General features: G+C 35.4%; 52 protein-coding genes and 1 pseudogene. 45 read left to right on the forward strand and 8 right to left on the reverse strand.

Annotated elements, in window-relative coordinates; translation table 11 throughout:
- From D569_RS23210 to D569_RS0120550, 10 genes are all read left to right on the forward strand, one after another.
- On the forward strand, positions 1–294 hold a 294-nt coding region (locus D569_RS23210; protein WP_033405288.1), incomplete at its 5' end, for a phage distal tail protein.
- A gap of 31 nt (positions 295–325) precedes the next feature.
- Positions 326–3,952, forward strand: a complete 3,627-nt coding sequence (locus D569_RS0120510) for a phage tail spike protein (protein ID WP_018934312.1) — start codon at positions 326–328, stop codon at positions 3,950–3,952.
- 17 nt (positions 3,953–3,969) lie between these two features.
- Positions 3,970–4,389 carry a DUF1617 family protein gene (locus tag D569_RS23215; RefSeq protein ID WP_018934313.1) on the forward strand — a complete coding sequence of 140 codons (420 nt, stop codon included), beginning with the start codon at positions 3,970–3,972 and terminating at the stop codon, positions 4,387–4,389.
- The gene (locus D569_RS0120520) at positions 4,389–4,601 is read left to right on the forward strand and encodes a hypothetical protein (RefSeq protein WP_018934314.1); all 213 of its coding nucleotides are present in this window, start codon (positions 4,389–4,391) and stop codon (positions 4,599–4,601) included. Before D569_RS23215 ends, D569_RS0120520 begins: the two co-directional genes overlap by 1 nt.
- 66 nt (positions 4,602–4,667) lie before the next feature.
- Complete coding sequence (locus tag D569_RS0120525; RefSeq protein WP_018934315.1) at positions 4,668–5,102, forward strand: hypothetical protein; 435 nt, start codon at positions 4,668–4,670, stop codon at positions 5,100–5,102.
- Between the two features lie 56 nt (positions 5,103–5,158).
- The gene (locus D569_RS0120530) at positions 5,159–5,461 is read left to right on the forward strand and encodes a hypothetical protein (protein ID WP_018934316.1); all 303 of its coding nucleotides are present in this window, start codon (positions 5,159–5,161) and stop codon (positions 5,459–5,461) included.
- A gap of 31 nt (positions 5,462–5,492) precedes the next feature.
- The gene (locus D569_RS0120535; protein ID WP_018934317.1) at positions 5,493–5,744 is read left to right on the forward strand and encodes a phage holin; all 252 of its coding nucleotides are present in this window, start codon (positions 5,493–5,495) and stop codon (positions 5,742–5,744) included.
- Between the two features lies 1 nt (position 5,745).
- Positions 5,746–6,855: a peptidoglycan-binding protein gene (locus D569_RS23740; protein ID WP_018934318.1), complete on the forward strand. Its 1,110-nt coding sequence runs from the start codon at positions 5,746–5,748 to the stop codon at positions 6,853–6,855.
- Between the two features lie 150 nt (positions 6,856–7,005).
- Entirely contained in the window at positions 7,006–7,722 is a 717-nt protein-coding gene (locus D569_RS0120545; RefSeq protein ID WP_018934319.1) for a DUF3800 domain-containing protein, read from the forward strand.
- On the forward strand, positions 7,712–8,353 hold the full coding sequence (locus D569_RS0120550) for a hypothetical protein (RefSeq protein ID WP_018934320.1): 642 nt from the start codon (positions 7,712–7,714) through the stop codon (positions 8,351–8,353). Before D569_RS0120545 ends, D569_RS0120550 begins: the two co-directional genes overlap by 11 nt.
- A gap of 195 nt (positions 8,354–8,548) precedes the next feature.
- Here D569_RS0120550 and D569_RS0120555 read toward each other — a convergent pair whose 3' ends face one another.
- Positions 8,549–8,926 (reverse strand): YhjD family protein, encoded by a 378-nt coding sequence (locus tag D569_RS0120555; protein ID WP_018934321.1) that lies wholly within the window; start codon positions 8,924–8,926, stop codon positions 8,549–8,551.
- Positions 8,914–9,237: a YolD-like family protein gene (locus D569_RS23745; protein ID WP_018934322.1), complete on the reverse strand. Its 324-nt coding sequence runs from the start codon at positions 9,235–9,237 to the stop codon at positions 8,914–8,916. The genes D569_RS0120555 and D569_RS23745 overlap by 13 nt, the downstream gene beginning before the upstream one ends.
- 140 nt (positions 9,238–9,377) lie before the next feature.
- Between D569_RS23745 and D569_RS0120565 the strand changes: the two genes are divergently transcribed.
- A complete protein-coding gene (locus tag D569_RS0120565; protein WP_018934323.1) occupies positions 9,378–9,626 on the forward strand; it encodes a hypothetical protein in 249 nt (82 codons plus the stop codon).
- Between the two features lie 29 nt (positions 9,627–9,655).
- Here the strand turns inward: D569_RS0120565 and D569_RS23230 are convergent, their stop codons facing one another.
- Together D569_RS23230 and D569_RS0120575 are read right to left on the reverse strand one after the other, a co-directional pair.
- On the reverse strand, positions 9,656–9,877 hold the full coding sequence (locus tag D569_RS23230; RefSeq protein ID WP_018934324.1) for a helix-turn-helix domain-containing protein: 222 nt from the start codon (positions 9,875–9,877) through the stop codon (positions 9,656–9,658).
- A 13-nt stretch (positions 9,878–9,890) separates the two neighbouring features.
- Entirely contained in the window at positions 9,891–10,094 is a 204-nt protein-coding gene (locus D569_RS0120575) for a helix-turn-helix transcriptional regulator (RefSeq protein ID WP_018934325.1), read from the reverse strand.
- 307 nt (positions 10,095–10,401) lie between these two features.
- Here D569_RS0120575 and D569_RS0120580 point away from each other — a divergent pair, with 307 nt between their 5' ends.
- The 4 genes from D569_RS0120580 (at position 10,402) to D569_RS23750 (ending at position 12,936) form a co-directional block, all read left to right on the forward strand.
- Positions 10,402–11,541 carry an FtsK/SpoIIIE domain-containing protein gene (locus D569_RS0120580; protein WP_018934326.1) on the forward strand — a complete coding sequence of 380 codons (1,140 nt, stop codon included), beginning with the start codon at positions 10,402–10,404 and terminating at the stop codon, positions 11,539–11,541.
- Positions 11,483–12,070: a replication-relaxation family protein gene (locus tag D569_RS0120585; protein WP_018934327.1), complete on the forward strand. Its 588-nt coding sequence runs from the start codon at positions 11,483–11,485 to the stop codon at positions 12,068–12,070. The genes D569_RS0120580 and D569_RS0120585 overlap by 59 nt, the downstream gene beginning before the upstream one ends.
- 11 nt (positions 12,071–12,081) lie before the next feature.
- Entirely contained in the window at positions 12,082–12,249 is a 168-nt protein-coding gene (locus D569_RS24515; protein WP_018934328.1) for a hypothetical protein, read from the forward strand.
- 66 nt (positions 12,250–12,315) lie between these two features.
- Positions 12,316–12,936 (forward strand): hypothetical protein, encoded by a 621-nt coding sequence (locus D569_RS23750; RefSeq protein ID WP_018934329.1) that lies wholly within the window; start codon positions 12,316–12,318, stop codon positions 12,934–12,936.
- A gap of 27 nt (positions 12,937–12,963) precedes the next feature.
- Here D569_RS23750 and D569_RS23240 read toward each other — a convergent pair.
- The 3 genes and pseudogenes from D569_RS23240 to D569_RS24165 form a co-directional block, all read right to left on the reverse strand.
- A pseudogene (locus D569_RS23240) lies at positions 12,964–13,338 on the reverse strand (manganese catalase family protein); the annotation flags it as partial.
- An 18-nt stretch (positions 13,339–13,356) separates the two neighbouring features.
- Complete coding sequence (locus D569_RS0120605) at positions 13,357–13,626, reverse strand: spore coat protein CotJB (protein ID WP_018934331.1); 270 nt, start codon at positions 13,624–13,626, stop codon at positions 13,357–13,359.
- Positions 13,623–13,847, reverse strand: a complete 225-nt coding sequence (locus D569_RS24165; protein WP_083939089.1) for a spore coat associated protein CotJA — start codon at positions 13,845–13,847, stop codon at positions 13,623–13,625. Before D569_RS24165 ends, D569_RS0120605 begins: the two co-directional genes overlap by 4 nt.
- Positions 13,848–13,966: 119 nt before the next feature.
- Between D569_RS24165 and D569_RS24520 the strand changes: the two genes are divergently transcribed.
- Together D569_RS24520 and D569_RS0120615 are read left to right on the forward strand one after the other, a co-directional pair.
- The gene (locus D569_RS24520; RefSeq protein ID WP_018934332.1) at positions 13,967–14,116 is read left to right on the forward strand and encodes a hypothetical protein; all 150 of its coding nucleotides are present in this window, start codon (positions 13,967–13,969) and stop codon (positions 14,114–14,116) included.
- A gap of 94 nt (positions 14,117–14,210) precedes the next feature.
- On the forward strand, positions 14,211–15,191 hold the full coding sequence (locus D569_RS0120615; protein ID WP_018934333.1) for a YpdA family putative bacillithiol disulfide reductase: 981 nt from the start codon (positions 14,211–14,213) through the stop codon (positions 15,189–15,191).
- 47 nt (positions 15,192–15,238) lie between these two features.
- Here the strand turns inward: D569_RS0120615 and D569_RS0120620 are convergent, their stop codons facing one another.
- The gene (locus D569_RS0120620) at positions 15,239–16,201 is read right to left on the reverse strand and encodes an asparaginase (protein WP_018934334.1); all 963 of its coding nucleotides are present in this window, start codon (positions 16,199–16,201) and stop codon (positions 15,239–15,241) included.
- A gap of 98 nt (positions 16,202–16,299) precedes the next feature.
- On the opposite strand from D569_RS0120620, the gene prsW reads away from it, so the two are divergent.
- The 28 genes from prsW to aroA all read left to right on the forward strand — a co-directional run bounded on the left by prsW (position 16,300) and on the right by aroA (position 42,187).
- Positions 16,300–16,956 (forward strand): glutamic-type intramembrane protease PrsW, encoded by a 657-nt coding sequence (gene prsW, locus D569_RS0120625; protein WP_018934335.1) that lies wholly within the window; start codon positions 16,300–16,302, stop codon positions 16,954–16,956.
- Between the two features lie 819 nt (positions 16,957–17,775).
- Complete coding sequence (gene sleB / locus D569_RS0120630) at positions 17,776–18,669, forward strand: spore cortex-lytic enzyme (RefSeq protein ID WP_018934336.1); 894 nt, start codon at positions 17,776–17,778, stop codon at positions 18,667–18,669.
- A gap of 18 nt (positions 18,670–18,687) precedes the next feature.
- A complete protein-coding gene (gene ypeB, locus D569_RS0120635) occupies positions 18,688–20,022 on the forward strand; it encodes a germination protein YpeB (RefSeq protein WP_018934337.1) in 1,335 nt (444 codons plus the stop codon).
- 113 nt (positions 20,023–20,135) lie between these two features.
- Positions 20,136–20,783 carry a flagellar brake protein gene (locus tag D569_RS0120640; protein WP_018934338.1) on the forward strand — a complete coding sequence of 216 codons (648 nt, stop codon included), beginning with the start codon at positions 20,136–20,138 and terminating at the stop codon, positions 20,781–20,783.
- A gap of 19 nt (positions 20,784–20,802) precedes the next feature.
- Complete coding sequence (gene cmk, locus D569_RS0120645) at positions 20,803–21,474, forward strand: (d)CMP kinase (protein WP_018934339.1); 672 nt, start codon at positions 20,803–20,805, stop codon at positions 21,472–21,474.
- Between the two features lie 4 nt (positions 21,475–21,478).
- Positions 21,479–22,057: a lysophospholipid acyltransferase family protein gene (locus D569_RS0120650; RefSeq protein ID WP_018934340.1), complete on the forward strand. Its 579-nt coding sequence runs from the start codon at positions 21,479–21,481 to the stop codon at positions 22,055–22,057.
- Between the two features lie 98 nt (positions 22,058–22,155).
- Positions 22,156–23,301, forward strand: a complete 1,146-nt coding sequence (gene rpsA, locus D569_RS0120655; protein ID WP_018934341.1) for a 30S ribosomal protein S1 — start codon at positions 22,156–22,158, stop codon at positions 23,299–23,301.
- Between the two features lie 185 nt (positions 23,302–23,486).
- Positions 23,487–24,086, forward strand: coding sequence for a YphA family membrane protein (locus D569_RS0120660; protein WP_018934342.1), 600 nt, complete (start codon positions 23,487–23,489; stop codon positions 24,084–24,086).
- Positions 24,083–24,967: a YIEGIA family protein gene (locus tag D569_RS0120665; protein WP_018934343.1), complete on the forward strand. Its 885-nt coding sequence runs from the start codon at positions 24,083–24,085 to the stop codon at positions 24,965–24,967. Before D569_RS0120660 ends, D569_RS0120665 begins: the two co-directional genes overlap by 4 nt.
- A 6-nt stretch (positions 24,968–24,973) precedes the next feature.
- Entirely contained in the window at positions 24,974–25,159 is a 186-nt protein-coding gene (locus D569_RS0120670; protein WP_018934344.1) for a capping complex subunit for YIEGIA, read from the forward strand.
- A 132-nt stretch (positions 25,160–25,291) separates the two neighbouring features.
- Positions 25,292–26,602, forward strand: a complete 1,311-nt coding sequence (der, locus tag D569_RS0120675; RefSeq protein WP_018934345.1) for a ribosome biogenesis GTPase Der — start codon at positions 25,292–25,294, stop codon at positions 26,600–26,602.
- Positions 26,603–26,613: 11 nt separating this feature from the next.
- Positions 26,614–27,654 carry an NAD(P)H-dependent glycerol-3-phosphate dehydrogenase gene (locus D569_RS0120680; protein ID WP_018934346.1) on the forward strand — a complete coding sequence of 347 codons (1,041 nt, stop codon included), beginning with the start codon at positions 26,614–26,616 and terminating at the stop codon, positions 27,652–27,654.
- Positions 27,655–27,712: 58 nt separating this feature from the next.
- A complete protein-coding gene (locus D569_RS0120685; protein WP_018934347.1) occupies positions 27,713–27,973 on the forward strand; it encodes a stage VI sporulation protein F in 261 nt (86 codons plus the stop codon).
- A gap of 303 nt (positions 27,974–28,276) precedes the next feature.
- On the forward strand, positions 28,277–28,474 hold the full coding sequence (locus D569_RS0120690; RefSeq protein ID WP_026287412.1) for a DUF2768 domain-containing protein: 198 nt from the start codon (positions 28,277–28,279) through the stop codon (positions 28,472–28,474).
- 22 nt (positions 28,475–28,496) lie between these two features.
- Complete coding sequence (locus D569_RS0120695) at positions 28,497–29,225, forward strand: hypothetical protein (protein WP_018934349.1); 729 nt, start codon at positions 28,497–28,499, stop codon at positions 29,223–29,225.
- A 699-nt stretch (positions 29,226–29,924) separates the two neighbouring features.
- Positions 29,925–31,403 (forward strand): stage IV sporulation protein A, encoded by a 1,479-nt coding sequence (gene spoIVA / locus D569_RS0120700; protein WP_018934350.1) that lies wholly within the window; start codon positions 29,925–29,927, stop codon positions 31,401–31,403.
- Positions 31,404–31,756: 353 nt separating this feature from the next.
- Entirely contained in the window at positions 31,757–32,029 is a 273-nt protein-coding gene (locus D569_RS0120705; protein WP_033405291.1) for an HU family DNA-binding protein, read from the forward strand.
- A 184-nt stretch (positions 32,030–32,213) separates the two neighbouring features.
- The gene (locus tag D569_RS23755) at positions 32,214–32,996 is read left to right on the forward strand and encodes a heptaprenyl diphosphate synthase component 1 (protein ID WP_018934352.1); all 783 of its coding nucleotides are present in this window, start codon (positions 32,214–32,216) and stop codon (positions 32,994–32,996) included.
- Positions 32,993–33,709, forward strand: coding sequence for a demethylmenaquinone methyltransferase (locus tag D569_RS0120715; protein ID WP_018934353.1), 717 nt, complete (start codon positions 32,993–32,995; stop codon positions 33,707–33,709). Before D569_RS23755 ends, D569_RS0120715 begins: the two co-directional genes overlap by 4 nt.
- Positions 33,710–33,721: 12 nt before the next feature.
- The gene (gene hepT, locus D569_RS0120720) at positions 33,722–34,693 is read left to right on the forward strand and encodes a heptaprenyl diphosphate synthase component II (RefSeq protein ID WP_018934354.1); all 972 of its coding nucleotides are present in this window, start codon (positions 33,722–33,724) and stop codon (positions 34,691–34,693) included.
- A 10-nt stretch (positions 34,694–34,703) separates the two neighbouring features.
- Entirely contained in the window at positions 34,704–35,153 is a 450-nt protein-coding gene (gene ndk, locus D569_RS0120725) for a nucleoside-diphosphate kinase (protein WP_026287413.1), read from the forward strand.
- A gap of 35 nt (positions 35,154–35,188) precedes the next feature.
- Positions 35,189–35,959 carry a CheR family methyltransferase gene (locus tag D569_RS0120730; protein ID WP_018934356.1) on the forward strand — a complete coding sequence of 257 codons (771 nt, stop codon included), beginning with the start codon at positions 35,189–35,191 and terminating at the stop codon, positions 35,957–35,959.
- An 86-nt stretch (positions 35,960–36,045) separates the two neighbouring features.
- Positions 36,046–37,212: a chorismate synthase gene (gene aroC / locus D569_RS0120735; protein ID WP_018934357.1), complete on the forward strand. Its 1,167-nt coding sequence runs from the start codon at positions 36,046–36,048 to the stop codon at positions 37,210–37,212.
- The gene (aroB, locus tag D569_RS0120740) at positions 37,212–38,288 is read left to right on the forward strand and encodes a 3-dehydroquinate synthase (RefSeq protein WP_018934358.1); all 1,077 of its coding nucleotides are present in this window, start codon (positions 37,212–37,214) and stop codon (positions 38,286–38,288) included. Before aroC ends, aroB begins: the two co-directional genes overlap by 1 nt.
- The gene (gene aroH / locus D569_RS0120745; RefSeq protein WP_018934359.1) at positions 38,288–38,656 is read left to right on the forward strand and encodes a chorismate mutase; all 369 of its coding nucleotides are present in this window, start codon (positions 38,288–38,290) and stop codon (positions 38,654–38,656) included. The genes aroB and aroH overlap by 1 nt, the downstream gene beginning before the upstream one ends.
- Before the next feature lie 22 nt (positions 38,657–38,678).
- Positions 38,679–39,767 (forward strand): histidinol-phosphate transaminase, encoded by a 1,089-nt coding sequence (gene hisC / locus D569_RS0120750; RefSeq protein WP_018934360.1) that lies wholly within the window; start codon positions 38,679–38,681, stop codon positions 39,765–39,767.
- Between the two features lie 14 nt (positions 39,768–39,781).
- Positions 39,782–40,882, forward strand: a complete 1,101-nt coding sequence (locus D569_RS0120755) for a prephenate dehydrogenase (protein ID WP_018934361.1) — start codon at positions 39,782–39,784, stop codon at positions 40,880–40,882.
- A 12-nt stretch (positions 40,883–40,894) separates the two neighbouring features.
- Complete coding sequence (gene aroA / locus D569_RS0120760; protein ID WP_018934362.1) at positions 40,895–42,187, forward strand: 3-phosphoshikimate 1-carboxyvinyltransferase; 1,293 nt, start codon at positions 40,895–40,897, stop codon at positions 42,185–42,187.
- Positions 42,188–42,473: the final 286 nt, after the last annotated feature.

The following is a 42,473-nucleotide window of genomic DNA, read 5'->3' on the forward strand; positions in this document are numbered from 1 at the left end:
TTTGTCGGGAAGTATCAAGACCGCCCAAGTCCGTCACGATTACGCATTAATAGCGTTGAGGTTTTTGCATTGCAAACAGTCACAGAAGATCAGACACCATATATCGCTCAACCTGGAGATATTATAACATTTGACCATACTAACAACGGGCAAGTTTATATAAATGGAGAAGTGTATGAGGATAATATGTTAGGAGTGGATTACTTCACTCTAAAAAAAGGTGAAAACCAGCTTGTGGTGCTTCCGAGTGATAGTCTCAAGATTAGTGGAAGGTACCGTGAACGATACTCATAAGCCATGTCAAAGCAAGAAATGAGGTGAAAGGATGTCGCAAGTATTTGTAGCGGATGGTAATAATTATGAAGCATTATCACATATAAGGTATCGAAACGTCATCTCCAATAGCCATAAAAAAAGTTTAAAGGATGGTAGTGAAACGTTTGATTTTACCACACATGCTGATAAGCCTTATTCACCATATATAGAAGGAAATAACCGAATCATCATCCCTGGAGAGGATGGTGATTTTTTAGAATTTATTATTTATGAAATACAGGAAGATCGTATTGAAAGAGAATTGGAAGTATATAGCTATGCCAGCTATGCGGAACTAAGAACAGCAAAAGTCATACCTGAACACACAACATCATCACTAACAGTTGGACAACATGCAGGAATCGCACTAGATGGCACAGAATGGCGAATAGGAATTGTTGAAAGTGATGCAGTACGGACAATCACATTCGAGAGTCGTACACACCCTTATGGTTATTTAAAACGACTTGCATCTGTGTTTGATTTAGAGTTACATTTCCGGATAGAACATGACAACGGGAAAATAACAGGAAGATATGTTGACTTGTTAGAGCGTGTTGGTGAATGGCGCGGTAGACGTGTAGAGTTTGGCAAAGACTTATTAGGACTAAGACGTGTGGAAAATACAGAAGAAATTGTAACAGCGTTAAATGTCATTGGTCCTGAAGATGAAAATGGTGATCGGCTAGAAGTTGTAGTCGAGGATGAAGAAGCTTTTCAGCGCTGGGCACGTAACGGTAAGCATATTATTAAAGATTATGAACCACAGTTTGAGATGGATGAGAATGCTACTGAAGAGCGATTAATCGAACTTGGAGAGCAAGAACTTGCCAAACGTGTTAAAGCGATTGTTACCTATGAAGGTACCATTGCTGATTTGGAAAAGGTACCGGGACTAGAACATAAAAAATTCCGTTTTGGCGATACCATTCAGATTAAAGACACCAGTTATGAGCCTGCACTTTATTTGGATGCACGAATCTTTTTCCAAGATCGAGATATAAAAGATCAAGCGGAGAAACAGGTTCGATTAGGTGACTTTACAGAGTATACCCAAGAAGAAGTGGACGCTATCTGGAAGAGCCTAGAACAACAAATTAAAAACAAAATCAGCATGACTGATCTTACGGAAGTTACCTATACCAAGCCAGAAATAGAAGAACGAGACAAACCTGGTAATGACGCAGCCGACAAGATTGAAACTGATGTGGGTTGGGATGAAGTAATTGAAACAGAACAAGGCTCACAGGAAAAAGCAGACCAGGCAGAGGAAAACGCTAATAATCATACTGACCAAATAAAAGAAGAAATTGACCAAGAGTTACTGGATAAAGCTGATCTGGAATATGTAGATGGTCAATTACAATTTAAGGCTGATAGTGATCTTGTCAATACCATTAATGATACAGTGGATGACTTACAATTAACAACTGATGATCTTCTTATTGACGTTGCTAATCATGCTGACGAGTTACAGGCGCAAGGGGGTCGTATTACAACTGTTGAGTATGATCTAGACGAAGTTGAGGGTCAGCTATCATTAGCAATTACCGATTTAGAATTGTTAGAAAATGAAGTAAGTACACAAGGTACACAGATTAGTGCTAATGCTGAAGCGATTGGATTTAAAGCTGATGCAACTGTAGTTGAAGGATTACAGGAAGAGTTTGACGCATTGAGTTATGAGAATAGGAACTTGTTAAGAAATAGTGCAGTACAAAATGGCACTTTGGACAATTGGACTGGATCAGGAATTTCGGTTATTGAAGAAGGAGTTTTCTCAGATTATGCAATTAGATTTGAAGGATCACCTAGTGGTTCAAGAGAATTTAAAAATACAACGCAAATACCTGCTGGTGAGTATATTATGCAAATATGGTATAAACACATAGTAGGAGATACTCCATATCTTTTCTTGAATGGGTCTAATCCTACAGATGGATCAGTCTCAGATGATCGGGATTTATTTGATCCTAATATAGAAGGGTGGCAAGTTGCGAAGGTTGAATTTACTGCAAATAGCGAGACAAGAATGCCATATATAAGATACGCTTCATCTTCACCTTCAGATCATACCTATGGCACTTGTATAATTGGTGCTATTAAAATTGAAAAAGGAAATAAAGCGACTGACTGGTCACCTGCACCAGAAGACTTTGAAGCTGACATTTCAGCAGTCGGAACAAGAGTAGAAAATTTATCAGCTGATTTAGAAATCATGGCTGGTCAAATTGAAGCTAAAGCAGAGAAAAGTGCAGTTGAAAACCTTGAAGGTGACTTTTCAACCTTAAGTAATGAAGTAAGCAGTCTTTCTGTTGCTTATGATGGTATTAGTGCTGATGTAAGTAGTTTGCAATCAACAACAGATGATCATACATCAGAAATTAGTGATTTAAATGCAGAATTAGAGATTCAAGCAGGGGAGATAAGTAGTAAGGTTGATGCTATTTATGTAGAGAATGCTGTTAGCGATACAGGAAGATGGACAAAAAGTTACCGTGTGAGAACTGCTAACCCCGAAAACTTAACCGAAAAAGATGGAAGTGCTCTTAGTAACCTTTACACCTATGAAGTAACAGGGAAAGTAACAGGAACGGGCAGTAACACAACGGCAGTAGCCATTTTTAGATCTAATTCTACTAGTGGTAGTTCAGACAGTAACGGTTGGAGTTTAGAAATTATCTATGAGCAAGGGGGCAAATCGTCCAACCAACCAGAGTTTTTCATAGATGATGACGGAAAACCTTCTATAAGGCTATATGGTCATACTTCATACTATACTGTAGAAGTAACACACGAGAAGACAATTGGCAGAGAAAGCTCTATGTCAGTCGCCTCTTCTGAAATCACACAACTAGCAGGAGAAATCACATCAAAAGTAAGTACAACGGAATTTGATAATCTAGAGGATAGAGTAGATACTGCAGAATCTACTATCTCACAACACGCTAACCAAATTCAGCAAAAAGTAGAAGAAAACGACGTACGCTCGATCTTTACGCAAGAAGCGGATTCATTCACTTTTGATGCAGATCAAATCAACTTTGACGGTCATGTATTCGGTGGGGATGCCACGTTCACTGGTAAGATTGAAGGGGCTATTATTGAAGGTTCTAGTTTTGTTTCAAGCTATGGTAATAGTGGATATTTAGAAATAGAAAATGGTGCTCTAGCATTTTTTAGTGGAAACGATTCTCTTGTTTTAGGAGTATATTCCGACGAGGGCTTTGTGATGAATAAGGGAAACAATCATATGCAATTGAGTTCGAGCTCTTTAACATTTAACGGGAACCCTGCTGAAGTCATAGAAAGCCAGGGCTCAAATGCAGGTGGTCGTTGGATACGATATGCTAGCGGTATTCAAATATGTTGGGCTCAACCGTTTAATCAGGCTACAACTAATACGTATTCATCTGGTGTTTCCTATTCGGATACTGACTATTGGGATTTTCCAGTTTCATTTGATGATAGTTACCCAATATCAGTTAGCGCTGTGTGTGCTTCACTGGGTAGAGTTTGTGGCACAACAGGGCCTCCAAGTGCTAGCAGTGTGCCAATACGGACGTACTCACTTAGTGGAAATACTTCATCTACCGCATACAGTGTATACACATATGCAGTTGGTAGATGGAAATAAAAACAGGAGGAATTTACATGCAAGTAAAAATTGAAAACAGAATGCTAAAACCGTCAATTGAACTACTTCTGGACTTCCCACTGAAAGGGAAGAAGTCACGTCATAGAACCAAGTTTATTAAGCAACTACAGGATCGCTTAAAAGAAGTCGATCAGAACAGAGCGCAGCTTGCAAAAGAACATGCCAAAAGTGATGAAGATGGAGAACCAATTGTAATTGATGATGGTAAGCGATATGACATCGAAGATCAAGAGGCATTCCAAGCAGATTTAAAAGAATTATATGATGAAGCGTTAGTCATTGACGGGGGTGATAATGAAGGGATGCTTAAGACGGTTAAAACGGTATTATTAAATTCGGATAAAGAGTGGAGCGGTCAGCAGGCTTTTGTCTATGATTATCTATGCGAACAATTTGAAAAAGGAGATGAAGCATAATGAACTTTGAAATCAGATCCGTACAAACTAAATATAATGATGGTGAAGCTACAAGTGTGAGAATATCCTACTCAGCTAAAAATAATGATCGAAGCGTAAGCGTGAGTGGTGTGTATGACTTAACTGCTGAGGAATTTAACCAAGATGGATCCTTTGATACATTAGAAGCTAAAGCACAAGAGCATTTATTGAATGAAATCAACGCCACGTAAGGCGTATTTTTTATGCAGGAATTTCCTCCTTTATGTCGAATTATGATAAGGAGGAGGTTGTTTAAAATGATAACTATAAAAGAACTTGAAAAAAAGCATATAGTTTTAGAAGAGAAGCTAATCGAAAACAATTCTTTATACGAGCAACAAAAGGATTCACTTTTTAAACTTATGGAGCAGTATCAAGAAATTGCAAGGTGGTATTTATCTAAAGGATTTACGAATAGCCTTGAATACAGGAGAGAAATAGGAGATGTATTAGTCCTAGCTGAGCATGACCAAGATGTTTACTATTGGGATCCGGAAGAGCTAAAAATAAATAAATTTAACCTTAGAGATTATAAAAATATGAATGGCGTCAACTCTTTAATTTTTGTAAAAAAAGGACTATATAATTCGGCAAGAGATACCATTTTATCACTTGATTCTATGTTAAATCAGCATGTGGAAAGTATTGAAAAAGAAAACCGACAACTAAAAAATGATTTAGGAGAAGATTAGAGACCTTAAAATGGTCTCTTTTTTATACCCAAAAACAGATAGAAGGGGGATTAAGCATGACGATCGAAATAGGCATTTTACTATCTATTGCATCAATTGTAATAGCTTATCTAGGTTACCAGTTGAACAAACAAAAGCAACAGACACAGTACCAGGAAAACATTAAAAATGATGCAACTAGAGAAGCCGTTATTGAGACTAAGCTTGATAACATCGGCAATGGTGTCGAAAACATAAGAATTGATTTGCGAGCCAACGCGAGAGAAATTGGTGCACTTGGTGAACGAGTAACTAGGGTAGAAGAATCAAGTAAACAAGCACATAAGAGAATTGATGCAATCAGTCCAGATAAGGGCTGATTTTTTATTGTATTTGAAGGAGGTGAGTAAGTTGAAAGAACAATTAAAAAAGATCGACAACAAGTGGGTTAGGTTAATCGCCTTTACTATTGCATCAATCAATACTGGTTTTACGATTGCTGGTAATCCGTTGCTACCTTTTGGCAGTGAGCAAATTGTAGAAGGTGTTTCGATTGTCGCTAATACTGCAGCTGGTATTTGGGTTTATTGGAAAAACAACAGCTTTACGTTTGCGGCTAAAGTTGCGGATGATCATTTAAAACAATTGAAGGAGGGAAAATAAGATGGCCGGAAATCTATCACACTTACCAAAATTTAAGGATGTGCGTAACAAGTTAAAAAAGCATCCGTCTAAGAAGTTCCCTGTCCTATCTATGGCAGGGAAAACAACTATTGCCTTACACCACAGTTTAACAAAACAAGGTCTTGGAGGTTCAAATGCGGAGGGGTACGCAGAGTTCCATGTAGATACTCACGATTGGCCTGGCATTGGTTATCATTATGTAATTGAACCAAATGGAACAATTAAGTGGTGTAATGATCTTGAATTAAGAACGTACCATGTTGGTGACCATAACAATTATTGTGTAGGTATTTGCTTAACCGGTGATTTCAGATATGAAGAACCTACCAAAGAACAGGAAGATAGCTTACGTCGTTTAGTGTATGCTCTTAAAAAAGAATATTCTGTCTTAAAGTATGTGAAAGGGCACCATGAATTCAGTGGTTATGAGTGGAAGCAGTGTCAGGAGTATGACTATAAAAAGATTCTAAATGAAAAAGGATCTATTCCTGGTAAAACTGATTTGCCAAACACTTATAAAATTCAAGAAGGTGACACTTTCTGGTCTATTGCTAAAGGGATGAAAGATTTATCTGTTGATGATCTGAAAAAGGCTAATCCAGGAGTGGATCCTAAGAAATTAAAAATAGGACAAAAAATCAACCTTGGTAAAGCTAAGAAATCAAGTGGAACCACTAATAAAAAATCAAGTAGTAAAAAAGCTACTGGAGTAGTTGCAGATATCCAAGACACAGTAAATGATCGATACGGTTATAACATTGCAGTAGACAACATTCCCGGTCCTGAAACGTATAAAGCATTATTGAAGGCTTATCAAACTGAATTAAATAAACAATTCGGAGCTGGTCTAAAAGTAGATGGTATATGGGGGCCTAAAACTGCAGCTGCATCTGTAACTGTTCGTAAGGGAGCTAAAGGTAACCTTACTTGGATACTTCAAGCTATGCTTTATTGTAAAGATCATAAGATTGCAGTAGATGGAATTTTTGGAAGTGAAACTGAAAAAGCAGTTAAAGCGTTCCAGCGATCTTTTGGAATTACAGTGGATGGAGTACCTGGACCTGTTACTTTCAGTAAGTTATTTAAGTAGAGTATTGAAAAGGAGGGCGTTTTTTCTGAACGCCCTTTTTTGTGGATAAGTTTAATGAATCCTTTGTTTAATTAAATTATAGTTGTGGATAACTGTCTCCTGTGATAGAATAATAGAAAATTGCTTTGTATTAATTTAGAGGATGGTTTTATGATATATGTATATTGTGATGAGAGCTGTCATCTAGAGAATGATTTATCTAACGTGATGGTTCTTGGTGGATTAGCTGTTCCTGAAAGCAAAAAGAAAGAAATATTTAATGATATAAGAAGAATTAAAGAACAACATAATTTAAGCTCTTGGTTTGAAATAAAGTGGACTAAAGTTTCCAATTCAAAAATAGATTTTTATCTTGATTTAATTAAATATTTTTTTAATAATGATTTTTTAAGATTCAGAGGAATTGTTATGAGAGGTAAAAAAAATCTTGATCATAAGACTTTTGGTAATACTCATGACGATTGGTATTATAGAATGTATTTTTATCTCCTAGACCCAATGATATTTCCTGAAGAAAATTATAGAGTCTTCTTAGATATTAAGGATACTAATGGAGGTAAGAAAGTAAGGAAGCTTCATGAGGTTCTATGCAATAGTAATTATGATTTTAATCAAGATGTGCTTAAAGATATAACACAGATTCATTCTCATGAATCAGAGATAATGCAGCTTTGTGATTTATTAATTGGAGCGTTATCATACTTTAATCGTGGACTATACTTTAATGGTAACCAAGGGAAACAGAAGGTTATAAGCCAAATAATTAGTATTTCTCAAAAAAATTTAAATAGGAGTACATCTTTACAAGAAAACAAATTTAACTTATTTATATGGGATCCACAAGGAGTTAGTAATAATGTATGGTAAATTATCAAGTCCGAGGCTGATTACTGGTAATACATTGATGGAAGTAGTAACAAATATAGAGAGCAATTTCTATAATGTGTTTATGAATAAAAGTGCTCGCAGTAATTATAACAATAAGTTCATCTTTTTTAACATTAATAAGGAGTATAAAGGAGAAAAACTTAGATTCCCTGAAAGGTTTCTACATATATGCTCTATAGAAGATAAAAATCACTACACTATATTTCCTTGTAATAATGACGCAACATATTATCAATGTAATGCAAAATGTGATATTACTAGGTCCCATTTAGAATTTAGAAAGTTAGGAAGATCTCAATGTTTATATCGGATGACCAGAATTCATTGGATTCCTGAAATAATAAATCTAGCGAACAAAAATGATGAAGGAATTACTGTGTGGACTAAACCAGAAAAGGATAGAAACAGAAATGACGTATTTAAACACTATATAAGATATGAATCTCAATTAGTTGATTATGTTGTTATTCTAAAAGAAGATATTCGGGGCGGTTCAGTTTATAAATACGAATTCATAAGTGCTTTTCCTGTCTTCACCAAAAGAAACAAGGAGCAATTTGAAAAAGATTTCAACCACTATTCACCTTCATTTGCACAAAACAAAAATTAAAAAAGCTGGTTATCGCATTGCGAAATCCAGCGGTCTCCTTCTACAACTTGGTAGATGAGCTACTTATAAGTTAGCATTGTTTTAATAACATGTCAATGCTGATTCGTTAATAATATACCCAAAAATGTATTTAATAAACACGGCATTTGATGTCGTGTTTATTAAATACATTCTTATATTAATTCAGGCGTTTGATTAGTGAATTATTTTTGTCTTATTTACCGACTCAAACAACTCCTCAAGAATAAGCAATACCTTCTTCCTTATCGCCGGATTAAAATAATTCCGTTTTTCCTCTTTCCGTTTAGAATAGAAAGTATACTCCGTAAACATGTCATCTTTACCTGTCTGTAATACCTTTAGATTTTTCATATGCATTTGTTGCTTCAACTCACGTCTTTCCTCAATAGCTTTTTTCTCAATAGATTCCAGGAGACGTATATAAGGCTCGTTAATTTTAAAGATGCTATTGTTACGTAATGTATCTAAATCCTTCTGGATCACTTCAATAGCCATGGACAAGAACAAATAACGGCTTGCTACTTTGAATTCCTCATCTGTTATATATCGCATAATGACAACTCCACAACATTGTTAATGTCTAATAAATCAATGCCGTCTACAGTATCGATAGTGAGATTTGTTCCTTTGATTTTTTCGATAAAACCTTCAATAGTATGAAGCCTATGATTGTTCCAGTAGACTATATCTAATTTCTTTTTAAATTGCATAGCTTCATTTATGGTGATCTGCATTTCATGATACTGATCTTCAGATAAAATTGGCTTATCAATCTTTTGTTCTTCTTCAAAAATTTCATGCAGCATCTCCAGATGTTCAGGCATCATCATTGCAGTCCATTTCTTATTTCCCCGATCGATCATAAATATCACCTCACAACAGGAACGTTTGTTCTTATTATATATCCAAATATTGAATTTATGCAAATTGTATTTTCTGGAAGGAATTTAACAGTTAGTGTCGAAAGTAATAGTATATATGTCAGTTGGAGAGGAGGGGTAGTATGGAAGAATATCATATAATGCCTTCGATTAGATTTAATATACAAACAACTAGACATTATGATAATGGACAGCTAGCTATTTTGGTTTATGATAAAGAGATAGAACAACATTTTCTGTATTATGAGAATGAAGTGAAGAGTATACCAAGTGAGCTGAATGAATTAAAGAGATGCATCGATCATGAATGGTTTAACATAAAAAATGGATACTATCGAGTAAAAGAATTTAGCTATGATTCGGCTATATAATTTGTTAGCACCTACTTATGGGGTAGGTGCTATTTTTTTTGGGGAAAGAAATCACTAACTTTTTTATTAAAAATGTTAGCAAATTTATACAACATATAACTATCTAAATTATATAAGCCTTGTTCATAATCGGATATTGTATTATGTTTTACTCCAAGCTTTTCACCTAATTCTTTTTGAGTTATTTTCCTTTTTATTCTGAATTCTCTTATTTTTATTCCTACGTGTTTTCTTAATTCATGTTCGTCCATTTTAAACATCATCCTAACAACTGTTTCTTTCATATAAGTCGTCTACTTTGCAATCCAATAAATCTGCTAATTTAAAAGCATTTTCTAAAGATGGTTTACTATGTCCGTTTATCCATCTTGATAGTACTGTTTGACTAACCCTCATTCGATTAGCTACCTCTTTTTTAGACAGTCCTTTTTTTGCAATACATACATTTATATTACTTTTTAATGTCATCTTCATCACCCTATTTATACATATTCTTCAAAGCAATAAGAAAATCCTTCATCATATTCGTTAAAAAAATTGTATTTTTAGTTCAACAAACAAGCCCACCATGCATATCATTTATCAAAAGCTTATCACTCAAAAGCTTCAGCAAAATTCGCTTTCGCTTTTTCGTTCATATGAACAAGAAATTATTGCATGTCTATAGTACTTTAATAGTTGTTATGGCAACATCGGAATATTCCAAACATAATTCCAGTGCGGAATAGTAAAAGGAAGAGCGAACGGAATACCAAATGGAAGGGAGGAGAGAATAGTGTTATTAGAAGCAGGGTTATGCATAGGTGGATATGTATTCTTGCACATGCTCTTTAGAGAAAAGTCAGAAAAAGAGAAGATCAACCTGGTATTTAAAAATATAGGATATGGATTTAAAGAGCAGCTACCATATCATATTAGGACCATAAAAGCGGATCGATATACAATGTATATTTATCATTTGCCGTATGGTCTTATTGACGATCCGAAACTAGAAACTATACTGCAGAAAACATTGAATAAGTCAGTGGAGATCGTCATGAAAAACAAATTGTATATTACCGTGTACCAGGAAGATCTGAAAAGTAAATATAACTATGCATTTACGAAAATTGATGGTTGGCAATTGCCTATTGGTTATGCTGTTGGTGCCAAAGTTATTTATCACGATTTTGACAAGATACCGCATGCAACTGTGGCAGGGATGACAAGGCAAGGAAAAACGGTACTGCTAAAATTAATCCTGGCACATCTTATTTACAATCATCCTGAAGATGTGGAGTTTTACGTTATTGATCTTAAAGGAGGCTTAGAGTTTTCACGATACCAAAAATTAAAGCAAGTCAAACAGGTAGCAAGTAATGTGGACGATGCTTATCAATTACTGCAGCAAATAAATAAAAAAATAAAATCGGATATGCAGCACTTTAAAAACAAAGGTTATTCAAATGTATTAGATACGAATATAAATAAACGCACTTTTATTATTACTGATGAAGCAGCGGAACTTACACCAGCTGCACATCATGATAGAGAAACTAAAAATAAATTTAGATATTGTCAGCAAGTTTTATCTGAAATTTGTAGAGTAGCTGGAGCACTTGGGTACCGTAATATTTTTTGCACACAATACCCAACTGCAGATACATTACCACGTCAAATCAAACAGAACAGTGATGTAAAGATTAGCTTCCGATTACCAACAGAAGTAGCAAGTCGTGTTGCTATTGATGAAAAGGGAGCAGAGGAATTAAATGTACCAGGTAGGGCCATCTATAGAACACATGAGAAGCAAATAATTCAGGTACCGTTTATAAGTGACAAAACGATATTGGATGAATTAAGGAGGTATGAGGTCAATGATTCAACAAATAGAAAAACAGAAGAGAGAGGAGCGGATTTTATTACGTTTGGATGATCTTAATTTTGCAACCAGAGAACAGTTGCAGGTCATTGAAAGTTTAGGGGGTGATCGAAACGCTAGAAGAATATTACACCAAATGGAAAAGGATAAATTACTCTTGTCTGTACGATATGAAAAGAAGATCTACTATCTAAGTAATCGAGGGAAAGAACGCGTGGGATCCAATCAAAGCAAGTTAAAACGTGACAAGATTCAGCACACATTAATGCGTAATGATATGTACATCAAGCTAGGTATGCCTAATGACTGGAAGAAGGAAGTACCAATAAACTTTGGTACCGAAACACTGATACCAGATGCAATGTTTAAACTGAATGGGATATATCACTTTGTTGAAATCGACAACGTGCAAACAATGAAAACTAACTATGAAAAGATTAAGAAGTATAAAGAACTATCCAACATGATTGCTAAGCAATATAAGCATGTTCCTACATTAATATGGTACTCATTATCTGAAACACGTAAGCGGAAGTTAGAAGATGCATGTGTAAAAAGTAATTTAAAATATCAAATTTATTAGGAGGGATTAAAATGTTTAAGAACGCTGAAAAGATAAGCAAGGCCATGGATATGTTAATAAAGGTTACGGAAGAATTAGAGAACCAGGAGCGGAAGGATGAAATGGTTAATGTGATTCATGATCTTTCCAAGGTACATCAAAACGTGCTTGGTGATTTGACTAGAAAGACAGTCGATTAATGGCTGTCTTTACATAGGTAAAAAGTAATTGTATTATTATGGTATAGAGAGAGGAGAGATTGGAATATGTGGGAAGTTATGGAGTTATTGGGAATCGTATGTTTCATAATAGGTATAATACTATTAATCGTTATGTTAGTGATAAAACAATCACCTATTATTCCTGTCATTGTTATTTGTTCTAGTGTATTGATTTGGTTTATTGGATGGGGAAATCAGCCTGTTGTCGATCCAGACGAACCAGTTACAGCTAATAACGTAAAGGAAGACGAAGAGGAAGCTTTAACAGAAGAAGATAGCGAGGTTACACAAGAGGAATTAGATGAACAATTAAAAGACGAAGCAGTTGAAGCTGATTTTGTGGAATTGAATAGTGGTGAAGCAGAATCAGATCAACGTGTGTTTATTGAAGGCAAAGTATTGGATGAACCAGAAGAAAAACTACAAGAATTTATGGTGTCCACATATGAGGGAGACGGTTACGGCATATATATAGTCAAAGATTTTGATCCAGGAGCTGAATTCAAAGAAGGAGATATTATAAGAGCGTATGGCATTTATAATGGCAAACATGAAGAATTAGGAGGGCCTTTGATCACAGCTACACTTATCGAAAATGTAGACTTTGATGAAAATAATGAAGCCCATGTGAAGTTAGTGGAAGATGAAGAAGCACCTACCGAATAAGTAGGTGCTTTTTGTGTCTTTAAAAACAATAGGATCTCCTTTCGCTTGGATATATGTTGCTGTCCATGGTGACCCAGCTGCATTTTGATAATATAATGCATGGTCATGGTTAACAAAGTGTTCACCTAATCCTGCAGCCACTAATTGCTCTGTAGTAGCGTCCTTTGTTAATTTATAGATCATAGTAGCTATCATTTCCAGATGTGCAAACTCTTCTGTACCAATATCATTTAATAAGCCAACAACTTTGTCTGGTATGGTATAACGTTGATTTAAGTAGCGTAAAGCAGCTGACAATTCTCCGTCGGCTCCTCCATATTGTTCAATTAAATATTTGGCTAACGTCGGATTGCACCTACTTACCTTAACCGGATATTGCAATTTTTTTTCGTAATACCACATTTCAGATATTCCTCCTTTTTACACTTGCCAAGGCCATGGTGCTTCTTTCCAATTCCATGGATAACTGGAATAACTGTGACCATATTGCATGAGAGGGCCGAATCGTTCTTCAAACTGGTTTTTTAACTGTTTACTTTCGTAAGCAGCTTGATTAAATTGTTTAATGGCATCTAAATCTTGGGGGTGGGTATCAAGATATAATGTTAGCTCTACTAAGACAAAATCTACAGCTTGAATTTGTTCCATTAACTGATAATAACTTTCTGGTAGTGACTTTTCCTTTGTCATTCGTTTGATTCACTCCTTTTCGAGTAGTAGGGATCGTACAAACATGGCCATAACGTTCCTGCAAAAAGTGCTTCTCTAGCAGTGTGGAATTGTTCTGTATTGTTTGGCTGAAAACCTATATATAAATTAGGCGGTGTAGAATAGCACTTGGTTAAGACAGGCTTACATGGATCAAATTTGCTCACGAACGGGGAGTAACATTTAGTTAGTGTAAAAGACATGATATTCTCCTTTCTTTCGAATAAAGTGAGGCTTCCTTTGAAGTTTTTTTATCCTATCATCCTCAAAATTTATAGTATAAAAACCATTCACTTCCATTTCATTGTATGGAGGTTGCATCATGTCCTATTACAATTCTGTCTTAACCCATTTGAAAATTAATCATTTGGAAACAGTCTATAAATTTATCAGTGTAATCAATCAAACGATCAAACAAGTTTGCTATGTTTCTGAAAATAAACATGTTAATATATATATGGTTCGTTATTAAATGGTTTGAAAAAATCAGGACGAAGCTGCGCATTTCAGAAGCAGATATTAGAACATACATAAATATGTCAAGTGTTGAAGGAGTGTAACGTTTTATGCAACAAGAAAAAGTGATTGTGATTGGGGCAGGGCCATGTGGTATGTCCGCAGCAATTGAATTACAGAATATAGGAATAGATCCATTGATCATTGAAAAAGGAAATATTGTTGACTCAATTTATCAATATCCAACCCACCAAACCTTTTTCAGTTCTAGTGATAAGTTGGAGATTGGTGATGTTGCGTTTGTTACGGAAAAAAATAAACCCGTTCGAAACCAAGCATTAGCTTATTACCGAACGGTCGCAATTCGTCAAAACTTACGAATTAATAGCTTTGAAGAGGTATATAAAATAGAAAAAACAGATAATGGCTTTCAATTAGAAACAAAAAATCAACATAATGAAAAAAGAAAGTATCACACAACATATTGTATTATTGCAACAGGCTATTACGGTCAACCCAATTATATGGGAATAAAAGGGGAGGAATTGGATAAAGTCTCTCACTATTTTAAAGAAGCGCATCCTTTTTACCAACAAAATGTTGCAGTAATAGGTGGAAAAAACTCTGCTGTAGATGCTACAATCGAATTACATAAAGCTGGTGCTAATGTCACAGTGCTATATCGAGGCAGTGAGTACTCTTCAAGTGTGAAGCCATGGATATTACCAGAATTTGCTTCACTTGTAAAGCATGGTAAAGTAAAAATGGAATTTAACGCAACGATTGAGGAAATAACAAAGGACGAGGTTACTTATTTAGTAAATGGTGAGAAGAAATCGATTAAGAATGATTATGTGTTTGCGATGACAGGATACCAACCGAACCAAGGTTTCCTTAAACAGGTAGGGATTACGATAGACCAAGAAACAGGTAGACCTACTTTTGACTTAGATACAATGGAAACAAATATAGAAAATATTTATATTGCTGGAGTTATTGCTGCCGGATACGATAATAACGAAATATTTATTGAAAATGGTCGTTTCCACGGTGGATTAATTGCAACATCTATCAGTAACAAAGAAAAATGATAATAATCAAACCCTCCACATTGATATGTGGAGGGAAAATGAATATATTAATCTCTGAAAGCTTTCATCAGTTCATGATGAGATGCACCTTTCTCCAATAACAGCATGAGCTTCAAACGAGCTTTCGGACCATTTAAATGATTAGCAAAGATGACACCGTCCTCCAGTAAAGTTCGTCCACCGCCTTCGTATTGATAAGTAGGTTGTACAATTCCTTTATAGCAGCGAGATACAAATAATACCGTTATATCATGTTTAATAAAGTTTTTTATGGCTGGGACGATTGCAGGAGGAACATTTCCTTGCCCTAACGCCTCAATAATAAGTCCATCGATGTGTGAAGGTTGGATATAATCTAATAGGTCATTTGACATACCAGCATATGCTTTCAAGAGAAGTACGTTTTTCGTTAAATCTTGAATATGAATAGTTTCATGGTGATAAGTTTTTTGATAGAAATAAACATCTTGTTTCGTCACCATACCGACAGGTCCAAATTGCGGACTTTGAAAGGTTGCCACATTACTAGTAGACGTTTTGGTGACATATTGTGCGGTATGCACTTCATCATTCATTACAACTAATACACCTCGGTCACATGACTTAGGGTTAGACGCTACACGGATGGCACATATCAAGTTATATAAACCATCTGAACCAATTTCATTACTTGATCGCATTGCACCCGTAAATACGATAGGAATACTTGTTTTTACACATAGATCTACAAAATAAGAGGTTTCTTCTAACGTATCTGTACCATGTGTAACTACAATTCCATTATAATTATCTGAATCTATATTTTCCTTAATAAACTCTGCTAATTGAAGCATATGTTTCGGTGTAATATGTGGTGATGGTAAGTGAAATAAATTTACTTCTTCTATAGGAAAAGAATGTAATAATTCCATTTTGGATAAGGGATGTGTATCTGTTTCTACGACACTCCCATCTAGATTCTCTTTCATCGATATTGTACCACCAGTATGAATAATTAATGTTTTTTTCATTATACTCCCAACTTTCTTTAATTAAACGTATATATGTTAAATGAATTCTTTTGATATTATGCCATAATTATTGGGAGATAGAAAGTAGGTGATATCAGTTGTTTGCTCTTATATCAGTCTCCATTGCTCCGGCATTTGCATTGTTATCATTTTTTTATTTAAAAGATGAATATGAATTAGAGCCGATCTATGCGATTTTTCGCACATTTATATATGGAGCATTACTAGTATTTCCAATTATGTTTATTCAGTATGCATTTCAGGAAGAAGGTATTGCACAAACTCCTTTTTTACAATCATATTTTATCTATGGACTTTTTGAAGAGTTTTTTAAATGGTTTATATTTATTTTCACCACTTATAAGTATTCAAAGTTTAATACAGTTTATGACGGTATTGTATATGGGGTTTCTATTAGCTTAGGGTTTGCAACTGTTGAAAATATTCTTTATTTATTTGCGCATGGAATTGAATTTGCCTTTAGCCGGGCGATTTTCCCTGTATCATCTCATGCATTGTTCGGAGTAATAATGGGTTATTATTTGGGAAGGGCCAAATTTTCGCCTAACAATGGAATACTCTCGTTATTATTAGCATTATTATTACCTACTTTCTTACACGGGACGTATGACTTTATATTAGAAGCAATTGAGAATCAATGGTTATACGGACTCATCCCATTTATGGTGATACTATGGATGCTTAGTCTACGAAAAGTAAAAGTAGCCAACGAAATCAGTCACCAGCAAGTATAAACAACGCACAGTAGATATACTAATACTGTTTGTTCTAAACTAAATGTACATTCATTTATGAAGTAAGTTTGACTAATATCGTGATCATAACCGCCACTCCGGCTGCCCACTTCCCTTTCCGTGGGGTTTGCCCTTCAGCTAACTTTTTCGAGCCAAAACCGCTCGAAAAAGTGGATCTTCAGGTCAAACAGGTCCCACAGGAGTGGAAGTGGGCGGCCTTCGTTAAGCTATGCTCCACAACACTAATCAGAAATCAACCAGTCGATTTCTCCACCATATGTAGCGTAGGGTACGACTATGCTAAAAGGTTTTCACAGCCCGATAAGTACTGTAATTAAACAGAAAAGTTTAGTTCCATGAGTTCATTTCTTTCTGTAATCAGAGAACAAAAATAGCGGAGGCAGAATACGGAGACTCCTGTGGGAACTCACACGAGCCGAAGATCCACTTGGTAAAGTGCTTTTCTTTACCAAGTTAGCTGAGGACGTGCCCACGGAAAGCGCAGTATTCTGCCGGAGCGGTTTACATGCACTCTCTAAATCAAGAATGATTGTAGAGAGCAATTCCTTGTCCTCGTTACTGCGCAGTTTATGATATTCTGAAACATTTTATATTTTTATAAATAAACATTTCATGAATGGATACCCGTTTCCTTTTTTTAATTGAAGAGGGAAATGGGTATTTTTTTGAGCACTTTTTGAGTGGTCTAGCGTTCAATAGATATAAAAGTTGTCAGTTTTTAAATGAATAAATTTCATTTTTTATTAAAAGCTATCCATAACAAAATGTTACTTAGATATTAATTTGGAGGTAGCTTTAATGAAAAAAAAGATAACGATTTGTCTTATCATTTTTGCCATAAGTTCTTTTTTCTTCATTGATGGAAAAAATGATCAGGTCCATGGTTTTTCAAATCAAGTGATTCAGCATGGTGCCACAGGTGACGATGTCATTGAGCTTCAAGCGAGACTTCAGTATTTAGGTTTTTATAATGGCGATATTGATGGTGTATTCGGTTGGGGTACGTATTGGGCATTACGTAATTTTCAGTATGAATTTGGTATGGAGATAGATGGTTTAGCAGGCCAGGCAGTAAAGCAAAAATTAGAAGATGCAAGTGAATTTGATAAAGCCTATGTGCACGAGCAAATTCAACAAGGAAAGAAATTCACCCATTATGGTGGAGTAGACAAAGAAAAACAAACGGAGCCATCTCCAACAAAACAAAAAGAGGGTGATGGAGGCCAACAGGGAAGTAATCAGCAACAAGAAAATCAACAAGCCCAACCAGAAAACAATCAGCCACAAGCAACAGAGGAAGACTTAGAACCAACAGCTGTCAATATACCACAAGGTTTTTCACAAAATGATATTCAAATCATGGCAAATGCTGTATATGGCGAAGCAAGAGGAGAGCCTTATGAAGGTCAGGTTGCAGTTGCATCTGTAATTTTAAATCGTGTAGAAAGTTCCACTTTTCCTAACACAGTATCAGGTGTGATTTTTGAACCTCGTGCGTTTACAGCGGTTAGTGATGGACAAATTTGGTTAACGCCAAACGAGCGAGCAAGAAATGCAGTATTAGATGCAATCAATGGCTGGGACCCGACTGGAGAAGCATTGTATTACTTTAACCCGGATACTGCTACTTCGGGCTGGATTTGGTCACGACCACAAATTAAGCGAATTGGTAAACATGTATTCTGTATGTAATTATTTGGAGGTGAAAAAATGTTTCGTTGGTCGCTTATTACACTATTAAGCATTGCTGTTATTGGAGTTTCTGTATGGGGCTATCAAGAGCATCAAGAAAAAAATGCAATTCTCATTCAAGCTGAAAATAATTATCAACGTTCTTTTCATGATTTAACCTATAACCTAGATCTGCTACACGATAAAATTGGATCTACTCTAGCAATGAATACGAGAGAACAATTGTCACCACAATTGGCTGAGATATGGCGGTTAACTTCTATGGCTCATAATGATGTTGGGCAATTACCGCTAACATTACTGCCATTTAATAAGACAGAAGAGTTTTTACAACAGATGGGTGATTTTAGTTATCGTACAGCAATAAGAGATTTAGATAAAGAGCCGCTTTCTGATGATGAATTGGAAGCCTTAGAATCTCTATATGAAGTGTCAGGAGACATTGAACAGGAATTACGTAAAGTACAAAATATGGTGTTAAATGATAATTTGAGATGGATGGATGTACAGCTAGCATTAGTTAATAACGATGAACAAGCAGATAATACCATTATAGATGGCTTTGAAACAGTAGAAAAAACAGTTGAAGGTTATTCGGAAGGAAAACTGAATGCAAGCATGATGGGAACGTCAAGTAAGAAAGATGGCTTTGCGATACTTGGAGACGAAAAAGTTTCAGAGGAAGAAGCGAAGAAAAAAATGCGATCCCTGTTACGAATCGATGAAGAAACTGATATTACGGTCGCCTCAACAGGTGAAGGGGCTAATGTTCCGTTATACAGCGGATCCTATAAAGCGGATGATACAACTGGATATATCGATATAACACAAAATGGTGGATATCCTCTTACGTTAATGATTAATCGAGAAGTAGAAGAAAGAAATAAAAGTCTACATGAGGCAATGCAAAATGCTAAAGATTACTTGTCCAAATTGGATTTCACTACAGATCTTGCTTTGGTCGAAAGTAATCAATATGACAATGTCGGGGTATTTCAGTTTGTACCGCAGTATGACGATGTCTGGATTTATCCAGATGCGATACAAATTAAAGTTGCTTTAGATAATGGAGAAGTACTTGGTTTTGTGGCAAAAGATTACTTGGAAAATTATCATGAAAGAGAAATACCGGAAGTTAAATTATCAGAAGAAGAAGCACGTGATAAAGTAAATCCTAATTTGAAGATTCAAGAACACCACCTTGCTGTTATTGAAGATGACATGGGAGAAGAAGTATTAACCTATGTTTATTTAGGAACATTAAATCAAGACACATATAAAATTTTCATTAATGCATCTGATGGAAGTGAAGTGAGAGTAGATAAATTAAAACAAGCAGAGATGAAATATTAAAAAAGTGAGAAAGAAGGACTTTTCCTTCTTTCTTTTTTTTGCGATAATAAGTATTGAACTAGTTTCCATTTTTATCATTCATACAAATACTTAGTAGAGAAAGAGGATGAACATTGATTAAAATTGGCACATTTTTGCAACTCGAACAGATAAAAGAAGAGAGGAAAACTTATAAATGTAGGGTGATCGAAACAAAAAAGGATAAGTTATACATTGATTATCCTATTGAAGAGCAAACAAAACGCTCCGATATCTTACCGGTCGGCACACATTTTCAAGTTCACTTTATTGAAAACAATTCGGTATACAGTTTTCCAAGTGAAATCATCGGTAAGGCTAAAATTAAAAATATCCCAACATTAATTCTTTCTGTCGAAGTAAATAATCTAGAAAAAATTCAACGACGAGAGTTTGTGCGTGTTGAATCGTTATTGGACGTATCCGTGCAAAGTGTGGATCAAAAGTTTGATTCATTTACGACTGTAACTCATGATATCAGTGGTGGGGGAATGGCCATTTTAGTGGATAAAAATTTCAATGTAAAACAAGGCGAGTTATTGGATATTATGTTAGTATTACCTTTAGAACAAAGAATTGAATATCTACATATCATTGGGGAAGCAGTACGAATACAAGAGAGAAATGAAGATAAAAATATTTTATCTGTAAAATTTAATGAAATGGATATACAAGATCAGCAGTCCATTGTACAGTATTGCTTTACAAGACAATTAGAAGATCGGAGAAAAGGTCTTTCGTAGATAGAAGGGTAGGATTATAATGAGCGAGAAACAAATAGCCATCGCGATTGATGGACCAGCAGCTGCAGGAAAAAGTACTGTAGCAAAAATTGTTGCGAAAAAATTAGGTTACATATACATTGATACCGGTGCAATGTATAGATCATTAACTTATTCCGTGTTAACTAATCAAATTGATATAAACAATGCTAGCTTGGTTATCCAGCATCTCCATGACATTGCCATTGACATCAATGCTAATCAACAAGTATTGATTGATCAGAACGATGTAACAGAAGCTATCCGAACTGACGAAGTGTCAAAGAACGTTTCTGCTGTAGCTTCGATTCCAGAAGTTAGACAGGAAATGGTGAAAAGACAACAAAAACTCGCTGAAAGACGAGCGGTTGTAATGGATGGTAGAGATATTGGTACGCATGTAATTCCTGATGCAGAAGTAAAAGTATTTTTGGTTGCAAGTGTCGAAGAACGAGCTGAACGGAGACATACAGAAAATTTACGAAAAGGATTTTCATCCGACTTGGATCAAATTAAACATGATATCGAAAAGCGAGATAAAATGGATTCAGAACGAAAAGTCTCTCCGCTAAAAAAAGCTGCTGATGCAACAGAAATTGATACAACTTCTTTATCCATTGAGGAAGTTGCAGAAAAAATATTATCTTTAGCTAATAAAAAGATGAGGAGTTAGGAATATGAGTTTTTATCAATTTGCAAAAACAGTGGTAAAAATAGTTTTAAAGCCAAAGTATAAGGTAAAAGAAGAAGGTATAGAAAATATTCCAAAAGAGGGTCCTGTTATTATTTGTTCCAATCATATTTCGAACTATGATCCTCCTATCGTTGGAATCACTTGTCCAAGGCCAATCCACTTTCTTGCTAAAGAAGAATTATTCAAAAATAAATTGTTTGCATTTATTCTAAAACATGTAAATGCCTTTCCAATAAAACGGGGAATGAAAGATCGTAATGCGTTAAGAAAAGGTATAGAAGTATTAAAAGAAGGTAACGTTCTAGGTCTGTTTCCAGAAGGGACAAGAAGTAAAACTGGTGAGTTAAAAAGAGGATTGGCAGGAGCAGGTTTCTTTGCACTTAGATCTCAGGCTACCGTCATTCCATGTGCAATTGTTGGTAGTTACAAGAGTAAAGAACCTCTAAGGGTTATATACGGTAAACCAGTTGATTTAGAGCCTTTACGTGAAAGCAAAGCTTCTGCCCAGGAGGTAACAGATGCAATAATGGACGAGATTAAAAAAATTAAAGAAAATCATTAAGTTTTATATATATAACTTGACAAATCACGCTAAATGTTAGAAGTTAGAAAAAAGCACATTTATGTTTTTTGTGTTGGAAATCGAAGGAGGTCTTTGTCATGGATGAAATGAATCAAGAAATTTCTGAGATTAAGGAACTTTCAGTAGGTGATATTGTACAAGGTAAAGTAGTTAAAGTAGAAGAAAAACACGTCCTTGTCGATATCGGATATAAAGTGGAAGGGATTGTTCCGATTAGTGAGCTCTCTGCACTTCGCATTGAAACTGCAAGTGATGCAGTTAGTGAAGGTGACCAACTGGAATTACAAGTAAAAAAAGTTGAAGACGAGGAAATTGTCTTATCTAAAAAAGCTGTAATTGCGGAAAAAGCTTGGGAAGACTTACAAGAAAAGTTTGAAAATAACGAAATTATTGAAGCTACCGTCCGTGATGTGGTGAAAGGCGGCCTTGTAGTAGATGTAGGTGTCAGAGGATTTATTCCAGCTTCTTTAGTAGAAACACACTATGTTGAGGATTTTGCTGATTATCAAGATAAATCGTTAACATTAAAAATTGTAGAATTAGATAAAGAGCAAAATAGAATTATTTTATCTCATCGAGCTGTTATTGAAGAGGAAGAACAAAAGAAAAAAGGCGATTTACTTGATTCACTTCAAGAAGGTCAAGAGATAGAAGGTACGGTTCAACGTATTACAGACTTTGGTGTATTTGTAGATATTGGTGGATTAGATGGTTTAGTACATATCTCACAACTTGCACATACGCATGTAGAGAAAGCTTCAGATGTCGTTTCTGAAGGTGAGACACTTAAAGTAAAAGTATTATCAGTAGATAAGGAAAATGAAAGAGTATCATTATCTCATAAAGCAACACAACCTGGACCATGGGACAATATTGAAGAGAAAATAGCCATTAATGATGTAGTAGAAGGTACGGTAAAACGCTTAGTTAACTTTGGTGCCTTTGTTGAAGTACTACCAGGTGTAGAAGGACTAGTTCATATTTCGCAAATTTCTACAGAGCATATTGGAACACCAGGTGAGGTTCTCGAGGTAGGACAAACAGTCAATGTAAAAGTACTTGATGTAAGTGAGAAGGATAAGCGTATTTCATTAAGTATTAGAGAAATTGAAGAAGAGAAGAACCAACAAGAATTAAAACAGTATGAAAGTGATGACGATCAATCAGGATTCCAATTAGGTGATATGATCGGAGATAAATTAAATAAATATAAAGATGATTAATTCCAAAAAAAACATGCTACAGTTTGTAGCATGTTTTTTTGTTTCCAGTAAATTATAACTTTTTCGTTGTAGATATGTGTATAATTGCAAGGGCCATAAACACACTCCTCATAAAGTCTTCTACTATGTACTTGAAAAAAGATTAAAAACAAGGAAATCCGTACATACTGTTAAAGGTGATGTCCATGTATCAATATTTAACGATCTATCTATGCTGGGTGTTGTGGTGTTTTGTAACTTTTTTTATGTCGAAACAAGGAAAACGCAACACCTATTCGATTATGTTACTGTTATTTTTAATATTTTTACCATATGAAATTATTATCATTGATTTGCCAATGAATGTTTCTTTCCTGTTTCTATTAATTTATAGTGTTTTTACTACTATTCAAAGCAAATTGTCCTTTAAAAAGTATTTTTTAATTTTATTTTTCAGTTATTTATATGCTATTTATTTTATTTGGCGAATTACAAGTCCAATTCTGAATGACTTTGCTTTTATTACCATTGCAGTTATAAGTGGGTTTCTATTGTTGCAAATTTCATCGAAAAATATTCATCAACAAATAATCATTCTAATTGCAGGTGTCAGCTTTGGTCAATTTATGTACAGTATTATATGCCGAAGTTATTACTTGCAATATACGATTAATGAAACACATTTTTTCAGTATCTTATTATCTATCCTATTACTTATTGCTATCCAACATAGCTGGGAATATTTAATTACTAAAATAGAAAACATAGTAAGAATAGTGGAATTTAAAAAGAGGTGGAATTCGTGAATGAATATACATATCCAATTTTATTCGGAATTACAATTGGTACAATTGCTCGATTTATTATGTTAAAAACTGATTACCGCCAATACCCCACCTATTTACATGGAAAGATAATTCATTTGGCGCTTGGGTTTATAGCTGCAAGCCTTGGAGCAGTTGCTGTTCCAGCGTTAATGGAAAAAGAGTTTACCGCAGTTACGTTTTTAACCATTGCGGCATCTCAGTTTAGAGAAGTCCGCAATATGGAAAGAGAGACGCTTACAGAAATGGACAGTTATGAGTTAGTTCCGAGAGGTAATACATATATTGAGGGAATAGCGATTGCGTTTGAAAGTAGAAATTACTTAGTGATTTTCACTTCATTATTGGGAACGCTAGCGTATTTAGTTTGGAATATATATGTCGCCATTGTAGTTTCTGTATTGTGCTACCTCATTATTCGTAAATATATGAGTGGGTCAACACTCGGAGAGATTGTGGACATAGAGCATGCTCCAGTAACATTTGATGGTGCAGGGTTATATGTGGATAATATTTACATCATGAATATCGGTTTACCAGAGCGCCAAGAAGAAATTTTAAAATATGGAATGGGTTTCGTGATAAAACCGAAAACCTTTGATGTTCGTTCTTCTATTGCAAATTTAGGTCAACGTCAGGCGATACTACATGATATTTCCGTTTCATTAGGAGTTTTTCGAGATTCTGGTACGCCTGCTTTAGTTCCACTTATCAAACGTGATTTAGATGATGGTCGTATTGGGGTATTTATATTGCCTCAAAACAAAGATTTAAATCAGGCTATAAAGGTGCTTCAATCAGTTCCAGTTTTAGAAAATGCAGTTCGAATGCCATCTGAAGCGAATACGCAAAGTAAGGAGTGAAAGTTGATGGAATTAGAAAAAGCGATTCTAGCCACAATCACTACTAATTCGAATAAGGTAACAGCAGGTGCATCGATCTTTATCTGCGAGAATAAGGAAGAAATGGACAAGGTAGCTGCCAATTTAGAAGCAATTTTAGACGGGATTAGTCACGCACTTAGTGATGAATTATATATTATCGTGAAACATTGATAGGTATACGATAATTTTATTATGTTAACAAATATATATTAACTTGTTTTATTTATATTAATTGTGGTAATTTAGTAAAGTGAAACGATAGAGGAACATTTTAGAAATCAATAAAAGGAAGGATGTGCCTTCATGAGAAGTTCAGTTGTAGCAATAGTTGGAAGGCCAAATGTTGGAAAATCAACTATTTTTAATCGATTAGTAGGGGAAAGAATATCAATTGTGGAAGATGTTCCTGGAGTAACCCGAGATCGAATTTATGCAGAAGCAGAGTGGTTAAACACCACTTTTCGTTTAATAGACACTGGTGGTATTGAAATTGGCGATGAACCGTTATTAATACAAATGCGTGAACAAGCAGAAGTCGCTATCAGAGAGGCTGATGTTATTATATTTCTCGCAAATGGAAGAGAAGGGATTACAGCGGCTGATGAAGAGGTTGCTAAGATTCTGTACAAATCAAATAAGCCTGTCGTATTAGCGGTAAATAAGGTAGATAACCCAGATATGCGAGAACAGATCTACGAATTTTATGCTTTAGGATTTGGCGAGCCTCATCCCATTTCAGGGACACATGGGTTAGGATTAGGGGATTTATTGGACAGTGTTGTCGACCTATTTCCAGAGAGAGAAAATGAACCAGTAGATGAAGATGTTATTCATTTCAGCCTGATTGGCCGACCAAATGTAGGGAAATCCTCGTTAGTTAATGCCATTCTAAATGAAGAACGGGTTATAGTTAGTGAAATTGCTGGTACAACGCGTGATGCGATTGATACCAATTTCAGTAAAGACGAACGTGATTTTGTCATTATTGATACAGCCGGCATGAGAAAAAGAGGAAAAATCTATGAAACTACGGAAAAATACAGTATTTTAAGGGCGTTAAAAGCAATTGAACGATCGGATGTTGTTCTCACCTTAATTGATGCTGAAACAGGTATTATTGAACAAGATAAAAAAATTGCAGGCTATGCACATGAAGCAGGGAAAGCAGTTGTGATTGTTGTCAACAAATGGGATACGATAGAACAACATGATCAAGCAATAAAAGAATTTGAGGATAACGTAAGAGCCCATTTTCCATTTTTAGATTATGCACCGATTGTGTACTTGTCAGCGAAAACGAAAAAAAGGATTCACACGCTTTTACCAAATGTGGTACAAGCCAGCGAGAACCATACAAAACGTGTAGAAACAAATGTTTTAAATGATGTCATAATGGATGCACTAGCAATAAATCCAACACCAACAAAACATGGGAAAAGGCTGAAAGTGTTGTATGCAACTCAAGTCGCTGTTAAGCCACCTACTTTTGTTGTGTTTGTTAATGAGCCGGAACTCATGCACTTTTCATATGAACGATTCCTTGAAAATCAAATACGGGAAGCATTTGGTTTTGAGGGTACTCCGATAAAAATTTATGCTCGCAAGCGAAGTTAGAGGTGAATGAGATGTCAAAAGTAGCTGTTCTAGGTGCAGGTAGTTGGGGTACAGCACTTGCAATGGTTTTATGTGATAACCATCATAATGTAAGGCTCTGGACACATAACCCAGATCAAAAAAAAGCGATGGAACTCGAAAGAAAAAACAAAAAATATTTACCTAATATTGAACTCCCAGCATCATTAGCAATTTATGATGACCTCAGTCAAGCAATTGAACAAGTAGAAGCAATTGTATTAGTTGTGCCAACAAAAGCAATACGGGAAATCTGTCAAAAACTGAATCATGTCTTAGATCATAAAGTAGTGATCATTCACGGCAGTAAAGGGATTGAACCTGATAGTCATTATCGGATTTCACAAATGATAAAAGAAGAGCTGTCTCAAAACTTATACGATGATGTTGTGGCACTTTCAGGACCAAGTCATGCTGAAGAGGTGAGTGTGAAGCATCCTACGACATTGACAGCTGCTTCAGAGAATGGTGAATTGGCCGCATTTACGCAAGATTTATTTATCAATCAGTATTTTCGAGTGTACACAAGTAAAGATATTATTGGGGTAGAACTAGGTGGTGCACTAAAAAATATTATCGCTTTAGGTGCTGGAATTTCCGACGGACTAGGCTATGGTGACAATGCAAAAGCAGCGCTTATCACCAGAGGTTTAGCTGAAATTTCACGTTTAGCGACCATTAAGGGTGCGAATCCATTAACATTTATCGGTTTATCAGGGGTTGGTGACCTTATTGTTACTTGTACAAGTGCGCACAGTCGTAATTGGCGAGCGGGTAATATGTTAGGTAAAGGAATTCCATTACATGATATTTTGAGTAAAATGGGCATGATCGTAGAGGGAATTCGTACGACCGAAGCAGTCTATCAGTTGGCAAAGAAAGAAAATATCGAAATGCCGATAACTACTGGTATATATGACGTAATTTATGAAATAAGATCACCAAAAGAAGTGGTCGACGATCTCATGACTAGAAACCGGACAAATGAAGTAGATGATATTTCATCCTTACTGCTAAATAGGTATATGGATTAACTGTTTAACTCCTCCGTGCATACTATAAGAATGACTATAGTAGTTAGGAGGAGTTAATTTGAGTGACTTTAAACAAAACATGTTTGATCAGATTCAAAAAAATTCAAATGTCCAGCCTGATCAAATTATGAAAGTGGCACAATCTGTTCAAAATGCGGACTTTTCTGATGAAAAGACAGTAAGAAAATTAGTCAAGCAATTAGCCAAACTTTCTGGCAAACCTGTGTCAAAGCAAAAAGAAGATAAAATTGTGAAAGCAATTACAAGCAATAATATGCCTAAAGATATGAATTCGTTAAGTAAATTGTTTAAAAATTAACATTATAGGCACATGAGGATGCAAGGTCTTATTGCTTCGCATACAATAAATCGCACAAGCATTCACTTTCAGGGTGATGATGGGTATTTATTTAGTCACAGCCGGAGTAGATTTTGCCCCTACTACTTCGGTCTTTTTTGTATTTTAGGAAAATATAAAATGGTTTTCAGTGATTCCTTAGCCTCTGTTGTTTCTAAAATAACTGCGTTTCTATATGGGCTTTCCTTTTTTAAAAAAAATTATGTTATAATATGTAACGATGTATGTATTTATGTAGAAATCGGAAGAAAGGATGAATGTCAGTTGTCAGATCCATTAATGAAAATGTGGATATCGTTTGGAGGCATGGGTGCACTTATATTATCCATGGTTTTAATTGTACTTAGCAGATATAAATTAAAAGGAATTTTATCAGGTATTGTGGCATTTGTTGCCTATAGCTGTTTAATTATAGGTGGCATTATCATTACGTTAGTAGTTATTAGCGGGCCATCATCCTGATAAGGAGGAAAGACAAATAACAATGGTACATAAACTTATCGTATTTACCTTTAGTTTGATTTTGCTGACAGGTTGCATGTATCCATCAGAAAATCTCAGCCAAAATCAAATTTCAAATGATACTCAACTACAATTAGTTCAAAATGCTATAGATCTGTACGCAGAACAAAATGATGGTATTCTACCGATTATAACAAAAGAAAGTGATACACCCTTATATCAAAAATACCTTATCGATTTTAGTTTGTTAAAGCAGCAAGGACTTATTCAATCTATTCCTGGAACAGCTTTTGAAAATGGTGGGAGTTATCAATATGTTTTAGTTGATGTGGAAGAAAATCCAACTGTTAAAGTAATTGATTTACATTTAACAGATGAGCTAAGAACCATCCAACAGCGTTTAACGATATATCGAGATGAGCATACATATCCTCCATTCGGAGACAAAGTGGAAGATGGTGTATACGAACTAGATTATGAAGAGCTTAATTTAGATGCGGCTCCAAGTGTAAACAGTCCGTATTCTGAAAATCGTTTACCAGTTTATATCAGTACAGACGGTAATCTATTAATTGATTATCGAATGGAGCTGTATCAAGCTTTACAAGAAAAAAATCACACTTATAAAAATGGGGATGATATCAGACCTATCCTTATTGAGGATCATCCCGTTGTTCCTGCATACAGTATTCCATTTACAGTAGAAGATAACGAGCCAGTATTTGCACCAGAAATAGAAGAAGGATGGTAAATTAGCATATATTAGAAAAAACTTATCCAGTTTGGGTAAGTTTTTTCTATGCCTTAAAGAAAATGCTTAAACTGTGAAATAATGCGTCCAGTAAATCGGGGATTGATTGTGGACATTTGTTCCGTTATTTGCGATAAAAGTGGCCTTTTTTGGTTGTGTGTGGACATCTATTCCGTTATTCATCGTAAACAATAGCTGATTTTCACCAAAAGTAACTGAATAAGTGATTAAATGTCCGCTAACACCAAACACTTGTGTTATTCCCTCAAATAACGCATTAAATGTCCAGTCAACAAACCTTATCACCGAAACAAATTTTCACTAGTATACAGTAGTTATCTGACTTGATTTAGATAAGCTGTAAGCTGTTGTGTGGTTAATACTTGCTTTTTCTCTAAAAACGCAAATGAAGCCGTCTGTGACCAGAATTTTGCTTTTTTGTTGGGTCATTTAGCAGTTATGTCAAAATGGTGTTGTTTAAAAAGATTCTCTTCTATGAAAGCTTTTCTAATTTTTGTGAATAAACTAGTTCTTTACATCATATGTTGAAGTTAGAACTGGATAATCCATAGGCGCTATATCAGGAAAAGTTTATTTATTATGCGAATATTTAGCATAAATTAATAGGACAACATCATAGAATAGAATTGTCAAAGATTCGAAGGAATGATGAGGTCGAATAGATCGGGAGGGGATCATTTGGAAAGGGTAGATATCTTCAAGGATATTTCAAAACGGACGAATGGTGATATTTATTTAGGAGTTGTTGGAGCAGTTCGGACCGGTAAGTCTACATTTATTAAGAAATTTATGGAAAAGACAGTCTTACCAAACATGCCGAATGAAAGTGATCGATTGAGAGCGCAAGATGAATTACCACAAAGTGCAGCTGGAAAAACAATTATGACAACTGAACCGAAATTTGTTCCTAATCAGGCAGTGTCGTTAACAGTTGAGGAGGGATTAGATGTTAATGTCCGATTAGTAGATTGTGTCGGATATACCGTTAATGGCGCACAAGGTTTTGAAGATGAAAATGGTCCACGCATGATTCATACACCTTGGTACGAAGAACCTATACCTTTTCATGATGCAGCCGAAATCGGAACAAGGAAAGTAATTCAAGAACACTCTACAATGGGTATTGTCGTAACAACTGACGGTAGTATTGGTGAAATACCAAGAGAAGACTATGAAGACGCAGAATCACGTATTGTAGATGAATTAAAAGAAGTCGGTAAACCATTTATTATGATTATTAATTCCGTACAACCTTATAATCAAGAAACGGAATTGTTAAGGCAAGACCTCACAGAAAAATATGATATTCCAGTTCTATCCATGAGTGTGGAAAGCATGACTGAGCATGATGTTAACAATGTATTAAGAGAAGTACTTTACGAGTTCCCAGTGCTTGAAGTCAATGTTAACTTACCTAGCTGGGTATTAGTTTTAGATGAGTCACATTGGTTAAGACAAAATTATCAACTGGCTATCGAGGAAACGGTTAAAGATATAAGAAGGTTAAGAGATGTTGACCATGTAATCGGTCAATTTGATCAATTTGATTATATTCAGCAAGCTTCTTTAGCAGGAATTGAGATGGGGGAAGGAATAGCAGATATTGACCTTCATGCTCCAGATGAATTATACGATCAAGTATTAAAAGAAATCGTTGGTGAAGAGATTAGAGGGAAAGATCACTTACTACAATTGATGCAAGAATTTACCAATGCTAAAAAAGAGTATGATCAAATCGCTGAAGCATTAAAAATGGTTAAACAAACTGGATATGGGGTAGCAGCACCGGCTTTAACGGATATGGCATTGGAAGAGCCTGAAATTATTAGGCAAGGTTCGAGATTTGGTGTTCGTTTGAAAGCTGTAGCACCGTCGATTCACATGATAAAAGTAGATGTGGAGTCAGAATTTGCGCCGATTATCGGTACCGAAAAACAAAGTGAAGAATTAGTCAGATATTTAATGCAAGATTTTGAAGAAGATCCATTATCTATTTGGCAATCCGATATTTTTGGAAGATCATTAAGTTCAATCGTTAGAGAAGGTATTCAAGCAAAGCTATCACTTATGCCTGAAAACGCTAGGTTTAAATTAAAAGAGACACTAGAACGAATCATCAATGAAGGTTCAGGCGGATTGATCGCTATTATTTTATAAAGAAGATTGAAAAAGCGTTAATGTATCAACATTACGCTTTTTTATTTTGTTTAAATTCAAATTTTATGGTAATAATAGGTAATGTGGATGAAACTTACGTCCTAATTACTAAAAATATTATGATATCAACGTTTGAAAACACTTGCATCCCGAAAAAACATATGATAACATTCTTGATAACTTAGCAGGAAATGGAGAAAATAATAATTTTTTCTCTATGAAATGCGAATAATTGTTGAATTATCTTTCATTCTCAGTTATTATAAGCCTTGTCATCATTTGATGGATGACAATTAGCTATAAGTAATTCTTTGAAAGAAGTTTATAGCTTTTATTGGGAGGAGGTGAATATCATGAACAAGACAGATCTAATTAATGCAGTTGCAGAAAAAAGTGAACTTTCTAAAAAAGATGCAACAAAAGCTGTAGATGCAGTTTTTGAATCTATCATGGATTCACTTAAAGATGGAGACAAAGTTCAATTAATTGGTTTTGGTAATTTTGAGGTACGCGAGCGTGCTGCACGTAAAGGGCGTAATCCACAAACTGGGGATGAAATCGAAATTCCAGCAAGCAAAGTGCCTGCTTTTAAACCAGGTAAAGCCCTTAAAGATATCGTAAAATAATATGGTATTACATATGGGCAAGAGAGGGTGCAGATTGCACCCTTTTTTCATACCAACTATCCTAATTTTTCCTCTGAAAATTTTCCCTTTCATAAAACACAAGTTTTATCTATCCTGTAAGATGTAAACTTATGATATACTATGTTAATATAGAATAGGATTTTGAAGAATTGTGGTGAATTTGATGACATACATAAACACAATTAATTATTATACAAACTTAATAACGCAAACCATTAATCAAAGTTTCTTGAATAAACATTTAGATGAACCAGAGATAGAAGTACATAAATTGATTACTCTTCATGAATTAGTCCAAGATAAACCAAACTACGAGGAATTAGTTCAGACAACGATGTTAGTTCAAATAGCGTTGAATACCCATGATAAAATCAGCGTTGATTTTGAAGAAGAAAATATAAGGGAACAGCAACTTACAGTTTTGGCAGGGGATTACTATTCAGGTATCTATTATCATTTATTAGCAAACCATAATAATTTACCGTTCATTCGTTTGCTTGCAGATGGGATTAATGAAATGACCCAAGCTAAAATAGCTTTTTATTATACCTATTTTAATGATCTAGATAGTTTTCTTGCCGAATATAAAGAAATTGAGAGTAAACTGATAGAGAAAGTAGCTGATTTTGTTAATAAAACAGAACAGCTACCGTATATAACTACTTGGCTTATGGCAAAACGTCTAGAATTTGAATTAATCCAATTACGAAACGATAAGCGAACCTTTTTCCATAAATTAATTATAGGAAATGTACAAAGCATACAAAATAAGGATCAATTGGAGAAAAAAGTACGCCAACAATTAATGAAAATTAATCATGATTTAGATAAAATAATCGCTGATAACAAGAAGAGCTTAGCATTTCCAAAAGATTTAAATTTTTTTAATTATTATACGTTACAGAAAAAATGGAATATGGTGTTGGAAGAAGGATTATCACAATGACAAAACAAACAAAAGAAGAGAAAGTACATCAAGTATTTGAAAAGATTTATAATAATTATGATTTTATGAATTCGATTATTTCATTCCAAAAACATAAAAAATGGCGAAACGATGTAATGAAAAGAATGCAAGTACAACCAGGAAATAAAGCTTTAGATGTATGTTGCGGGACAGGAGATTGGGCTTTTTCATTATCAGAAGCTGTAGGAGAAAATGGTGAAGTGATTGGTCTAGACTTTAGTCAAAACATGTTATCTGTTGCTAGAGAAAGGCAATCTGATCATTCACTTAACAATCTAACCTTTATACATGGTAACGCAATGGAACTACCGTTTGAAGATAATTATTTTGATTATGTAACTATCGGATTTGGTTTGCGAAATGTTCCAGATTACTTGCAAACTTTAAAGGAAATGCACCGTGTAGTTAAGCCAGGAGGTATTGTTGTATGCCTCGAAACTTCGCAACCAACTGGAATCGTCTTTCGGAAATTATATTATTTCTATTTTAAAAATATTATGCCTTTATTCGGTAAGCTTTTTGCGAAGAGTTATCAAGAATATGTGTGGTTACACGAGTCTGCGAAAGACTTTCCAGGAAAGGATGCGTTAAAGCGTTTATTTGAAGATGCTGGACTTGTAAATGTCCAATATAAAAGCTATACAGGTGGAGTAGCGGCGATGCATCTAGGTGAAAAACAAGTGAAGAAATAAAGGTGAAGTCAAATGAAGCTTGCAAAAACATATGCTTTTTTAAAAAAAGATTTATCAATAATTGAAGATGCATTGGAAGAAACGGTGTATGCTGACCAACCAGTTTTGCATGAGGCGTCTACCCAGTTATTAAAGGCTGGAGGGAAAAGGCTAAGACCGGTTTTTGTATTATTAGCATCTAAATTTGGTAATTATAACCTAAATAGAATCAAAAATGTCGCCAGTTCATTAGAGTTAATTCATATGGCATCACTTGTACATGATGATGTCATTGACAATTCTGATATAAGGCGTGGTAAACCAACAGTAAAAGCGAAATGGGACAATCAGGTAGCGATGCTCACAGGTGATTTTATATTCGCTAAGGCATTACAACAATTTACTGAGATAGATAAACCTAGAGCACATCAAATATTGGCTAAAACGATGATGGAATTGACCGTTGGTGAAATTGAGCAAATTAAAGATAAATATAACCTAGATCAAAATTTCAGGACCTATTTAAGACGAATAAAAAGAAAGACAGCACTGTTAATATCCTCAAGCTGTCAGTTAGGTGCTATTGTAGCAAATACGGATAGTGAAACTGAGAAAGCTTTATTTCGTTATGGGTATTATATGGGAATGTCCTATCAAATTATCGATGATATATTAGATTTTACTGCTTCCGAGAAAGAATTAGGAAAACCAGCTGGCAGTGATTTGATTCAGGGAAATATTACACTACCTGTATTATATGCTATGGAAAATCCGTCTATTCGACGAGAGTTGCAAGATGCCTTTGCAGATAGCAGCAATATAAGCCCTAAACTATTGAGCCCTATAATCTCAAAAATATCAAAATCTGACGCCATCACAAGAGCTAGAGAAGTGAGTGACCAATATCTTAAGAAAGCATATGATTCTCTTAACTTATTACCAGATATTCAAGCAAAAGAAGCTTTAGCTAATATAGCTAACTACATAGGAAACAGAAAAATATAACGAGGTGAATATGATGGAACAGACATTTTTAATGATCAAACCAGATGCTGTACAACGTAATTTAATTGGTGAAATTGTGACTAGATTTGAAAGAAAAGGATTCAAATTAGTTGCTGCGAAGCTTATGACCATTTCGGAACCTCTAGCAAAAAAGCACTATGCTGAACATGACGGGAAACCTTTCTTCCATGATTTAGTTTCATTTATTACATCCGGACCTGTGTTTGCTATGGTATGGGAAGGTGAAAATGTAATTGAATCTTCTAGAAAGATGATGGGGAAAACGAATCCTCAAGAAGCTGAAACAGGTACAATAAGAGGTGATTTCGGACTAGTGATGCACCGTAATATTATTCATGGTTCTGATTCACCAGAAAGTGCAACAAGAGAAATCAATCTCTTTTTTAGGAAAGAAGAAATACAGAGCTATGAAAAAAATGTTGACTACTGGATTTCATAGTTGTATCTGAACAGCAATATTGAGGGAGAAGAGACATGACGGATTATCAAACTTTTATAGGTCAGATATACAAGAAGACCGGCCTCGACTTATCTTTATACAAAGAGGTACAAATGAAAAGGCGTTTAACATCTTTACGAAATAAACGAGGTTATCAATCTTTTAGTAGCTATTTTCAAGCAATCAACAAAGATCAGCAATTACTTCAGGAATTTTTAGATAAGGTTACCATCAATGTATCAGAATTTTATCGAAACCCAGCAAGATGGAGAGTACTGGAAAGCAAAATTGTTCCGACATTTAAAAAAACAAAGAAAAAAATAAAAATTTGGAGTGCAGCTTGTTCTACAGGGGAGGAGCCATATACATTAGCGATTATTGCCAATCAATTCTGGAACCTAGCAGATATTGATATTCTGGCAACTGATATAGATCCTAATGTGTTAGCTAGAGCCAAGCAAGGTATTTATAATGAAAGAGCACTGCAAGAAGTACCTTCAGATATTAAAAAGAAATATTTTCATCAAGAAGGTGGTACATTTAAAGTAGATGATAAATTAAAACAGGCTATCACCTTTAAGGAACATAACCTACTAGCAGATCCATACCCAACTCAAGTAGATTTAATTGTTTGCCGCAATGTACTCATTTATTTTACGGAAGAAGCCAAAAATACGATTTATCATAAGTTTAGTGATGCATTATCTGATGATGGTATTTTTTTTGTAGGAAGCACGGAACAAATATTTTCACCCGATAAATACGGGTTCAAAGTTTTGGACACCTTTTTTTATGGAAAAAAATAAAATACATAAAAATCAGAATATTTCCACACACATTTTTCCTATGCTGTGTTATAGTAGTACAAAAAATAATTTTGAGGGGGAGAACAATGCGATATTTAACTGCAGGTGAATCGCATGGTAAACAACAAACAACGATTATCGAGGGTTTGCCAGCGAGAATGCCGATTACACAAGATGACATTAATGATTCGCTGCTGCGCCGGCAGAAAGGCCACGGCAGAGGGAAGAGAATGCAAATAGAGAAAGATTTAGTAGATATAGTTGGAGGCGTACGTCATGGTTACACTTTAGGATCTCCTATTGCTCTAGTTGTACATAATGATGATTTTAAACACTGGATTGATGTAATGGGAGAAGATCCTGTGCCACAAGACCAAAATATACGTCGTGTGGTAACTCGTCCACGTCCAGGTCATGCTGATTTAAATGGCGCACTGAAATATGGCCATCGAGATATGCGAAATATTTTAGAACGTTCGTCTGCCAGAGAAACAACTGCTCGAGTTGCAGCTGGTGCAGTTGCAAAAACGCTATTAAAGCAATTAGACATCAAAATTATTGGTTATGTGAAAGAAATTGCAGGTATTAAAGCAGAAGAAAAACCAGAATTATCAATTGATGACAAGATACGTGTTTCAGAAGAATCACCTGTCCGCTGTTTAGATGAGACAGCTGGTAAACAAATGATGGATGCAATCGATCAAGCAAAAAAAGATGGGGATTCCATTGGTGGTGTTTGTGAAGTTGCTATTGAAGGATTACCCGCAGGAATTGGATCTTATGTACACTATGATCGGAAATTAGATGGTCGTATAGCTGGAGCAGTGCAAAGTATTAATGCCTTTAAAGGTGTTGAGTTTGGGATTGGGTTTGAAGCTGCTCGTAAAAATGGTAGTGAGGTACATGATGAAATTCTTTGGTCTGAAGAACAAGGCTATTACCGAAGAACGAATCGTTTAGGTGGTTTTGAAGGTGGAATGACAACAGGTATGCCAGTGATCGTCAAAGGAGTTATGAAACCAATCCCTACACTATACAAACCACTTCAAAGTGTGGATATTGAGACGAAAGAAGCTTTTAATGCAAGTATTGAAAGATCTGATTCCTGTGCTGTTCCGGCCGCGGCTGTGGTAATGGAGCATGTCGTTGCATTTGAAATTGCAAAAGCGATATTGGAACAATTTCCAAACGATCAATTTCCAAAATTAAAAGAAGCAATTGACAACTACCGCGAGGAAATAAGGTGCTTTTAATGCATAGGCAGACAATAACAACTAGTACCAGTCAATATGATGTTTTTGTCGGTAAAGACATTTTGGGAAATTTGAAAGAATATCTACCTAAACCGTATCGAAATATAATGATTATTACGGATTCGGTGGTAAACGAGCTTTACACGGAAAAAGTGGTAGCCAACCTGCCAAAAGATGCCAAGGTATCTGTTAGTGTAGTTCCAACTGGAGAAGCTTCCAAAAGTATGGAGAACTATTATCAATTGCTGACAGATGCGATTCACTATCAGTTAGATCGCAAATCGCTGATTATCGCACTTGGTGGAGGGATGATTGGAGATTTGGCGGGATTTGTTGCAGCTACTTATATGAGAGGAATTGACTTTATACAAGTTCCTACTACCATCTTAGCTCATGATAGTAGTGTAGGTGGCAAAGTTGCGATTAATCACCCTGAGGGTAAGAATTTAATCGGGAGTTTTTATCCACCACAAGCAGTGCTTTATGATATTGATACCTTATATTCTTTACCAGCTAAAGAAAAACGATCAGGTTATGCAGAAGTAGTGAAACATGGATTTATAAGTAATCGTACTTATCTGGAAGATATATGGAAAGTGGATCTAACGCAAGAGATTGCTTCACATGTGCTGACCGATCATCTGCAGAAAGGGATCGCTGTAAAAGCAAAGATCGTGGAACAAGATGAGAAGGAGTCTAATATTCGGAAGTTTCTGAATTTTGGACATACATTGGGTCATGCCATTGAATCGGAGCTAGGCTATGGGCAGATTACGCATGGTGAAGCAGTTGCAATTGGTATGTTATTTGCTATAAAAGTAAGTGAACAAAGATTAAACAGTACATTACCATATGAAACGTTATATAATTGGCTATCCGAAAATCATTATCCGTTAGATTTGCCAGAGATATCAACTAAACAACTTGTTGAACGTATGAAAATAGATAAAAAATCAGAGAATGCCATTGTTCAAATGGTATTATTACAAGAAATAGGTGTGCCAGTTACAGAAGATATACCTGATTATGACCTAACCAATCTTCTTGAAAACTTTATGAGAGAGTTGGATTCTTAATGATAAGAGGAATACGAGGAGCAACAACTGTCAAGAACAATGACGCTGATGAAATGGTTCAGGCAACAAAAGAGATGATTGAAGCGATGGCTAGAGTAAACGAAATAGACCCGGAAACTATTGCTTCGGTAATGATTTCAGTAACTTCTGATTTAAATGCCACTTTTCCAGCTAAAGCACTACGTCTTATTGATGGTTGGAAGTATGTACCGGTAATGTGTATGCCAGAAATTGATGTTCCTGGTAGTTTACCGAAATGTATTCGTGTAATGATGACGGTGAATACAACAAAATCTCAAAAAGAAATTGAGCATATCTATCTAAACGATGCAGTAAAGCTAAGACCCGACTTACTAGAAGAACAGTAAGTACATGAAAGGAGTTATGTCATTGCAAGCAAAACAAGTATTTCAAAATATGTCGCCATATACACCTGGAAAACAAATAGAAGATGTCAAAAAGGAATATGGCTTAACGAGAATAGTTAAATTAGCTTCGAATGAAAATCCATTCGGCTATTCAGATAAAATAAAAGAAGCTATTCCAAATATGATTGATCACTTGGAGATTTACCCTGATGGGTATGCGACAGCATTAAGAGAAACATTAGCTAAGAAGTTAAGCGTAGGAGAGAAGCAGCTTATTTTTGGTTGTGGATCAGATGAAGTTGTTGATATCATTTGTCGCACTTATTTAGAAGAAGGAACAAATACGGTAATGGCTACTCCAACGTTTCCTCAGTATAAACATAATGCTTTAATTCAAGGGGCAAATATCGTAGAAGTACCCTTAGTCGACGGTTATCATGATTTAGAAACAATGCTAGAGAAAATCAATAGCCAAACAAAAGTTGTGTGGCTTTGTTCGCCTAACAATCCTACTGGTTCATTGATCAGTCGAGATAAGTTAGCCTCCTTCTTAGATAGATGTTCTACAGATGTTATGGTTGTATTGGACGAAGCTTACTATGAATATATCGAAGCTAGTCAAAACCCGGATAGTCTTGGATTATTAAAAAAATATCCGAATTTAGTCATTTTACGTACCTTTTCAAAAGCATATGGTATCGCTAATTTGCGTATAGGTTATGGTATTGCATCGGAAGAGGTTGCCACCTATTTAAATATTGCGCGTGGACCGTTTAATACAACATCGATTTCACAATTATCCGCTCTAACAGCGTTGGAAGATGAAGCATTCTTACAACGTACGTATGAAGAAAATCTCGAGAATAAAAAAGCGTTTATGAAAAGTTGTGATGAGATGAGGTTAAGCTATTATGATTCAGAAGCAAATTTCCTATTTGTGAAATTACCGACTTCAGGTGACGCCTTATTTGATTATTTATTAAGGAGAGGTTTTATTGTTCGCTCTGGTGAGGCATTAGGTCATCCTAATGGCGTACGGATTACCATTGGGTCTAAAGAACAAATGAGTGAATTAGTAACAAACATGAAAGAATATTTAGCATCAATATAAAAGGAGAATAAATCGTGAAGCAAACGGTTTTGATAGCGGGTCTCGGATTAATAGGAGGCTCGCTTGCTTTAAGTATACGTGAAACAAAGGAAGTACGATTGATAGGATATGATTCCAATTACAGTACACTGGAATATGCTAAAATGAATAAAATCGTAGATGAAGTCTACAGTGATTTTACTGAAGCCTTGCTTCAGGCAGATATTTGTATATTAGCCGCTCCAGTTTCTGTAACGATAGAGCTGATTAACCATTTGAGTACTATTTCCTTAAATAAATCGCTCATCGTGACAGATGTCGGATCTGTTAAAGGGCCAATTATGGATGCTGCAAGTAAAATTGATTCACCTCAGATCGCTTTTATTGGTGGTCACCCGATGGCAGGTTCACACAAGAAAGGAATTCAAGCGGCCAAGAAACATTTGTTTGAAAATGCGATCTATGTTCTGTCCCCGACAGAAAGCAGCAGAAAAGAGGATGTAGAACGATTGCAAGCACTATTAACTCCTACAAATAGTAAATTTTTAATTTTAGAACCAGAAGAACATGATGAAATGACTAGTGTCATTTCCCATTTTCCGCATTTAATTGCTTCATCACTTGTTCATCAAGCGAGAAATTGGCAAAAAACGCATCCATATATACATAAGCTCGCTGCAGGTGGTTTTCGAGATATTACAAGGATTGCTTCTAGTAACCCCTTAATGTGGAGAGATATATTTTTTCAGAACCGATCCAAAATGAGTCGGTTATTAGCTGATTGGATAGAAGAGATGAAACAATTAAAAGAGTTGATTGACACGGGAGAAAAAACACAAATCCAGCAATATTTAGAGCAAGCACGCGAATATCGTGATGGATTGGATAGTAGAAAACAGGGAGCTATTCCATCCTATTATGATATATATGTTGATATTTTTGACCAACCAGGTGCTATATTGAAAGTAATTGAGTTACTAGCTAATCATGATATTAGTATTAATAATATTGAAATACTGGAGATTAGAGAAGGAATTACTGGTGTGTTACGCTTAAGCTTCCAAAATAAAAATGATCAAGAACTAAGTCAGGCTATTTTGAAGAAAAATCACTATGATACGGTGATTGAAGAATAGGAGAGGAATATCTTGTCACAAAAAGTATTAGCATTTGAACAAAAGACGCTAACGGGTCACATTACGGTTCCTGGAGATAAATCTATTTCTCATCGAGCGGTTATGTTTGGTTCTCTTGCAGAAGGAACAACAAAGATAACGAACTTTTTAGCTGGTGAGGATTGCTTATCAACCATCGAAGCTTTTCAAGCAATGGGGGTTTCTATTAAGCGTGAAGATAATACCGTATTGGTTGAATCAGAAGGGGTTAATGGATTGCAAGAACCGGTTCAGCCGATTAATCTTGGTAACTCGGGAACAACCGCTCGACTGTTAATGGGGATTTTAGCTGGATTACCTTTCCACTTCACCTTGTATGGTGATGACTCGCTATCGAAAAGACCGATGGACCGGATTGTCTATCCGTTACGCGAAATGGGAGCGAAAATTGATGGTCGTGAACAAGGGAGATTGCTTCCAATAGCAATACGAGGTGGACAATTGTCGCCGATTGATTTCAAACCACCTGTAAAAAGTGCACAGGTTAAATCAGGTGTATTATTAGCTGGTCTTTTAACAAATGGTGTAACAACTGTTGAAGAAGTAACCAAAACACGTGATCACACGGAAAATATGTTACAAGCGTTTGGTGCTGATATTAATGTGGAAGGTACAAAAGTAAAAATAACAGGTAATAAAAACTTAACAGGCTGTGATATCGAGGTACCTGGAGATATTTCATCTGCTGCATTTTTCTTGGTAGCGGCTGCTATTACAGAAGGAAGTCATGTGACTATAGAAAATGTTGGTCTGAATCCTACTAGAACAGGGATCATAGATGTTTTGAACTTGATGGGTGTTTCCATCGATGTTGTGCAAAAAAGAACAATTGGTGGGGAGCCTATTGGTGATATTACGGTACGGGCTTCAAAACCAAAAGCTACTGTTATAGAAGGGGATATTATCCCTCGAATCATTGATGAAATTCCCATTATTGCATTATTGGCAACACAGGCAACTGGTCAAACCATTATAAAGGATGCTGAAGAATTGCGTTTTAAAGAAACAGACCGGATTGAATCAGTGGTCCATACATTATCCAAGTTAGGTGCGACCATTACCGGAACGAAGGATGGAATGATCATCGAGGGCAATACCAAGCTACATGGCGGGGTAACCGAATCATTTGGTGATCATCGGATTGGTATGATGATTGCAGTTGCCTCTCTTTTAACAGATGAAAAAGTAGAATTACATGATGACGAATGTATCGCTATTTCTTATCCAACTTTTTTCGAAGACTTACACTCCTTATTATCCAACTAAACCAAAAGCTCCAAGTTTAGTATAATTCTGAACTTGGAGCTTTTTCTGCTTAGGCAAAATCCATAAACTGCGCAGTAACGAGGAAAAGGAATTGCTCTCTGTCATTCTTCACTTAGAGAGTGCATGCAAACCGCTCCGGCAGAATACTGCGCTTTCCGTGGGCGGTTTTTAGCTAACTTTGCAAAGAAAACCACTTTACCAAGTGGATCTTCGGCACGCGTGAGTTCCCACAGGAGTCTCCGTATTCTGCCTACGCTATTTTTGTTCTCTGATTATAGAAAGAAAT

The sequence above is a fragment of the Gracilibacillus lacisalsi DSM 19029 genome, from assembly GCF_000377765.1.
Classification (GTDB): domain Bacteria; phylum Bacillota; class Bacilli; order Bacillales; family Amphibacillaceae; genus Gracilibacillus; species Gracilibacillus lacisalsi.

What these genes read in the sequence shown, in the direction of transcription:
- D569_RS0120510 (WP_018934312.1), top strand. Translation starts at nt 326, where the DNA reads ATGTCGCAAGTATTTGTAGCGGATGGTAATAATTATGAAGCATTATCA.
- D569_RS23215 (WP_018934313.1), top strand. Translation starts at nt 3,970, where the DNA reads ATGCAAGTAAAAATTGAAAACAGAATGCTAAAACCGTCAATTGAACTA.
- D569_RS0120520 (WP_018934314.1), top strand. Translation starts at nt 4,389, where the DNA reads ATGAACTTTGAAATCAGATCCGTACAAACTAAATATAATGATGGTGAA.
- D569_RS0120525 (WP_018934315.1), top strand. Translation starts at nt 4,668, where the DNA reads ATGATAACTATAAAAGAACTTGAAAAAAAGCATATAGTTTTAGAAGAG.
- D569_RS0120530 (WP_018934316.1), top strand. Translation starts at nt 5,159, where the DNA reads ATGACGATCGAAATAGGCATTTTACTATCTATTGCATCAATTGTAATA.
- D569_RS23740 (WP_018934318.1), top strand. Translation starts at nt 5,746, where the DNA reads ATGGCCGGAAATCTATCACACTTACCAAAATTTAAGGATGTGCGTAAC.
- D569_RS0120545 (WP_018934319.1), top strand. Translation starts at nt 7,006, where the DNA reads ATGATATATGTATATTGTGATGAGAGCTGTCATCTAGAGAATGATTTA.
- D569_RS0120550 (WP_018934320.1), top strand. Translation starts at nt 7,712, where the DNA reads ATGTATGGTAAATTATCAAGTCCGAGGCTGATTACTGGTAATACATTG.
- D569_RS0120555 (WP_018934321.1), bottom strand. Translation starts at nt 8,926, where the DNA reads ATGCGATATATAACAGATGAGGAATTCAAAGTAGCAAGCCGTTATTTG.
- D569_RS23745 (WP_018934322.1), bottom strand. Translation starts at nt 9,237, where the DNA reads ATGATCGATCGGGGAAATAAGAAATGGACTGCAATGATGATGCCTGAA.
- D569_RS0120565 (WP_018934323.1), top strand. Translation starts at nt 9,378, where the DNA reads ATGGAAGAATATCATATAATGCCTTCGATTAGATTTAATATACAAACA.
- D569_RS23230 (WP_018934324.1), bottom strand. Translation starts at nt 9,877, where the DNA reads ATGGACGAACATGAATTAAGAAAACACGTAGGAATAAAAATAAGAGAA.
- D569_RS0120575 (WP_018934325.1), bottom strand. Translation starts at nt 10,094, where the DNA reads ATGACATTAAAAAGTAATATAAATGTATGTATTGCAAAAAAAGGACTG.
- D569_RS0120585 (WP_018934327.1), top strand. Translation starts at nt 11,483, where the DNA reads ATGATTCAACAAATAGAAAAACAGAAGAGAGAGGAGCGGATTTTATTA.
- D569_RS24515 (WP_018934328.1), top strand. Translation starts at nt 12,082, where the DNA reads ATGTTTAAGAACGCTGAAAAGATAAGCAAGGCCATGGATATGTTAATA.
- D569_RS23750 (WP_018934329.1), top strand. Translation starts at nt 12,316, where the DNA reads ATGTGGGAAGTTATGGAGTTATTGGGAATCGTATGTTTCATAATAGGT.
- D569_RS0120605 (WP_018934331.1), bottom strand. Translation starts at nt 13,626, where the DNA reads ATGACAAAGGAAAAGTCACTACCAGAAAGTTATTATCAGTTAATGGAA.
- D569_RS24165 (WP_083939089.1), bottom strand. Translation starts at nt 13,847, where the DNA reads ATGTCTTTTACACTAACTAAATGTTACTCCCCGTTCGTGAGCAAATTT.
- D569_RS24520 (WP_018934332.1), top strand. Translation starts at nt 13,967, where the DNA reads ATGTCCTATTACAATTCTGTCTTAACCCATTTGAAAATTAATCATTTG.
- D569_RS0120615 (WP_018934333.1), top strand. Translation starts at nt 14,211, where the DNA reads ATGCAACAAGAAAAAGTGATTGTGATTGGGGCAGGGCCATGTGGTATG.
- D569_RS0120620 (WP_018934334.1), bottom strand. Translation starts at nt 16,201, where the DNA reads ATGAAAAAAACATTAATTATTCATACTGGTGGTACAATATCGATGAAA.
- sleB (WP_018934336.1), top strand. Translation starts at nt 17,776, where the DNA reads ATGAAAAAAAAGATAACGATTTGTCTTATCATTTTTGCCATAAGTTCT.
- ypeB (WP_018934337.1), top strand. Translation starts at nt 18,688, where the DNA reads ATGTTTCGTTGGTCGCTTATTACACTATTAAGCATTGCTGTTATTGGA.
- cmk (WP_018934339.1), top strand. Translation starts at nt 20,803, where the DNA reads ATGAGCGAGAAACAAATAGCCATCGCGATTGATGGACCAGCAGCTGCA.
- D569_RS0120650 (WP_018934340.1), top strand. Translation starts at nt 21,479, where the DNA reads ATGAGTTTTTATCAATTTGCAAAAACAGTGGTAAAAATAGTTTTAAAG.
- rpsA (WP_018934341.1), top strand. Translation starts at nt 22,156, where the DNA reads ATGGATGAAATGAATCAAGAAATTTCTGAGATTAAGGAACTTTCAGTA.
- D569_RS0120660 (WP_018934342.1), top strand. Translation starts at nt 23,487, where the DNA reads ATGTATCAATATTTAACGATCTATCTATGCTGGGTGTTGTGGTGTTTT.
- D569_RS0120670 (WP_018934344.1), top strand. Translation starts at nt 24,974, where the DNA reads ATGGAATTAGAAAAAGCGATTCTAGCCACAATCACTACTAATTCGAAT.
- der (WP_018934345.1), top strand. Translation starts at nt 25,292, where the DNA reads ATGAGAAGTTCAGTTGTAGCAATAGTTGGAAGGCCAAATGTTGGAAAA.
- D569_RS0120680 (WP_018934346.1), top strand. Translation starts at nt 26,614, where the DNA reads ATGTCAAAAGTAGCTGTTCTAGGTGCAGGTAGTTGGGGTACAGCACTT.
- D569_RS0120695 (WP_018934349.1), top strand. Translation starts at nt 28,497, where the DNA reads ATGGTACATAAACTTATCGTATTTACCTTTAGTTTGATTTTGCTGACA.
- D569_RS0120705 (WP_033405291.1), top strand. Translation starts at nt 31,757, where the DNA reads ATGAACAAGACAGATCTAATTAATGCAGTTGCAGAAAAAAGTGAACTT.
- D569_RS23755 (WP_018934352.1), top strand. Translation starts at nt 32,214, where the DNA reads ATGACATACATAAACACAATTAATTATTATACAAACTTAATAACGCAA.
- D569_RS0120715 (WP_018934353.1), top strand. Translation starts at nt 32,993, where the DNA reads ATGACAAAACAAACAAAAGAAGAGAAAGTACATCAAGTATTTGAAAAG.
- hepT (WP_018934354.1), top strand. Translation starts at nt 33,722, where the DNA reads ATGAAGCTTGCAAAAACATATGCTTTTTTAAAAAAAGATTTATCAATA.
- ndk (WP_026287413.1), top strand. Translation starts at nt 34,704, where the DNA reads ATGATGGAACAGACATTTTTAATGATCAAACCAGATGCTGTACAACGT.
- D569_RS0120730 (WP_018934356.1), top strand. Translation starts at nt 35,189, where the DNA reads ATGACGGATTATCAAACTTTTATAGGTCAGATATACAAGAAGACCGGC.
- aroC (WP_018934357.1), top strand. Translation starts at nt 36,046, where the DNA reads ATGCGATATTTAACTGCAGGTGAATCGCATGGTAAACAACAAACAACG.
- aroB (WP_018934358.1), top strand. Translation starts at nt 37,212, where the DNA reads ATGCATAGGCAGACAATAACAACTAGTACCAGTCAATATGATGTTTTT.
- aroH (WP_018934359.1), top strand. Translation starts at nt 38,288, where the DNA reads ATGATAAGAGGAATACGAGGAGCAACAACTGTCAAGAACAATGACGCT.